The 55079-nt window shown below is 72.3% G+C and carries 56 protein-coding genes (1 of these 56 running past the window's edge); 28 read left to right on the plus strand and 28 right to left on the minus strand.

The annotated features are described in order from the left end of the window. Positions 1–180: 180 nt before the first annotated feature. Positions 181–381 carry a ferredoxin gene (locus tag ACZ7OY_RS27605; RefSeq protein WP_471913855.1) on the minus strand — a complete coding sequence of 67 codons (201 nt, stop codon included), beginning with the start codon at positions 379–381 and terminating at the stop codon, positions 181–183. A 12-nt stretch (positions 382–393) separates the two neighbouring features. Next, positions 394–1593 (minus strand): cytochrome P450, encoded by a 1200-nt coding sequence (locus ACZ7OY_RS27610; RefSeq protein ID WP_471913856.1) that lies wholly within the window; start codon positions 1591–1593, stop codon positions 394–396. Positions 1594–1901: 308 nt separating this feature from the next. Between ACZ7OY_RS27610 and ACZ7OY_RS27615 the strand changes: the two genes are divergently transcribed. Together ACZ7OY_RS27615 and ACZ7OY_RS27620 are read left to right on the plus strand one after the other, a co-directional pair. Beyond that, complete coding sequence (locus ACZ7OY_RS27615) at positions 1902–2534, plus strand: LysE family transporter (protein ID WP_385534310.1); 633 nt, start codon at positions 1902–1904, stop codon at positions 2532–2534. A gap of 104 nt (positions 2535–2638) precedes the next feature. After that, a complete protein-coding gene (locus ACZ7OY_RS27620; protein ID WP_471913857.1) occupies positions 2639–3088 on the plus strand; it encodes a nitroreductase family deazaflavin-dependent oxidoreductase in 450 nt (149 codons plus the stop codon). Between the two features lie 100 nt (positions 3089–3188). Here the strand turns inward: ACZ7OY_RS27620 and ACZ7OY_RS27625 are convergent, their stop codons facing one another. Together ACZ7OY_RS27625 and ACZ7OY_RS27630 are read right to left on the minus strand one after the other, a co-directional pair. Continuing rightward, positions 3189–4250 (minus strand): cation diffusion facilitator family transporter, encoded by a 1062-nt coding sequence (locus tag ACZ7OY_RS27625; RefSeq protein WP_471913858.1) that lies wholly within the window; start codon positions 4248–4250, stop codon positions 3189–3191. Between the two features lie 143 nt (positions 4251–4393). Next, positions 4394–4858 (minus strand): pyridoxamine 5'-phosphate oxidase family protein, encoded by a 465-nt coding sequence (locus ACZ7OY_RS27630; RefSeq protein WP_471913859.1) that lies wholly within the window; start codon positions 4856–4858, stop codon positions 4394–4396. Positions 4859–5082: 224 nt separating this feature from the next. On the opposite strand from ACZ7OY_RS27630, the gene ACZ7OY_RS27635 reads away from it, so the two are divergent. The 5 genes from ACZ7OY_RS27635 to ACZ7OY_RS27655 all read left to right on the plus strand — a co-directional run bounded on the left by ACZ7OY_RS27635 (position 5083) and on the right by ACZ7OY_RS27655 (position 9876). Next, complete coding sequence (locus ACZ7OY_RS27635) at positions 5083–6585, plus strand: APC family permease (protein ID WP_471913860.1); 1503 nt, start codon at positions 5083–5085, stop codon at positions 6583–6585. A 20-nt stretch (positions 6586–6605) separates the two neighbouring features. Continuing rightward, positions 6606–8231, plus strand: coding sequence for an amidohydrolase (locus tag ACZ7OY_RS27640; RefSeq protein ID WP_471913861.1), 1626 nt, complete (start codon positions 6606–6608; stop codon positions 8229–8231). Between the two features lie 92 nt (positions 8232–8323). Further along, entirely contained in the window at positions 8324–8686 is a 363-nt protein-coding gene (locus ACZ7OY_RS27645) for a DUF1304 domain-containing protein (protein ID WP_471913862.1), read from the plus strand. After that, positions 8683–9246 (plus strand): TetR/AcrR family transcriptional regulator, encoded by a 564-nt coding sequence (locus ACZ7OY_RS27650; protein WP_384724758.1) that lies wholly within the window; start codon positions 8683–8685, stop codon positions 9244–9246. Before ACZ7OY_RS27645 ends, ACZ7OY_RS27650 begins: the two co-directional genes overlap by 4 nt. A gap of 252 nt (positions 9247–9498) precedes the next feature. Then, positions 9499–9876 (plus strand): anti-sigma factor antagonist, encoded by a 378-nt coding sequence (locus ACZ7OY_RS27655; protein ID WP_471913863.1) that lies wholly within the window; start codon positions 9499–9501, stop codon positions 9874–9876. Here the strand turns inward: ACZ7OY_RS27655 and ACZ7OY_RS27660 are convergent. Then, positions 9871–10854 carry a ribose-phosphate diphosphokinase gene (locus ACZ7OY_RS27660; protein WP_471913864.1) on the minus strand — a complete coding sequence of 328 codons (984 nt, stop codon included), beginning with the start codon at positions 10852–10854 and terminating at the stop codon, positions 9871–9873. The two genes, ACZ7OY_RS27655 and ACZ7OY_RS27660, sit on opposite strands and share 6 nt — an antisense overlap. A gap of 238 nt (positions 10855–11092) precedes the next feature. Here ACZ7OY_RS27660 and ACZ7OY_RS27665 point away from each other — a divergent pair, with 238 nt between their 5' ends. Next, the gene (locus tag ACZ7OY_RS27665; protein WP_471913865.1) at positions 11093–11755 is read left to right on the plus strand and encodes a DUF4230 domain-containing protein; all 663 of its coding nucleotides are present in this window, start codon (positions 11093–11095) and stop codon (positions 11753–11755) included. A 401-nt stretch (positions 11756–12156) separates the two neighbouring features. Then, positions 12157–12669, plus strand: coding sequence for a VanZ family protein (locus ACZ7OY_RS27670; RefSeq protein WP_471914002.1), 513 nt, complete (start codon positions 12157–12159; stop codon positions 12667–12669). Positions 12670–12739: 70 nt separating this feature from the next. Here the strand turns inward: ACZ7OY_RS27670 and ACZ7OY_RS27675 are convergent, their stop codons facing one another. Then, on the minus strand, positions 12740–12988 hold the full coding sequence (locus ACZ7OY_RS27675; protein ID WP_471913866.1) for a hypothetical protein: 249 nt from the start codon (positions 12986–12988) through the stop codon (positions 12740–12742). A 211-nt stretch (positions 12989–13199) separates the two neighbouring features. Here ACZ7OY_RS27675 and ACZ7OY_RS27680 point away from each other — a divergent pair, with 211 nt between their 5' ends. From ACZ7OY_RS27680 to ACZ7OY_RS27690, 3 genes are all read left to right on the plus strand, one after another. After that, on the plus strand, positions 13200–14234 hold the full coding sequence (locus ACZ7OY_RS27680; protein ID WP_471913867.1) for a PHP domain-containing protein: 1035 nt from the start codon (positions 13200–13202) through the stop codon (positions 14232–14234). Between the two features lie 405 nt (positions 14235–14639). Further along, the gene (locus ACZ7OY_RS27685) at positions 14640–15602 is read left to right on the plus strand and encodes an SDR family NAD(P)-dependent oxidoreductase (protein WP_471913868.1); all 963 of its coding nucleotides are present in this window, start codon (positions 14640–14642) and stop codon (positions 15600–15602) included. Between the two features lie 157 nt (positions 15603–15759). Then, on the plus strand, positions 15760–16797 hold the full coding sequence (locus tag ACZ7OY_RS27690) for an NAD-dependent epimerase/dehydratase family protein (RefSeq protein WP_471913869.1): 1038 nt from the start codon (positions 15760–15762) through the stop codon (positions 16795–16797). A gap of 39 nt (positions 16798–16836) precedes the next feature. Here the strand turns inward: ACZ7OY_RS27690 and ACZ7OY_RS27695 are convergent, their stop codons facing one another. Continuing rightward, entirely contained in the window at positions 16837–18129 is a 1293-nt protein-coding gene (locus ACZ7OY_RS27695; protein WP_471913870.1) for an ROK family protein, read from the minus strand. Between the two features lie 379 nt (positions 18130–18508). Between ACZ7OY_RS27695 and ACZ7OY_RS27700 the strand changes: the two genes are divergently transcribed. After that, on the plus strand, positions 18509–19003 hold the full coding sequence (locus ACZ7OY_RS27700; RefSeq protein ID WP_351607096.1) for an FBP domain-containing protein: 495 nt from the start codon (positions 18509–18511) through the stop codon (positions 19001–19003). Between the two features lie 20 nt (positions 19004–19023). Here the strand turns inward: ACZ7OY_RS27700 and ACZ7OY_RS27705 are convergent, their stop codons facing one another. Then, positions 19024–19629 carry a TIGR03086 family metal-binding protein gene (locus ACZ7OY_RS27705; protein WP_471913871.1) on the minus strand — a complete coding sequence of 202 codons (606 nt, stop codon included), beginning with the start codon at positions 19627–19629 and terminating at the stop codon, positions 19024–19026. A gap of 117 nt (positions 19630–19746) precedes the next feature. Between ACZ7OY_RS27705 and ACZ7OY_RS27710 the strand changes: the two genes are divergently transcribed. The 3 genes from ACZ7OY_RS27710 to ACZ7OY_RS27720 all read left to right on the plus strand — a co-directional run bounded on the left by ACZ7OY_RS27710 (position 19747) and on the right by ACZ7OY_RS27720 (position 23623). Further along, entirely contained in the window at positions 19747–20940 is a 1194-nt protein-coding gene (locus tag ACZ7OY_RS27710; protein WP_471913872.1) for an FUSC family protein, read from the plus strand. 214 nt (positions 20941–21154) lie between these two features. Then, positions 21155–22255 (plus strand): hypothetical protein, encoded by a 1101-nt coding sequence (locus tag ACZ7OY_RS27715; RefSeq protein WP_471913873.1) that lies wholly within the window; start codon positions 21155–21157, stop codon positions 22253–22255. Between the two features lie 126 nt (positions 22256–22381). After that, complete coding sequence (locus ACZ7OY_RS27720; protein ID WP_471913874.1) at positions 22382–23623, plus strand: lactonase family protein; 1242 nt, start codon at positions 22382–22384, stop codon at positions 23621–23623. Here the strand turns inward: ACZ7OY_RS27720 and ACZ7OY_RS27725 are convergent. Both ACZ7OY_RS27725 and ACZ7OY_RS27730 read right to left on the minus strand, forming a co-directional pair. After that, positions 23591–24316 (minus strand): DUF2470 domain-containing protein, encoded by a 726-nt coding sequence (locus ACZ7OY_RS27725; protein ID WP_471913875.1) that lies wholly within the window; start codon positions 24314–24316, stop codon positions 23591–23593. The two genes, ACZ7OY_RS27720 and ACZ7OY_RS27725, sit on opposite strands and share 33 nt — an antisense overlap. A 156-nt stretch (positions 24317–24472) precedes the next feature. Continuing rightward, positions 24473–25078 carry a TetR/AcrR family transcriptional regulator gene (locus ACZ7OY_RS27730; RefSeq protein ID WP_384721893.1) on the minus strand — a complete coding sequence of 202 codons (606 nt, stop codon included), beginning with the start codon at positions 25076–25078 and terminating at the stop codon, positions 24473–24475. A gap of 106 nt (positions 25079–25184) precedes the next feature. On the opposite strand from ACZ7OY_RS27730, the gene ACZ7OY_RS27735 reads away from it, so the two are divergent. Together ACZ7OY_RS27735 and ACZ7OY_RS27740 are read left to right on the plus strand one after the other, a co-directional pair. Next, positions 25185–26807 (plus strand): cytochrome P450, encoded by a 1623-nt coding sequence (locus ACZ7OY_RS27735; RefSeq protein ID WP_471913876.1) that lies wholly within the window; start codon positions 25185–25187, stop codon positions 26805–26807. 171 nt (positions 26808–26978) lie between these two features. Further along, positions 26979–27179, plus strand: a complete 201-nt coding sequence (locus tag ACZ7OY_RS27740) for a DUF5999 family protein (protein WP_471913877.1) — start codon at positions 26979–26981, stop codon at positions 27177–27179. A 60-nt stretch (positions 27180–27239) separates the two neighbouring features. Here ACZ7OY_RS27740 and sigJ read toward each other — a convergent pair whose 3' ends face one another. Then, complete coding sequence (gene sigJ, locus ACZ7OY_RS27745) at positions 27240–28157, minus strand: RNA polymerase sigma factor SigJ (RefSeq protein ID WP_471913878.1); 918 nt, start codon at positions 28155–28157, stop codon at positions 27240–27242. A 345-nt stretch (positions 28158–28502) separates the two neighbouring features. Here sigJ and ACZ7OY_RS27750 point away from each other — a divergent pair, with 345 nt between their 5' ends. Continuing rightward, complete coding sequence (locus tag ACZ7OY_RS27750; protein ID WP_471913879.1) at positions 28503–28895, plus strand: hypothetical protein; 393 nt, start codon at positions 28503–28505, stop codon at positions 28893–28895. Positions 28896–28976: 81 nt separating this feature from the next. Here the strand turns inward: ACZ7OY_RS27750 and ACZ7OY_RS27755 are convergent, their stop codons facing one another. Next, the gene (locus ACZ7OY_RS27755; protein ID WP_471913880.1) at positions 28977–29141 is read right to left on the minus strand and encodes a hypothetical protein; all 165 of its coding nucleotides are present in this window, start codon (positions 29139–29141) and stop codon (positions 28977–28979) included. 72 nt (positions 29142–29213) lie between these two features. Between ACZ7OY_RS27755 and ACZ7OY_RS27760 the strand changes: the two genes are divergently transcribed. Next, a complete protein-coding gene (locus ACZ7OY_RS27760; protein WP_471913881.1) occupies positions 29214–29480 on the plus strand; it encodes a hypothetical protein in 267 nt (88 codons plus the stop codon). 843 nt (positions 29481–30323) lie between these two features. Here ACZ7OY_RS27760 and ACZ7OY_RS27765 read toward each other — a convergent pair. The 9 genes from ACZ7OY_RS27765 to ACZ7OY_RS27805 form a co-directional block, all read right to left on the minus strand. Then, entirely contained in the window at positions 30324–30590 is a 267-nt protein-coding gene (locus tag ACZ7OY_RS27765) for a DUF6959 family protein (RefSeq protein ID WP_471913882.1), read from the minus strand. A 171-nt stretch (positions 30591–30761) separates the two neighbouring features. After that, positions 30762–32063 carry an alpha/beta fold hydrolase gene (locus tag ACZ7OY_RS27770; RefSeq protein ID WP_471913883.1) on the minus strand — a complete coding sequence of 434 codons (1302 nt, stop codon included), beginning with the start codon at positions 32061–32063 and terminating at the stop codon, positions 30762–30764. 97 nt (positions 32064–32160) lie between these two features. Further along, complete coding sequence (locus ACZ7OY_RS27775; RefSeq protein WP_471913884.1) at positions 32161–33186, minus strand: LacI family DNA-binding transcriptional regulator; 1026 nt, start codon at positions 33184–33186, stop codon at positions 32161–32163. Between the two features lie 78 nt (positions 33187–33264). Beyond that, positions 33265–34680 carry a BNR repeat-containing protein gene (locus tag ACZ7OY_RS27780; protein WP_471913885.1) on the minus strand — a complete coding sequence of 472 codons (1416 nt, stop codon included), beginning with the start codon at positions 34678–34680 and terminating at the stop codon, positions 33265–33267. 206 nt (positions 34681–34886) lie between these two features. Then, the gene (locus ACZ7OY_RS27785) at positions 34887–35207 is read right to left on the minus strand and encodes an L-rhamnose mutarotase (protein WP_385525946.1); all 321 of its coding nucleotides are present in this window, start codon (positions 35205–35207) and stop codon (positions 34887–34889) included. A 17-nt stretch (positions 35208–35224) separates the two neighbouring features. Next, on the minus strand, positions 35225–36307 hold the full coding sequence (gene rhaS, locus ACZ7OY_RS27790) for a rhamnose ABC transporter substrate-binding protein (protein ID WP_471913886.1): 1083 nt from the start codon (positions 36305–36307) through the stop codon (positions 35225–35227). Positions 36308–36366: 59 nt separating this feature from the next. Next, positions 36367–37359: an ABC transporter permease gene (locus ACZ7OY_RS27795; RefSeq protein WP_471913887.1), complete on the minus strand. Its 993-nt coding sequence runs from the start codon at positions 37357–37359 to the stop codon at positions 36367–36369. Further along, complete coding sequence (locus tag ACZ7OY_RS27800) at positions 37352–38392, minus strand: ABC transporter permease (protein ID WP_471913888.1); 1041 nt, start codon at positions 38390–38392, stop codon at positions 37352–37354. The genes ACZ7OY_RS27795 and ACZ7OY_RS27800 overlap by 8 nt, the downstream gene beginning before the upstream one ends. Then, positions 38389–39906, minus strand: a complete 1518-nt coding sequence (locus ACZ7OY_RS27805; protein WP_471913889.1) for a sugar ABC transporter ATP-binding protein — start codon at positions 39904–39906, stop codon at positions 38389–38391. Before ACZ7OY_RS27805 ends, ACZ7OY_RS27800 begins: the two co-directional genes overlap by 4 nt. A gap of 261 nt (positions 39907–40167) precedes the next feature. Between ACZ7OY_RS27805 and rhaI the strand changes: the two genes are divergently transcribed. From rhaI to ACZ7OY_RS27845, 8 genes are all read left to right on the plus strand, one after another. After that, on the plus strand, positions 40168–41328 hold the full coding sequence (rhaI, locus tag ACZ7OY_RS27810) for an L-rhamnose isomerase (RefSeq protein ID WP_471913890.1): 1161 nt from the start codon (positions 40168–40170) through the stop codon (positions 41326–41328). 525 nt (positions 41329–41853) lie between these two features. Further along, positions 41854–43893, plus strand: coding sequence for a bifunctional aldolase/short-chain dehydrogenase (locus ACZ7OY_RS27815; protein WP_471913891.1), 2040 nt, complete (start codon positions 41854–41856; stop codon positions 43891–43893). Further along, positions 43890–45368, plus strand: a complete 1479-nt coding sequence (locus ACZ7OY_RS27820; protein ID WP_471913892.1) for a rhamnulokinase — start codon at positions 43890–43892, stop codon at positions 45366–45368. Before ACZ7OY_RS27815 ends, ACZ7OY_RS27820 begins: the two co-directional genes overlap by 4 nt. Before the next feature lie 135 nt (positions 45369–45503). Continuing rightward, the gene (locus ACZ7OY_RS27825; protein WP_471913893.1) at positions 45504–46259 is read left to right on the plus strand and encodes a (Fe-S)-binding protein; all 756 of its coding nucleotides are present in this window, start codon (positions 45504–45506) and stop codon (positions 46257–46259) included. Next, positions 46256–47734, plus strand: a complete 1479-nt coding sequence (locus ACZ7OY_RS27830; RefSeq protein WP_471913894.1) for a LutB/LldF family L-lactate oxidation iron-sulfur protein — start codon at positions 46256–46258, stop codon at positions 47732–47734. The genes ACZ7OY_RS27825 and ACZ7OY_RS27830 overlap by 4 nt, the downstream gene beginning before the upstream one ends. Then, complete coding sequence (locus tag ACZ7OY_RS27835) at positions 47731–48378, plus strand: LutC/YkgG family protein (protein WP_471913895.1); 648 nt, start codon at positions 47731–47733, stop codon at positions 48376–48378. Before ACZ7OY_RS27830 ends, ACZ7OY_RS27835 begins: the two co-directional genes overlap by 4 nt. A gap of 172 nt (positions 48379–48550) precedes the next feature. After that, a complete protein-coding gene (locus ACZ7OY_RS27840; RefSeq protein ID WP_471913896.1) occupies positions 48551–49408 on the plus strand; it encodes an AAA family ATPase in 858 nt (285 codons plus the stop codon). Between the two features lie 17 nt (positions 49409–49425). After that, positions 49426–50790, plus strand: a complete 1365-nt coding sequence (locus tag ACZ7OY_RS27845; RefSeq protein WP_471914003.1) for a vWA domain-containing protein — start codon at positions 49426–49428, stop codon at positions 50788–50790. 70 nt (positions 50791–50860) lie between these two features. Here ACZ7OY_RS27845 and ACZ7OY_RS27850 read toward each other — a convergent pair whose 3' ends face one another. From ACZ7OY_RS27850 to ACZ7OY_RS27880, 7 genes are all read right to left on the minus strand, one after another. Beyond that, a complete protein-coding gene (locus ACZ7OY_RS27850) occupies positions 50861–51841 on the minus strand; it encodes a pyridoxal-phosphate dependent enzyme (RefSeq protein WP_471913897.1) in 981 nt (326 codons plus the stop codon). Continuing rightward, on the minus strand, positions 51838–52563 hold the full coding sequence (locus ACZ7OY_RS27855; protein WP_471913898.1) for a helix-turn-helix transcriptional regulator: 726 nt from the start codon (positions 52561–52563) through the stop codon (positions 51838–51840). The genes ACZ7OY_RS27850 and ACZ7OY_RS27855 overlap by 4 nt, the downstream gene beginning before the upstream one ends. A gap of 151 nt (positions 52564–52714) precedes the next feature. Continuing rightward, positions 52715–53125: an SHOCT domain-containing protein gene (locus ACZ7OY_RS27860; protein ID WP_471913899.1), complete on the minus strand. Its 411-nt coding sequence runs from the start codon at positions 53123–53125 to the stop codon at positions 52715–52717. Between the two features lie 112 nt (positions 53126–53237). Further along, positions 53238–53885 carry an HdeD family acid-resistance protein gene (locus tag ACZ7OY_RS27865; RefSeq protein WP_471913900.1) on the minus strand — a complete coding sequence of 216 codons (648 nt, stop codon included), beginning with the start codon at positions 53883–53885 and terminating at the stop codon, positions 53238–53240. Between the two features lie 157 nt (positions 53886–54042). Next, a complete protein-coding gene (locus ACZ7OY_RS27870) occupies positions 54043–54240 on the minus strand; it encodes a hypothetical protein (protein ID WP_471913901.1) in 198 nt (65 codons plus the stop codon). A 112-nt stretch (positions 54241–54352) separates the two neighbouring features. Beyond that, positions 54353–54886 carry a hypothetical protein gene (locus ACZ7OY_RS27875; RefSeq protein WP_471913902.1) on the minus strand — a complete coding sequence of 178 codons (534 nt, stop codon included), beginning with the start codon at positions 54884–54886 and terminating at the stop codon, positions 54353–54355. 16 nt (positions 54887–54902) lie between these two features. Then, on the minus strand, positions 54903–55079 hold the final stretch of the coding sequence (locus ACZ7OY_RS27880) for an MFS transporter (RefSeq protein ID WP_471913903.1). It continues 1434 nt past the right edge of the window; 177 of the gene's 1611 nt are visible here — the last part of the coding sequence; its start codon lies off the right edge, out of view; the stop codon is at positions 54903–54905.

Raw genomic sequence — 55079 nt, forward strand, 5'->3', positions numbered from 1 at the left:
CCTCGGCACGGAGTCTGCCGTCCGGCCTCGGCACGGAGTCTGCCGTCCGGCCTCGGCACGGAGTCTGCCGTCCGGCCTCGGCACGGAGTCTGCCGTCCGGCCTCGGCACGGAGTCTGCCGTTCGGTCTCGACGCGGGGCCCGCCGTCCGGACCGGCCCGGCGGCCCGGCGGCGGGGGTGGTCAGTCGGACGGTTCCGACAGGGTGATGGCGCCGACCGGGCAGGCCTTGACCGCCACCTTGACCATCGGGTCTCCCCCGCCGTCCTCCCGGCCGGGGAGGACCATGCTGAAGCCGTCGTCGTCCTGGGTGAAGACGCCGGGGGCGGCCAACGCGCACTGGCCCGCCCCGATGCAGACGTCCTTGTCGATGTCGATATGCATGACCGGAGCCTCTTACCAGGTCACGGGGAGTTCCAGCATCCCCTGGATCGTGTCGCCGGGCTTGAAGGGGATGTCCTCGGCCGGGGCGGCCAGACGCAGTGCGGGCAGCCGCTCGAAGAGGGTGTGCAGGGCGATCTCCATCTCGGCGCGGGCCAGGTTCTGGCCGAGGCACTGGTGGATGCCGAAGCCGAAGGCGATGTGGTGGCGTGCGGAGCGGGCGAAGTCCAGGGTGTCCGGTTCGGGGTAGGCGCTCTCGTCGCGGTTGATGACCGAGGTCGAGAAGAGCACCCCCTCGCCGGCCCGGATCGTCACGCCGTCCACCTCGATGTCCTCGACGGCCTGCCGCAGCAGCCCGTCGGCGATCGACAGCATCCGCATCAGCTCCTCGACGGCGTCGGGCAGCAGCGCGGGGTCGGCCCGCAGCTCGGCCAGCCGTTCGGGGTGCCGGAGCAGGGTGAAGGTGCCGAGCGAGATCATGTTGGCGGTGGTCTCGTGGCCGGCGACGAGCAGGATGACCCCGACGGCGATCAGTTCGTCGCGCTCGATCCCGCCCTCGTCCGTCCGCTGGTGGATCAGGTCGTCGAGCACGCCGGAGCCGGGCGGCTCCTTGCGTTTGCGGTCGATCAGGTCGCCGAGATAGCCCTCCATCCGGGCGCGGGCGTCCAGCACGTCGGCGACGTCGGGGCCGCGCAGCAGCCGGCGCGACTGCTCCTGGAAGAAGTCGTGGTCGGCGTACGGGACACCGAGCAGGGCGCAGATCACCATCGACGGCACCGGCAGCGCGAAGGCGCTCACCAGGTCGGCGGGCGGTCCCTGCGCGATCATCGCGTCGAGCCGTTCGTCGACGATCCGCTGGATGTCGGGCCGCAGCGCGGCGGCGCGCCTGACCGTGAAGCTGGGCACCAGCATCCGCCGCTGGGTGCGGTGCTCGGGGTCGTCGACGCCCAGCAGGGCCGTACGGCGTTCGCGGATGGCGGCGAAGCGCGCATTGGTGATGGGGAAGCCCGGCCGGGTGCGGTCGGTCGACAGCCGCGGGTCGGCGAGCAGGGTGCGAGCGAGGCCGTGACCGGTGACGATCCAGGCCTGACGGCCGTCGTAGAGGGTGACGCGGGACAGTGGCCGGTCGGTGCGCAGGGGGTCGTAGGCCGTCGGCGGGTGGTAGGGACAGGTCCGGTCCTGGGGGAAGGCGACGGGTTCCGAGAGTTCCGTCATGGGAGACCTCACAGACGAAGGGTGCGTCGTGCCGATCTTCATTAGATGCCCCAGGCACCTATGGAGCGACTCGATGTTCGGCCAGATCGACTAATCGGGCAATCTGGCCGGAACCTACCGCTCCGCTGGGCAGGCTCGGGGCTCTGTGCCCACGGTCACCTGGTAATTCGGTTGTCACAGGGGACTCATCACCCCCATTATCCCGCCATGCCTACGATCTCCGCCCTGCCGCAGACGCCCGCCGCCGCTGCTCCGGTGCGCGTCCAGCAGCAGCCCGGCCGCTCCGGAAGGCCCGGTCCGGCCCTGTCGTGACGGCCTCGCTCGTGGCCGGCCTGGTCGCGGGATACGGCATCGCCGTACCCGTCGGCGCGGTCGGCACCTACCTCGTCTCGCTCACCGCCCGCACCTCGCTGCGCACCGGCGCCTGCGCCGCCCTCGGCGTCGCCAGCGCCGACGGGCTCTACGCCCTGCTGGCCATGGTCGGCGGCTCCGCCCTCGCCGCCGCGCTGCGGCCGGTACTGGTGCCGTTGCGCTGGGCCTCCGCGCTGGTACTGATCGCACTGGCGGTCCTGGGCACGGTCGCGGCGCTGCGCCGGTACCGCGGCCACCGGCTCGCCACCCGCCCCGACCCGCCACCCCCCAGCCCCTCCCGGGCCTATCTGGGGCTGCTCGGCATCACCCTGCTCAACCCCACCACCGTGATCTACTTCGCCGCGCTCGTGCTCGGCGCCGGCGCCGCGGCCACGGCGCGGCCGCTGGAGCAGGGCGTCTTCGTCCTGGCGGCCTTCGCCGCGTCCGCGAGCTGGCAGCTGCTGCTCGCCGGGGGCGGCGCGCTCCTCGGCCGGGCACTGACGGGCCACCGCGGCCGGCTGACCACGGCGCTGGCGTCCAGCGGGGTGATGGTGGCACTGGCAGTACGGATGCTGGTGTCACCGGGGTAGGGGTGATCTGGTGCCGTCCGGTGTGACCCCGGAAGCTTTCCGGGCGTTGCTCTGTTGAAGGACGGTGCGAGCAGACCGTGCAACGCGACGATGGGACGAATGCCATGCCGCTTGAGGGCGAGTACGAACCCAGCCCGACGCAGTGGGTACGTGATCAGGTGGAGCTGTACGAGAGCTCCGGAGGCACCAAGGGAACGACCCTGATGGACACGGGACTGCCCGTCATCCTGCTGACCACGCGGGGCGTGAAGAGCGGCAAGCTCCGCAAGACGCCGCTCATGCGCGTCGAGCACGACGGGCACTACGCGGCGGTCGCCTCGCTGGGCGGGGCGCCGAAGCACCCGGTCTGGTACCACAACGTGAAGGCCGATCCCCAGGTGGAACTCCAGGACGGCACGGTCAAGCAGGACATGACCGCCCGTGAGGTGACCGGCGAGGAGAAGGCCGAGTGGTGGCAGCGCGCCGTGGCCGCCTTCCCGCAGTACGCCGAGTACCAGGAGAAGACGTCCCGGGCGATCCCGGTGTTCGTCCTGGAACCGACCCCCGGGTACTGACCTCCGGGTACTGACCGTCCCCCTGAACGGCCCTTCCGGAATCGAAGCGGATTTCTTCGCTCCCGGAGGCATGGGACGGCGGCCCACGGGCACCCGATCCTCAGGCCCCGCCGCGCTCCCCCGTCGCGGCGGGGCTTTCCCGTGCCTCCCGGGCCCCCCGGTCGGTCACGTCGAGGAAGATCTCGCCGGCCGCCGGGCACACCCGGCCGACCGACCCCTTGATGCGCACCGCGACCTCCTCGACCTCCTCGCTGTCCAGGCCCGGCACCAGGTCGATCCGGGCGGCCACCAGGACCGAGTCCAGGCCCGTCTTCATCGTGAACAGCGCCTCCACGCTGTCGATCTCGGGCTGCGCCCGCAGCAGGGCCCGGATCCTGCCGAGCAGTTCCGGGTCGGCCGCCTCCCCGATGAGCTGGTCGCGGGCCTCGCGGCCGAGCCCGTAGGCGACGAGGACCAGCAGCACACCGATCGCCATCGAGGCGGCCGCCTCCCACACCACCTGCCCGGTGACCATGTGCAGGGCCATGCCGGCCATGGCGAGGGTCACGCCCAGCACGGCTGTGCCGTCCTCGGCGACGACCGTGCGCAGCGCCGGGTCGCGCAGTCCGGCCGAGCCGCCCTGGGCGCGCACCTGGTGAAGCGCCCGCAGCAGGGAGGCGCCCTCGGCCAGGAAGGCGACGGCGAGCACGGCCAGGCCCACCACATAGCCGCCGAACTTCTCCTCGGCACCGTTCTTGAGCGCCTCGACGCCCTGGAAGACGGAGAAGCAGCCGCCCATCACGAAGATCCCGACGGCCGCGAGGAGTGACCAGAAGTAGCGTTCCTTGCCGTAGCCGAAGGGGTGACGCCGGTCGGCCGGACGGCGGCTGCGGCGCAGTGCGGCCAACAGGAAGACCTCGTTCAGGCTGTCGGCCACGGAGTGCGCGGCCTCCGACATCAGCGCGGGCGAGCCCGCGAGGAGGCCGCCGACGAGCTTGGCGGCCGCGATGACGAGATTGGCCACGAGCGCCACGAGCACGGTGACCCGCGTCTTCCGGTCCGGCGCCCGACGGTCTGGCGCCCGACGGTCCGATGCGCTCGGGTCCGATGCGCTCAGGTCCGGAGCACTCGGGTCCGGAGCGCTCCGGGGTGTCGGTCCGTTCCGAGGTGTGGTCCCGCTCATCCTCGCCGACTGCCCCGCTGGGCACGGCTCATACCGGTTCCGGCGGAAAAGACGGCTTCGGCCCCGTGGACGGCAGCAGGCGCAGTGGCCTGCCGCCGCCGCAGGGTTTCCGGGCGCGGGGCGGATGCCCCGGCCGGGCCGGTTCAGTCGGCCACCAGCCACTCCCCGTTCCGCATCAGGTCCCGTCCGTCGAGCTCGTTCACCTCGCGCCAGGCCTGCACCCGGTCGGGGCGCACCCGGAAGTACAGGTAGGGCGTGGCGAGCAGCCGGGGGTCGAAGCCGGTCTTGCCCGCGAAGATCTCGGCGTCCTCCTCGGGCAGTTCCGCGGGCGGCACGGTGAGCACGGGGCCCTCGACGATCACCACGTCGCGGGTGAGGCCGATACCGAGCCGTGCCCGGCCCGTGGCACGCAGATTGCGGCCGGTGGGGCTGGTTTCCGGGGTGGCGAACAACAGGGTCGCGCCGTCCCAGAAGAAGGAGAGCGGGACCAGGTAGGGAGCGCCTCCCGCCTCGTCGGCCGTGGCGACCCAGGCGTCCACGTCGTGTTCGAGGCGGTGCAGGGTGTCCTGTTTGCGCTGCTTGGCGGGGCGTGCGGGTGGCGGGGTCATCGTCGAAGGCCTCCGGGCGGGACGTCGTACCTCACTGACGGGTACACGTCTTCAAGTGTGACCGTCGAGTCCCCTCCCGCACCCGGATCTCCGCCGGGCGAGCCGCCGCCGGGCCAGGGCGGCGAGCTCTTATGACAACACCGTTGACCAGGTGTGTTCCCGGCCAGTTTCATGTGCGTTCACCGGGGCCGACCAGGCCCCCCGGTGCGAGCGGAGTACTGGCCATGACCGACAAGCCCTACGGCGCCGACCCTCCCGCGCGGCCCGCGCTGCGCAAGTCCCTCGGCGTCCTCGACGGCGTCGCGATCGCCGCGTCCAGCACGGCGGCGACCACCACCATCGGCATCGGCCTCGGGGTCACGGCCGGGGTGGTGGGCCTGCATCTGCCGGCCATCATGCTGCTGGCGTTCGTGCCGATCCTGGGGATCGCGGGAGCGTACGCACGCCTGAACCGCGTCGAGCCGAACGCGGGCAACGGCTATGTGTGGGTGGGGCGTTCGCTGACGCCGTGGCTCGGCTTCATGGTCGGCTGGGTGAACATCGTGGCCACGGTGGCGTTCCTCGCGTACACGACCGCGGTCACCGGGTCGGCGATGCTCCAGCTGGCCGGGCAGGCCGGACTGCACCGGGTGGGCGGGCTGACGCTGGACCCGGGCTCCACGGCGCAGACCACCGCGGTCGGGATCGTGGCCCTGGTCGCGGTGACCCTGACCGCCGTCACCGGCATCCGTACGGCGGCCCGGCTCCAGAGCGGACTGCTCGTCTTCGAGTACGTCGTGCTGATCGGGTTCTGCGGCTACGGCATCGTCACCGGCCCGCACCCCTTCAGCCTGAGCTGGTTCGATCCCTTCGCGATCCCGTCGACGTCGGCGCTGGCCCAGGGGCTGCTGCTGTCGGTGTTCTGCTACTGGGGCTTCGACGCCGCCTTCAGCGTCAACGAGGAGGTGCGCGAACCGCGGGACGCCTCACGCGCCGGGTTCATCACCCTGGGGACGATGCTGGCGCTGTTCCTGCTCGGCTCGGTCGCCTTCCAGCGGGTGCTGTCGCAGGACGAGCTGGCCGGTCACGGCGCCGAGGGGCTGGCCTACTTCGGCGAGCGGCTGGCGGCGCAGCCACTGGCCACCCTGCCGCTGGTGGCCCTGATGTTCTCGGCGGTCGCCTCGCTCCAGGCCGGGGTGATCCCCACGGCGCGGGGGATGTTCGCGATGAGCCGGGACCGCACGCTCGGCCCGGTGTGGGGCAGGGTCAGCTCCCGGTACGGGACCCCGGCGGCCGGCACCCTGCTGATCGGCGCGCTGGCCACGGCGGTGGCGGGGCTCGCCCTGATCATCCCGCGGCTGGCCGACATGATCCTGGCGACGGTGAACGCGGTGGGCATCGTCGTCGCGCTGTCGTACGCGCTCACCGCGCTCGCCGCGGCCGTGCGCTTCCGGGGGCTGCTGCGGCAGGACTGGCGGCAGGGCGTGCGCGCGGTGGTCCTGCCGGGCCTGAGCGCGGCGGCGCTGCTGGGTCTGGGCGGCTACCTCTGCTGGTCCTTCTACACCTCCGCCGACCATCTCGAACTCAGCCCGGACAACGGCTGGTTCCTGCTGCTCGTGCCCGCGGTGATGGTGGCCTCCGGCCTGGTGGCCGCCGCCTGGGCCAAGTGGGTGCGCCGCTCGCCCTACTTCCGCACCGGCGACGGCACGGACGCCGACGCGCCGCAACTGCTCACCACCACCTCCTGACGTACGAGGAAACCGAGAACATGCACGCTGACCTGCTCTTCACCGGTGGCGCCGTCCTCACTCCCGAGGGCCGCACCGCCACCACCGTCGCCGTGACCGGCGACCGCGTCACCGCCGTCGGCGACGCCGGGGTGCGCGAACTCGCCGGGCCCCGTACGGAGGTGGTCGACCTGGCCGGCGGGCTGCTGCTGCCCGGCTTCCAGGACGCGCACGTCCACCCGGTGCCGGCCGGACTCGAACTCACCCAGTGCGACCTCACCGGGACCCGGACCGCCGACGACACCCTGGCCGCCGTACGGGCGTACGCGCTGGCGCATCCGGAGCGGGAGTGGATCCTCGGCGGCGGCTGGTCGATGGAGGCGTTCGAGGGCGGTACGCCCACGAAGGAACTCCTCGACGCGGTCGTCCCGGACCGGCCGGTGTACCTGCCCAACCGCGACCACCACGGCGCCTGGGTCAACAGCCGCGCCCTCGCACTGGCCGGCATCACCCGGGACACCCCCGACCCGGCCGACGGGCGGATCGAGCGCGACGCCTCCGGCGAACCGAGCGGCACGCTCCAGGAAGGCGCGATGGAGCTGGTCGGGCGGCTCGCCCCGGCGTCCACGCAGGCCGACCGGCTGGCCGCGCTGCTGCACGCCCAGCGCGCGCTGCACGCCCTGGGCGTCACCGCCTGGCAGGACGCGCTCGTCGGGGGGTACCTCGGTCTGGACGACCCGTCCGAGGCGTACCGGACGGCGGCCCGGGACGGCTCGCTGACCGCGCGGGTGGTCGGCGCTCTGTGGTGGGACCGCGAGCGCGGCGCCGAGCAGATTCCCGAACTCGTCGAGCGGCGGGCCGAGTTGAGTCATGGCCGGTTCCGGGCGGGCAGCGTGAAGCTGATGCTGGACGGGGTCGCCGAGAGCGGCACCGCCGCGCTGCTGGACCCGTATCTGGACCGGTGCGGCTGCGCCACGGCCAACCGGGGCACCAGCTTCGTCGACGCCGCCCGTCTGCCCGCATACGTGACGGAACTGGACGCGCTGGGCTTCCAGTGCCACTTCCACGCGCTCGGCGACCGGGCCGTGCGCGACGCCCTGGACGCGGTCGAGGCGGCCCGCGCGGCGAACGGGCCGAGCGACACCCGGCCGCATCTGGCACACCTCCAGGTCGTGCACCCCGACGACGTGCCGCGCTTCGCCCGGCTGGGCGCGAGCGCCAACATCCAGCCGTTGTGGGCGGCGCACGAGCCGCAGATGGACGAGCTGACGATCCCCTTCCTCGGGCCCGAACGGGCCGCGTGGCAGTACCCGTTCGGCTCGCTGCTGCACTCCGGCGCCACGCTCGCGGCGGGCAGCGACTGGCCGGTCAGCAGCCCGGACCCGCTCCAGGGCATCCACGTGGCGGTCAACCGGGTCCAGCCCGGCGGCACCGGCCCGGTCTTCCTGCCGGGCGAGCGCATCGGTCTGGACCGGGCGCTGACGGCGTACACCGCCGGATCGGCGTATGTGAACCACCTCGACGACACCGGACAGGTGTCCCCGGGCGCGCTCGCGGACCTGGTGGTGCTGGACCGCGACCCGTTCGCGGGACCGCCGGAGGCGATCGCCGAGGCGCGCGTACGGCGGACGTACGTGGGCGGCGAACTGGTGCACACGGCCGACTAGGGCGGTCACGGCACGAACCCCGGAATTGACTTCTTGAACAGGTGTCCAGGTACAGTGGACACCTGTCCAAGAGAGGGAATGAGGGGGTAGGCATGGAAGCCGTCGCGAAGGTACTGGTCGGCCTGGTGGCCGTGCTGCACGGGTACATCCTGGTGCTGGAGATGTTCCTGTGGCAGAAGAAGCCCGGCCGGGCACTGCACGGCTTCACGCCGGAGCTGGCGCGGGCCACCGCCCCGCTCGCCGCCAACCAGGGGCTCTACAACGGCTTTCTCGCCGCCGGCCTGGTGTGGGGTCTGCTCGCCGACGACCCGACCGGCCGGCAGGCCCAGATCTTCTTCCTGTGCTGTGTGGTGGTCGCGGGCGGGTACGGCGCCGTGACGGCGAACCGCCGCATCCTGTTCGCCCAGGCGCTGCCCGGCGCGCTCGCCCTGACCGCCGTACTGGCCGCCCGGTGAACCGCACCGCCCCCGAGGACCCACGGGCCGCGCGCACCCGGGCCCGGCTGCGGGCGGCCCTGCTCGCCGAGTGCGCCGAACGGCCGCTCGCGGAGGTCGGGGTGGCCGCGCTGGTCCGCCGGGCCGGGGTCGGCCGGGCCACCTTCTACGTGCACTACGCCGACCTGGAGGCGCTCGCCGTCGACGCCTGCGCGGACGTCGTACGCGAGGCCGTGGAGGCGCTGCACGCCTGGCGCGGGAAGCCCGACCCGGTGCACGCGCCGCCCGCGCTCGCCGCGTTCTTCGACTCGCTCACCCCGCACGCCGCCCTCTACCGCGCCCTGTTGGGCCCCGGCGGCACGGGCCCGCTCGGCCGGGTGCTCCACCGCGACCTGCGGGCCTACAGCCTGCGCGAGCGCGCCCTCGCGGGGGCGGCCGACGCGCCGCTGGTCGCCTCGGCCGTCGCCGCCACGTTCACCGGGGTACTGGGCGACTGGCTGCACGGGCTGCTGGAGGCATCCGCCGCCGAGATCTCCGACCAGGTCTGGCAGTTGCTGGTGGCCCTGCACACGAGCCGCTGACCGTCCGCCGGCCGGCCCGGCACCCGGGCACACCCGCCCGAGCTGCCGCGCTGCCGCCCCGCACGGCCCCGGAGCCGTGCACCGCCCCGACTCGGCTCGCCCCCCTTGGCTCAGATCTTGAAAAAAGTCGGCCGCAATTCGAAGACATATGTCAATCGAACATGCTCAAATTCACTCATCCAAGGGTAACTTGCGGAACAGGGAAGCGAGTTGGGGTCCCTGTCCCCGGAGCGGGTTGGAGGCGATGTCGTCGTGCGGGAACCGGCGCCATTCACCCGGCAGCTGCGCGTCCACCAGGACCGGGGTCACACCGTCCTGGAGTTCCACGGCGAGATCGACATCGCCGCGGCCGCCGAGATCGTCCCGCACCTGGACCAGGCCACCTCCGGCCCCGAACCACAGGTCGTGATCGACCTCGCCGAGATCGAGTTCTTCGACTGCTCCGGCCTGCGCCTGCTCTACCGGGCCCGGCACCGGGTCCTCGACCGGGGCGGGCAGCTGCACCTGGTGTGCACCCACCCGCTGACGCTGCGCGTCCTGCGGCTCACCGGCCTGTCCCGGCTGCTGCCGCCCCGGCCCACCCTGGACGAGGCACTGGGCCGGCCCGAGACCACCTCCGGCACCTTATGACCCCGCCCCGCCGCCCCGTTCCGCCGGCCCGGTGCACGGCGCGTCGAACAGGGCGCTGACGGACTCACCGTTGTGGATACGGCGCACGGCCTCCGCGAGCGCCGGGGCGATGGAGAGGATCCGCAGCTTGTCGGTGTACTCCTCGGCCGGCACCGGAACGGTGTTGGTGCACACGATCTCCAGCACGTCGGGCTGCTCGCTGAGCCGCTTGAGCGCCCCCGCCGCGAACAGCCCGTGCGTACACGCCACCCGAATGCTGCGCGGCCCCAACTCCCTTAGTCTGTCCAACAGTTCCAGCACCGTACTGCCCTTGGCGATCTCGTCGTCGAGCACGATGACGTCCCGCCCGGTGACATCGCCGATCACCGTGCTGATGCTCACCCGATCGTCCGCGTAGCGCTGCTTGGCCCCTGCGGCCACCCGGGCGCCGATCAGCCGGGCGAAGGCCGCGGCCTCCTTGGCGTTGCCCAGGTCGGGCGAGACGACGGTGGTGCTCGTCAGGTCGTACCGGCGGAAGTGCGCGGCCAGTTCGCGGTGGGCGTGCAGATGGTCGACCGGGACCGAGAAGAAGCCGTGCACCTGGGGCGCGTGCAGGGCCATGGTGAGAACCCGGCGGGCGCCCGCCGCCACCATCAGGTCCGCGACCAGACGCCCGCCCATGGAGATACGGGGCGCGTCCTTCTTGTCCGAACGGGCGTAGGAATAGTGCGGCATGACGACCGTGATCCGGCCGGCCGAGGCCCCACGGGCCGCGTCGCACATCAGGAGCAGTTCGACCAGGTGCTCCTGGACCGGCCGGACCAGCGGCTGGACGAGGAAGACGTCCCGCTCCCGGCAGTTGGCCTGAAGCTGGACCTCCAGGCAGTCGTTCGCGAACCTGCTCACCCGGGTGGGCCTGAGCGGCACGCCGAGATGGGCACAGAGCTCCGAGGCCAGCTCGGGGTGGGCGCTGCCGCTGAAGACGGCGATGTCTCGCACGATCCGCTCCTCGCCTGACCAGGTCGCCCCGGTCACCTGGGGTCGATGCACGTGGGGCCGGTCGTTCCGGGCCTGATCCCCATGGTCCACGAGCGGCGACCCGGCCGCGAGCCGACGACACGCCGTCCCGGGCCGGGATGGCCGCCGGCCGGTCCACCGGGCCGAATTGATCAGCCAACCGGGCGGTCTGGCAACGGAATTGGCGGGCATCCGGCTAGGAGGAAGGAGGACCGTCGACATGACCTCTTCGATCAGGCGCATCCCCCGGCGCATGCCCGGCTGGGCGAAGGTGCTCACCGCCCTCGCGCTGGTGCTCGTCCTGCTGTTCGCCGGCATCCGGCTGGCCGTACTGCCGGGGCTGCGGGACCTGTTCGGCACCGAGACCCAGGACCGCTCGGGTCCCGCACTCCTCAAGTCCATTCAGGACATGAGCCGTTACGACGCGGCCTCCGGCAACTTCCAGGTCGTCGTGGACCTGGAGAAGGACGCCAAGTACCTGCCCGACGTCCTGCACGGCAGCCGCACCCTGTACGTCGGGGCGGGCACCGTGGACGCGTACGTCGACCTCGGCACGCTGGGCAGGAACGACGTGACGGTCGACGACGGCCGTACGTCCGCCACCATCCGGCTGCCGCACGCCCGGCTCGGCAAGCCGGCCCTCGACCCCGACCGTTCCTACGCCGTCTCCAAGCAGCGCGGTCTCCTCGACCGGCTCGGCGACCTCTTCTCGGACAACCCGAACAGCGAACAGGCCGTTCAGAAACTGGCGGTCCGGCACATCGGCGACGCCGCCAAGGACAGCGGGCTGACGGCGCGGGCCGAGACCAACACCACGGACATGCTCCAAGGGCTGCTGAGCTCCCTCGGCTTCAAGGAGGTGCACATCACGTACGAAAACTGACCGACCATTCGCACCACCGCGCCACCGGACGCCCCGGGCATCCGGCCGGGCCCGGCATCGACCCTGCGATGGCGGGTAACCCCCCTACAACGTCGGGAAGTTGAAGCATGGAGGAACTTATGGCCCGCGCAGCCTCCAGGCCGCGTACCGCCTCACGATCACGCACCACCGGAAGCGATCCGGCAGCCGCCGGACCCGAGCCGTCCGGGTGGGCCCGCAGGCTGCCCGGCTTCCGCTCCAGGGCGGCGAAGGCCGGGACGAAACCGAAGGCCGGGACGACGAAAGCGAAAACCGGGACGAGGAAGGCGAAGGCGGGGGCGAAGGCTGGGGCGAAAGTGAAGACCACCGCGAAGCCGAAGACCACCGCGAAGCCGAAGTTCGCCGCCAGGGCGAGGGCGGCCGTGAAGGCGAAGGGCGGGTCCACGGCGCGGCCGGCCCGTGACGAGCGCCGTCCGCTGCCCTTCCCGCTGCGTGTTCTGGCGATGCTGTGCGCCTTCGTGTTCATGGTGGCGTTCGCCGTCGTACTGGCCAAACTCACCCTCGAACCATCGCCCGCCTCGGTGGCGCTCACGCACACCAACCTCCATCCGGGCCGCTCCCTCAAGGCCTACCTGGACCAGCCCGCACTGCGTGACGCGGTCAAGCAGATCGGCGGGAACGTGCTGCTCGGGGTGCCGTTCGGGGTCCTGGTGCCGGTCGTGGCGCCGCAGGCCCGCGGATTGCTGCGGGTGCTGCTGCTGACCGCGACCGTGATGCTCCTGGTGGAGTTCGCACAGGGCGCCCTGATCACCGGACGGGCCTTCGACATCGACGACGTCATCCTCAACACCGCGGGGGCGCTGGTGGGTTACCTGCTCCTGGGCCGGCGGCTGAGCCGGGCGGTACACGCCCGCAGGCGGTCACGGTCGCAGTAGCGGATGTCCGAGACGGATGTCCGACGGCTCGGCCGGGCGGCCGCCGCCCGGCCGTCCCGGCCGGCAGCGCTCAGGTCCGGCCCCAGTGCAGCGTCCAGGTGAACTTGTCCCCGCCGACCCAGCGGACCACGTCCGGATCGTCCAGGTCGTGGACGACGATGCCGGACGCGGCAGCGGCCGCGAGGACGTCGGTGACGGTCTTCGCCTCACCGACCACCTCGCCGTCGATCTCCACGATGCGAAACGGCGGGTCGCCCGGCTGCACGCCGAGCACCATGATCCGCGGACTGCCGATGTGAGGGGACGCGACTTCGGTCATGTCTTCGAGCCTAAATCGCAACCGGCGGTCACGGGTGGCGCGCGTCACCCGTCGGGCCCATCGGGTTCACCGCCCCGGTGGTCCACCGGGTTCGCCGCCCCGGGGGCCCACCGGGTTCGCCGCCCCGGGGTCCATCGGGTTCACCGCCCGGGAGGGTCGGCCGTGGTGCGGCTCGGCTCCGGCTGGGCAACCCTGGATCCAGGAGGTGGCGATGGAGCCCGTACAGGCCCTGGAGCGGATCGCCTTCCTGCTGGAACGGTCCGCGGCACCGACGTACCGCGTCCGTGCCTTCCGCACCGCGGCGCGTGTGCTGCGGCAGCTGCCCGAGGCGGAGCTGCGCGAGCGGGCGGCGGCCGGGACGCTGGCGGGACTGAAGGGGGTGGGACCGAAGACCGCCCGGGTGGCGGCCGAGGCACTGGACGGGCAGGTGCCCGGGTATCTGGCGAACCTGGAGGACACCGGGGCCGCGGGCCCGCTCGCCGACGGCGGTGAGCGGCTGCTGGCCCTGCTGCGCGGGGACTGCCATCTGCACTCCGACTGGTCGGACGGCGGCAGCCCGATCGAGGAGATGGGCCGGACGGCGGCCGCGCTCGGGCACGAGTGGGCGGCGCTCACCGACCACTCCCCCAGGCTGACGGTGGCCCGCGGACTGTCGGCCGAGCGGCTGCGCGAGCAGCTCGCGGTGGTCGCGGAGCTCAACGAGACCTGGGCCCCGTTCCGGCTGCTGACCGGCATCGAGTGCGACATCCTCGACGACGGCAGCCTCGACCAGGAGCCGGAACTGCTGGAGCGGCTCGACGTCGTCGTGGTGTCCGTCCACTCCAAGCTGCGCATGGACGCCCGGTCGATGACCCGCCGCATGGTGGCCGCCGTACGCGATCCGCACGCCGACGTCCTGGGGCACTGCACGGGACGCCTGGTGGCCGGACGGACCCGGCCGGAGTCGGAGTTCGACGCGGACGAGGTGTTCGCCGCGTGTGCCGAGTCCGGTACGGCCGTGGAGATCAACAGCCGTCCGGAACGGCTCGACCCGCCCGAACCGCTGCTGCGCCGGGCCGTGGCGGCGGGCGTGCTGTTCTCCGTCGACACCGACGCCCACGCGCCGGGCCAGCTGGACTGGCAGGCGCTCGGCTGCGCGCGGGCCGAGAAGTGCGGGGTGCCCGCGGAACGCGTGGTGACCACCTGGTCCGCGGACGAACTGCTGGCCTGGACCCGGGACGGCCGGGTCCCCGCGTCGGTCTCCTAGGGCCCGCCCTTCAGGTTCCCCGGACCCGCCCTTCAGGTTCCCGAGGCCCACTCGTCAGGGTGACGCGGATCACCACGAGCGGCGGCCGGACGGGGAACAGCGGAAGGTGATTGCCCGTTGAACCAACCGTGGGCGCGGAGGGGACAGTGTCCCCGGGCCTCACCCTTTGCCCCCAGGGACGATCGTTCGGCTGAAGCCCTGGGGAGCCCTCGCCGCGAGGCGACCGCCCTCCGCTCCCACCCTGAGCCGCCCCGACCGTGATTCCCCCGTCCGGTCGGGGCGTTGTGCTGTCCGGCCGGCCTCTCCGCCGCCGGCCTCGCCGCCGCCGATCTCGCCGCCGGCCGATCTCGCAGTCGGCCGATCTCGCTTGACTTCGAGAGCACTCGAATTCGTAGCGTTCAAGACATGACCACCGCACAGCACAAGATCGGCTCGGGCTTCGGCGCCGAGAGCACCGCCGACGACGTCCTCCAGGGCATCGACCTCACCGGCCGGCTCGCCGTCGTCACCGGCGGCTACTCGGGCCTCGGGCTGGAGACCACCCGGGCCCTCACGAAGGCGGGCGCCCACGTGGTCGTCCCGGCCCGTCGCTCGGACACCGCCCGCGAGGCGCTCGCCGGGATCGACGGCGTGGAACTCGACGAACTGGACCTCGGCGACCTGGAGAGCGTGCGCGGCTTCGCCGAACGGTTCCTCGCCTCCGGCCGGACCGTGGACCTCGTCATCGACAACGCCGGGATCATGGCCTGCCCGGAGACCCGGGTCGGGCCCGGCTGGGAGGCCCAGTTCGCCACCAACCACCTGGGACACTTCGCCCTGGTCAACCGTCTGTGGCCGGCGATCGCGGCGGGCGGCGCACGCGTCGTCTCCGTCTCCTCGCGGGCCCACCACTTCTCCGGCATGCGCTGGGACGACGTCCACTGGCGCCACGGCTACGACAAGTGGGAGGCGTACGGACAGGCCAAGACGGCGAACGCGCTGTTCGCCCTGGAGCTGGACCGGCTGGGCCGGGACGCGGGCGTACGGGCCTTCTCGCTGCACCCCGGCGGCATCATCACCCCGCTCCAGCGGCACCTCCCCAAGGAGGAGATGATCGAGCGCGGCTGGATCGACGCCGAGGGGAACCTGCTGAACCCGAAGGGCTTCAAGACCCCCGAGCAGGGTGCGGCGACCCAGGTGTGGGCCGCGACCTCGCCCCGGCTGGAGGGCCTGGGCGGCCTGTACCTGGAGGACTGCGACGTCGCCGAGCCCGCCGTGGAGGGCGGCGAGCCCAACGGTGTGAAGGACTGGGCGACCGACCCCGCGCAGGCCACGCGACTGTGGACGCTGTCGGCCGAGCTCACGGGGGTCGACGCCTTCTCCGGCTGAGCCCTCCTCCGCCGACCGCCGTCACAGGTGCGGGTCCGCGCGGACCGGGTACTCGGCTTCCCACCCAAAGGGAGGAGCCAAAGTACTCGGCGGCTTCCCACCCACAGGGAGGAGCCGGGGTACTCGGCGGCTTCCCACCCACAGGGAGGAGACCGAGGTGAGCAGCGAACCGGGACGGAGGGTGGTCGTCACGGGCGCCACCGGTCATGTCGGCACGAGCTTGGTGCGGCTGCTGTCCGAGGATCCGGAGGTGGGCGCGGTGCTGGGCCTGGCCCGCCGGCTCCCCGACTGGTCACCGCCGAAGACGGACTGGGCCGCGGTCGACCTGTCGACCGAGCGGCCCCATCCGGTGAAGGAGTTCGAGGGCGCGGCCGCCGTGGTCCACCTGGCCTGGACGCTGCGGCCGACGCACGATCCCGCGGTGACCTGGCGCACCAATGTGCTGGGCAGCATCCGGGTCTTCCAGGCGGTGGCCGCGGCGGGGGTGCCGACGCTGGTGCACGGGTCGTCCGTGGGGGCCTACTCTCCGGGGCCGAAGGGACACACGGCGGACGAGTCGTGGCCGACGCACGGCTGGCCCGGCGCCGCGTACTGCCGGGAGAAGGCCTACCTGGAGCGGGTGCTGGACACGTTCGAGCGGGAGCATCCCGAGATCCGGGTGGTACGGATGCGGCCCGCCTTCCTCGTCCGGCGCGAGCCGGCCCGCGCGCCGCGCCGCACCCACGGCGGGCGGCTGCGGCCCGGTGCTCCGCAGCCCCGGCCCGACCTGCTGCCGTTCCTGCCGGAGGTCCGGGGACTGCGGGTGCAGGTGCTGCACCCGGACGACGCGGCCGAGGCGTACCGGCTGGCGGTGCACCGCCAGGTCCACGGCGCCTACAACCTGGCGGCCGCCCCCCCGGTGGACTCGGAACTGCTGAGCGCGATGTTCGGCGCCCGTCCGGTACGGCTCCCGCGCACCGCGGCCCGCACCGCGGTCGCCGCCGCCTGGGGCCTGCGGCTGCTGCCCGCCTCGCCCCAGCTCTTCGACGCGGTCCTGCGGCTGCCCCTGATGGACTGCACACGGGCGCACACCGAGCTGGGCTGGTACCCGCGGCACACGGCGACGGAGGTGCTGGAGGAGTTCCTGCTGGGCCTGCGCCGCGACGAGGAGACGGAGGCCGAGCCCGAGTCCTCGTGGTGGCGCACGGCGGGATGAGAGTGCGAGGCCCCACGCCGATAGGGGCTCCGCGGTCGGTCAGTGCGGGGCGCGCTCCTGGAGGGCCGTGCGCCAGGCCGGGGCCGGTCCCTCCGGCTCGGGTTCCGGGCGGCGGCCGCCGCGGGAGAAGAAGTCGGCGAGCGGCAGGATCGCCGCGCCGACGGTGACCGCGTCGGGCCCGAGCCTGCCGAGTTCCACGGTGACCTTCTCGGCGGGATGCCGCAGGGCGTACGCGGTGGCGTGCCGGCGGACGGAGGGCAGGAAGCGGGCGCCGAGCTGGAGACCGGCCCAGCCGCCGATGAGGATGCGTTCGGGCTGGAAGAGGTTGATCAGGTCGGACAGGCCCGCGCCCAGGTACTCGGCGGTCTCCTCCAGGACGGCGAGGGCGACGGGGTCGGCGGTGCCGTCGCCGTCGACGGGGTAGGCGGCGGCCAGCATCGCGGTCAGCGCCGTCTCCTCGTCGGCGCCCCGCGGCGGCTGTCCGCCCGCCTCGCTCCACCGCTGGAGCAGCGACTCGGCGCCCGCGTACGCCTCCAGGCAGCCGAGCGCGCCGCAGCGGCAGCGGCGCCCCCTGACCCGTACGGTCAGATGGCCCCATTCCACGGCCCGGCCGTGTTCCACGTCGGCGGTGACGAGGCAGGCTCCGACGCCCGAGCCGAAGAGGACGACGACCGCGTTGTGGGCCCCGCGTCCGCCGCCGAACCACATCTCGGCCTGGCCGAGGGTCTTGGCGCCGTTGTCGATGAAGTACGGCACGCTGTCGGGGAGCTCGGTCCCGGCGCGCAGCAGCGCCTCCAGCGGGACCGCGGACCAGCCGATGGTCTGCCCGTGCACGACGGCCCCGCGGTCGGCGGTGTACTCGACGATGCCGGGCACGCCGATGCCGACGCCGAGCAGCCGCTCGGGCGGGATGCCGGCGGTGGCGAGCACCTCGGCGATGCCGTCGCGGATGTGCCCGACGATCACCTCGACCTCGTACCGCTGGTGTTCCAGGGGGCGTTCCGCACGGGCGAGCTCGGTGAGGGTCAGGTCGAACAGCTCGATGCGTACCCGGGTCTCGCCGACGTCGACGCCGATCATGTGGCCGCTGCCGGGCGCGACGCGCAGCAGGGTGCGCGGGCGGCCGCCGTCGGAGTCGACGCTGCCGGCCTCCTCCAGCAGGCCGTCCGCGACCAGGTCGGAGACGACGTTGCTGACCGAACCGGAGCTCAGGCCGGTGACCGGGCCCAGCTCGAAGCGGCTCAACGGGCCGTCGAAGTAAAGCCGTTGCAGCACGACCGTGCGGTTGGCCCGCCTCAGGTCGCGCACCGTGCGCCCGTTCCGCCCCGCCATGTGGTTCCTCCCGAACCCTGCCCGGAACCCGTCGGAACGGGTCCGGCACCCTGCCCGACCTGCAACATACCGCCGCAGGCTCGCCGGGCGCACTTCTTATGACCCTTAATTCACGTAACGAGCTAAGCGACGGCCACCCACCTTCCCCCGGAAATCCGTTGGCGTGCCCCCTGGGGCACTGCTTACCCTTGGCAGAAACCTAGTACCCCTAGGTTTGCGGGCGTCCGGAGTGCGGGCACCACCGGACGCCTCGCCGTATCCACTGCCCTCGATACCCACCGTCCCCGTCGTACCCACCGTCCACACCGTCCCCGTCGTACCCACCGTCCCCGTCGTACCCACCGTCCCCGTCGTACCCGCGTGCCAGGAGGCCACCCCCATGAGATCGCTCACCGAGCCGGAGATCCGCGAGTCCTTCGTCAACTGTTCGAAGGGCGAGGCCAAGCGGTTGTCCGTGCCCCGGGATCTCGACCGGCGCCCCTGGGCCGACCTCGACTTCCTGGGCTGGCGGGATCCGGGCGCGCCCGACCGCAGTTACCTGGTCACCGAGCGGTCGGGGCGGCTCGTCGGGGTGACGCTGCGCTTCCCGTCCTCGCAGCGCGGCATCCTGCACCGCAGCATGTGCTCGCTCTGCCTGACGACCCACCGCGGTGGCGGCGTCTCGCTGATGACCGCGCGCAAGGCGGGAGCCGCGGGCCGCGAGGGGAACTCGGTCGGCCTGTACATGTGCACCGACCTCGCGTGCTCCCTCTACGTACGCGGCAAGAAGGCACTCGACTCCGGTTCCCGTTTCGAGGAGAGCCTGACGGAGGAGGAGCAGATCGCCCGTACGACGGGCAATCTGTCCGCGTTCCTCGACAAGCTGGACGTCTGAGCCCTTCGCCGCCGGTCCGCTCACCCGGCCGGCGGCGCCCAGCGCGGGTCGCGGCCCAGGAAGGCCAGCAGCGCCTCGGCCGCCGTGTGGTCCTCATGGCTCGCGCGGGCGGGCGCGAACACCTGGTAGGCGTCGCGCAGGTGGTCCACGAGTCGGTCCGCCGCCGGCCGGATGCCCTCGGCGAGGCCATCCGGAAATGGCCGGTTCCGGCCGGTCGCGACCGCGATGTCCCACGCGTGCACGGCCGCGTCCATCGCGGCCGCCGCCACGGCCACGGCCGGCGGCAGCGGGCCCAGCGGCGTCGGCACCTGCTCCACGTCACCGGGCAGCCCCGCGTACGCGTCGGCGACCGCGACCAGCACCTTGTCGAGTTCCGCCACCGGGTCCCCGGCGAGCGAGTCGTCCGGCCGGAAGGGGTCGCCGTCGGGCCGGCCGCCGGTCAGGACGCAGCCGTAGGCCTGCTGGTCGATGCGCGCGTGGTTGAGGACCTGCCGTACCGACCACGCGGAACACGGGGTCGGCGCGGCCCAGGCCCCCTCCGGCACCGCGGCGACCACCTCCCGCAGGTAGTCGTACGACCGGGTGAGGACCTCGATGCCCTGGAACTCCGTCTGTGACTCCGTCATGCCCTTGCCCCTCCTGTGGCTTCCGGCTGGTGGGAACAAATCTAGGCGCCCTTGCGGACAACCACGGTCCTCGACCGGGACGTTCGAGCGGTCCGGGGACGGGGAACAGGCCAAGAGATGCACGTTGCACAGGAGTGGAAAGAGTCCCTCGGACGGCTGGTCAGGCGCCACCGGGACCCCGTCGTCGTCCAGGCGCTGCGGTCGACCGCCGCGGCGACGATCGCCTACGTCATCGCCCTGCACCTCAGTCCGGAACCCGCGCCCCTGACGGCCCCGCTGACCGCGCTGCTGGTCGTCCAGGTCACCCTGTACTCCACCCTCACCACCGGGATCCGCCGGGTGAACTCCGTGGTGGCCGGGGTCCTGGTCGCCGTCGCCTTCAGTCTTCTGGTGGGACTGACCTGGTGGAGCCTCGCGCTGGTCATCGTGGCGTCACTGGCCGTCGGACATCTGGTGCGGGTCGACGAGTTCGTGCCCGAGGTGGCGATCAGCGCCATGCTGGTGCTCGGTGTCACCGCGGTCGGCAACGTGGCGTGGGCACGGGTCCTGGAGACGCTGATCGGCGCGGTGGTCGGGCTCGGCTGCAACCTGCTGCTCGCTCCACCAGTGTGGGTGGACGAGGCGGGCGAGTCGATCGTGGAACTGGCGCGCCGGGTGCGCCAGCTGATGCTGCGGGTCGGCCAGGAGGCCGCCGGACACACGCCCGTGGAGCATGCGACGGCCCGGCTGCACGAGGCACGCCGGCTCGACCACGACATCGCCCAGGTGGACGCCGACCTGCGGCAGGCCGAGGACAGTCTGCGGCTCAATCCGCGGGTGCAGGAGGGCCTGCTGCACCGCATCGTGCTGCGCACCGGGCTGGACACCCTGGAGATCTGCACGGTCGTGCTGCGGGTGATCACCCGTACGCTGACCGACCTCGCCAAGGAGCGCGAGTCCGAGCCGCTGTTCCCGCCCGGGACAGGGGACGTCGTGGAACAGCTGCTGTCCGAGGTCGCCGACGCCGTGGTCAGTTTCGCGGTCCTGGTCACCAGCCATGTGAGCGCCAACGCCGAGTCGGCCGAGGACCGGCTCGCCGCCGGGCTGCGGCAGGCGGCGACCACCCGGGACAAGCTGTCCCGGCTGCTGCTGGAGGAGATCCAGCGCGATGCCCGGCAGTGGCAGCTGTTCGGTGCGGTGCTGACCGAGACGACCCGCATCATCGACGAGCTCGACACCGAGCACCGCTCGCGCCGCCTGATGGAGGAACTGGACCGCTGCGCACACCGCCAGCACGCGCGGCTGTCCTGGGTGGCCCGGCTGCGCGCATAGGCCGTCGCAGTGATGTGGCGATGCGAGTCCGGCAGCGTGCCGCTCCGCGGTCCGCCGGTCCGCTGGCGGCGGAACCGCGCGGTACTCGTCGGACGTTCACTGTCACGACGGCCACGAGGACGAGCACGAGCACAGAAGACGAGCACCGGTACGAGCGAGACGAGCACGAGCACGTACGAGTACGAGCGGGTACAGGGCGAGGGGGAGAGTGCGGATGACCGACACCACCGTACGGATCGACGGAAACACGCTGCGGCTGCCGGGCGGGGTGGCGGTGCGGTTCGTCCGCACGCTGCGGCTGCCCGAGAAGGGGACCCATCCGCTGCCGCCCGGACTGGGCGAGTTCCCGGTGCGCAGCGTCGCGGACCACCCGGACACCGTCCCCGCCGAGTGGCTGGCGCGGGGCGGTGTGATGCTGCCGGTCCATCTGCGCGAGGCGATGTGGCTGAGCTTCTCGGGGACGAAAGAACCGGCCGCGCTCCAGGTGGGTGTGGGCAAGGTGTGCGCGGTCTCGGGCGAGCCGTGGAGCGGCCGGCTGTCCCGCGAGCCGCAGAACTACGTCGTACTGCCGCGGCAGCCCTGGCTGGACGGCATCAACTCCGGCAAGGGCACGGTCCGCCAGTTCGTGGCGGTGCCGCTGGGTCTGGGCGCGACGGTCGAGGGGCAGGTCACGGGCGAGGAGGTGTGGGGCGGCGTACAGCTCCAGTCGTTCCCGCTGAACGACCGGGCGCTGGCCGAGTGGCGCGAGCGGGAGCGGGAGCGCCGTCTGGCGCAGGAGCGTATGCGGGCGTCGCGGCCGGCCGGGGACGGCTACGGCGGCCCGCCCTCCGTGCTCGGCGGCGTGTTCCCGGCCGCGTCCATGGCCGCACCGGGCGGCGCCGTGCCGATGGCCCCGCCGGCCGCGGCCGCGCCGGGTGGAGCGCCGCGCGCCGCGGCCGCCATGGGGCTTGGTGTCGGTGGCTCGATGCGCCAGGAGGTCTACCGGGACGACCGGCCGGCGAAGGACTGGTCGGCCGAGCCGGCCGGACGGGTCTTCGTGCACCTGGTGACACCGCCGCAGTGGCGTCGTATCACCGGCGAGGAGCCGCCGCCGTCGCCCGTGGACCGCGCCGCGTACACCCGGGCGGGCCTGCCCTGGTACGACTACTACGACGAGGAGGCCGAGGATCTCGCCCCCACGGACGCCCTCGGGGATGTGCGGCCGGTCGGCGACTGGCTCGGTGACGATCACGAGCCCTGGCAGCAGCCGTCGCCCCAGCAGGTGCAGCCGCTGCAGGACGCGCCGGGCAAGCCGGTGCAGGACGGCACCTGGTAGCGGGCTGCCCGGACACCGGTGGGTGTTGCACCCTGCGCAACACCCACCGGTCGTTTTGCGCTTCGGGGGCGCCGCGCGTCAGGGTGGCCGTGACGACCGGGACCACCGACGACCTGAGGTGCGCAGATGGGCAGTGGGGCAGAAGCGTCGCGCGGCGGCTGGAGCAGGCGCCGTTTCGTCGGTGCGCTCGGCGGAGCGGCCGCGGCGGCGGCCCTGGCCGGTTGCGGCACCTCGCCGGAGGCCTCGCAGCCGGCCGGGACGGCAGGCACCGGGGCCGGATCCGGGTCCCGGCGGCCGGCCCCCGACGCGTCGGGAGGTACCTCGGGCTCCACCGGTCCGCGCCCCCTCTACGTCGGCACGTACACCTCTCCCGAGGACGGCGGCAAGGGCATCGGGCTCGCCTCCTACGACAGCGCGACCGGCCTGATCACCGCCACCGGCTCGGGCGTCCTCACCGGCGTCGCCGACCCGTCGTATCTCGCGGTGCACCCGGACGGCCGGACGCTGTACGCGGTGAACGAGCGCGAGCAGGGCGCCGTGACCGCCGTACGGCTGTCCGACGGCCGGGTGCTGGGCAGCCGTGCCACCGGCGGCGCGTCGCCCTGCCATCTGTCGGTCCACCCGGGCGGACGCTGGCTGCTCACCGCCGACTACGGCTCGGGCAGCGTGAGCGTGCACCCGATCGAGGCGTCCGGGGCGCCGGGCGAGCGCACGGACCGGGTGACGCACTCCTCCCCCGCCCCCGGACCGGGCCAGCACGGCCCGCACGCGCACCAGTTCGTCACCGCCCCGGACGGCCGTCACGTCCTCGCCGTCGACCTCGGCACCGACACGGTCTACACCTACCGGCTGGACGACCGGGCCGGCACGCTCACCGAGGTCGCGCGGGCGCACGCCCGGCCGGGCGCGGGCCCGCGCCAGCTGGCCTTCCACCCCGGCGGCCGGTACGCCTACCTGGCCAACGAGGTCGACGACACGGTGGCCGTCTGCCGCTACGACCCGGCCACCGGCCGGCTGGCCGTCGGCGATCCGCAGTCCACCGGGAGCGGCAAGCGCACCAACTACCCTGCGCAGTTCCTGGTCACGGCGAACGGTTCCTACGCGTTCCTCGCCAACCGGGGCCACAACAGCATCGCGCGGTACGCGGTGGAGGCGGACGGCGCGCGGCTCCGGCTGCTCGGCACGGTGGCGGTGGCGGGCGACTTCCCGCGGCAGATCGCGTTCTCGCCGGACGGCAGGCTGCTGTTCGCGGCGAACCAGCGTTCCGGCACGGTCAGCGTCTTCCACGTGGACGCGGAGCGCGGCGGGCTGCGGCTCGCGGGCGACCCGTTCGCCTCACCTCTCGCGGTCTGTGCGCTGCCACTGTAGGGAGCGCGGGCAGGCGGCGGCGCTCGCCTGGCTGAGCAGGACGTGCATGCGCTCGGTGAGCTGGGTGACGTCGTCGGCGGGCGCGTGGAAGGGCAGTCGCACCTCGCCGTGGGTGCGGGCCCGTTCGATGCGCAGGGTCAGTCCGTGCCGGTCGACGGCGAGCGGCTGGACGCGTACGGCGCCGTGCAGGCTGTCCGGCCGGATCAGCCGGGTGAGCCGTTCGACCGCGTCGGGGTGGGCGTCGGCGAGGTGGGTCAGCAGATGGGCCTCGGCCGTGGCGAGCGGGTCGGGCCGGGCGGCGGCGAACTCGTCGAGGCCGACGACCGTCGCCCCGGACTGCTGCCGCAGCACCACCCGCGTGGCCTGGAAAAGGAGGTGACCGTCCACGGGCTGGAACCAGCCGGCCAGCCAGAGCCGGCCGCGGATGCGGCTGCGCACGGGGACCGGGGCGACGTCGGCGAACTCCAGGACGGCGGACGGCTCGCCGCGGGGCGCGCAGATCGCGGCCGTGCGCAGGGCGCTCTCGTCGGGCACGTGCAGGAGCACCCGGCCGTCGGCGTCCACGGCGTGCGCACCGACGTACTCCTCGCGTCCGCCGTCCGCGGTCACCGCGCACGACCACGCGGCGGCGAGCACCGAACGCGCCCGCTCCGCCGCGGAAGGCGCGGCCGTCCAGGTCTGGCTGTCACCCATCCCGAAAACCTCCTTAGGTAAGCCTTGCCTAACTTATCGAAGATCAGGGCGCACGCCAACCACGCGGCACGCACCGGGCCATCGGGTCCCATCGCGAGATCCGGTCGACGAGGTCCAGTTAACGGAACCCGGGGTCCGTTGAGATCCGAGATCCGCTTACGAGATGACCCCGAGGAGCGCCCGCGCGCACAGCTCCCGCACCTGCTCCCGCGACACGCCCTCCTCCCGCAGCCACTCCAGGCAGACGGCGGTGGTGAACGCGAGCCAGCCGCGCACCGCGAGCCGTACGTCGGGACGCTCCTCGAAGACCGGGCCGAACTCCGGGTCGGCGGCGAGGGCCGCCAGGATCTGGCGCTCCTGGGCGGCCAGGGCGCGCTGGTAGACCCTGCGCACGGCCTGGTCGCCGGCCGCGTCCGCGCGATGGAACGCGCGGTATCCATGAGCGTGCGAGTGGACGTACTCCAGATACGCGTCGAGGCCCGCGGTGAGCTGCTCGCGCACCGGGACACCGGGTACGGCGGCGGTCATCCGCAGCATCCGCTCGCTCTCGCGCTCCACGACCGCCGCGAAGAAATCCCGCTTGGTCGGGAAGTAGTGGTAGAGCAGGCCCCGGGACACACCCGCGATCTCCGCGACCTGCTCGATCCACACGTCGTCGTACGGGCTCTCCGAGAACAGCCGCGCGCCGACCGACAGAAGCTGCTCCCTGCGCTCCTCGGTACTGAGCCGACGACGTGCGCGCTGCCCCTGGTTCGCGGCCATGACGGCACTTTACTTGACGTCGGTTCAACAGCGGGACCAGACTGGAACCGCTATTGAACCCACGTACAACACGAACGACGCGCCGCTGATCGAGGGAGATCACGTCATGGCGGAGACGGCGGAGACGGCAGGGCCGACGGGAGCGACGAAGCCGGCCGGACCGGAACCGGTGGGCACGGTCGCGCCTCCCGGCGACGCGCTGCCGAGGGGGTTCCGCAGCGCCGAGCAGGGCTGGCCCGAGCTGCACCGCATCCCTCATCCCCCGCACCGGCTGCCCCTGCTCGGCGACCTCGTCGGCGCGAGCCGGCGCACCCCCGTGCAGGACTCGATGCGGTTCGCCCGGCAGCTGGGACCGATCTTCCGGCGCCGGGTGTTCGGCCGCGAGTTCGTCTTCGTGTGGGGGGCCGGGCTCGCGGCCGACATGGCGGACGAGGCCCGCTTCGCCAAGCACGTCGGGCTGGGGATCGCCAATCTGCGGCCGGTCGTCGGGGACGCGCTGTTCACCGCGTACAACCACGAGCCCAACTGGCAGCTGGCGCACGACGTGCTGGCGCCCGGCTTCAGCCGGGACGCCATGGCGGCCTACCACCCGATGATGCTGGACGTGGCCGCCCGGCTCACCGACCACTGGGACCGCGCGCTGACGGCGGGCCGGTCGGTGGACGTGCCCGGCGACATGACCCGGCTGACCCTGGAGACCATCGCGCGCACCGGCTTCGGGCACGACTTCGACTCCTTCGAACGCTCCCGGCCGCACCCCTTCGTCACCGCCATGGTGGGCACGCTCGCCTACGCCCAGCGCCTCAACACCGTGCCCGCACCGCTGACTCCCCTGCTGCTGCGCCGCGCGTCCCGGCGCAACGCCGCCGACATCGCCTACCTCAACCGCACGGTCGACGACCTCGTACGGGCCCGGCGCGCGGCGCACGGCGACGGCAGCGACAGCGACGCCGACGGTGGCGACCTGCTCGACCGGATGCTGCGCACCGCGCACCCGGAGACCGGGGAGCGGCTGTCCGCGCAGAACGTACGGCGCCAGGTCGTCACGTTCCTGGTCGCCGGCCACGAGACCACCTCGGGCGCACTCTCCTTCGCCCTGCACTACCTCTCCCGCCACCCCGAGGTCGCGGCCCGCGCCCGTGCCGAGGTGGACCGGGTGTGGGGCGACGCCGCCGTACCGGGGTACGAACAGGTGGCCCGGCTGCGCTATGTGCGCCGGGTGCTGGACGAGTCGCTGCGGCTGTGGCCGACGGCGCCCGCCTTCGCCCGTGAGGCCCGGCAGGACACCGTGCTGGGCGGGACGCATCCGATGCGGCGGGGCGCGTGGGCGCTGGTGCTCACGCCGATGCTGCACCGCGACCCCGAGGTGTGGGGGCCGGACGCCGGACGCTTCGATCCGGACCGCTTCGACGCCCAGGCGGTACGGGCCCGTGCCCCGCACACCTTCAAGCCGTTCGGGACCGGCGCCCGGGCCTGCATCGGCCGCCAGTTCGCGCTGCACGAGGCCACCCTGGTGCTCGGCCTGCTGCTGCGCCGCTACGACCTGCGGCCCGACCCCGACTACCGGCTGCGGGTGACCGAGCGGCTGACACTGATGCCGGAGGGCCTGCGCCTGCATCTCGATCACCGCACCCCGGCCCCGGCCCCTGCCCCTGCCCCGAAAAGGGCCGACCGGGAAAGCCGGGGAGAGCTCCCGCCGCCGCACTGCCCCGCCCACGGGACGGACTGATCCTCGGCAGAGGGCCCGCGGGGCCACCGCGGCCGCGGTCCCCGGGACCGGAAAACTCACCGTCGTGTTTCCGGTCCTGTGGGGGACTCCTCATCCGACGGAAAACAACGTCGGCTACCAAGGGAGGAGGAGCCGGCCGAGGCAGGAGCCCGCGGATCGAGGAGAGACGACATGTGCAGCCACCAGCCCCCGTGTCCCAGCGCGGACAGCACGCACCACCGCACCGCCGTGACCGTTTCGGCCCATCCCGAGCAGGGCTGGAGCCTGCTGTGCAACGGCACCATCGTCTTCGACGACACCGGTGAACTGCTGCCCGACGGTCGGGTCGTGGGCCCGTGCCGCGCCCTCGGCCCGCTCACCGTCGCCGCCTGAGCCGACCGGCCGGCCGGCCCTCGGGCCCGCCGCGGTCGGCCCAGGCGTCCGGGCCCTCGCTCAGTCCGCCAGGGTTTCGAGGCCGAGGTGGGCGAGGCGCTCCGGGTCGGCCAGGAGGTACATGCCGGTGATCAGGCCGTCGACGACGGTCAGGGCGGCGACCGACTGCGGCTGCCCGTCGGGCACGGTGGCGAGCCCCAGCGAACCGTTGACCGACACCAGCCGGGTGGCGTCCGCGAACCGGGAGAACATCGCGGCCTGTTCGGCCACCCGCCTGGCCCCGCGTACCACCTTGGACGTGGCCGCGCCGCGCACCAGCGCACCCGAGTCGACCCGCAGCACCACATCCGGATGCAGGACGGCGACCAGCCCCTCCAGATCACCGGCCCGGGAGGCGGCGAGGAAGGCCTCCAGTACCTCGCGCTGGCGTCCACGGTCCGGCTCGGTCGGCGGTGCGACGTCCTTCACCCGGCGCCGGGCCCGGCTGGCCAGCTGCCGGGTCGCGGCCGGGCTGCGGTCGACGATCCGCGCGATGTCGTCGAAGGGCACCGCGAACATGTCGTGCAGAACGAACGCCAGCCGCTCGGCGGGCTCCAGGGTCTCCAGCACGACGAGGAGCGCGAGCCCCACCGAGTCGGCCTGGAGCACCTCCGCCTCCGGATCGATCCGGGCCGCCGGGCCGACCACGGGGTCGGGGACGAAGGTGTCGAGGGCCTCGAAGGTGCCACCCGTCTCCGTCAGCTGCTCACGGCGCGCCGCACGCGACCGCAGCAGGTCCAGACACACCCGCCCGATCACGGTGGTCAGCCAGCCCCCGAGGTTGCGGATCTCCTCCGTCTCGGTCCGGGCGAGCTTGAGCCACGTCTCCTGGACCGCGTCCTCGGCCTCGACGAGCGAGCCGAGCATCCGATAGGCGACAGCCTTCAGATGCCCCCGGTGCTCCTCGAAACGCCGTGCGAGCAGTTCCGTGTCGCTCAATGCATCTCCCCCTCGACCCACAGCTCGAACACCACGGCGCAAGCGCCGCGAAAACGCTACCCGACGCCCTGCGCCACCCCCATCAATGGCGAGAGCCGATTGCGGCGTCAACGTGCGGCGAGAGGGGACGACTTGGCCGAGAACAGCGTGTGTGCGCCCACGTTCATGGAAGTGAGGGCGGGCGCGGTCGGCGCCGGCAGGTCGTCTCACGGCCATCTACGAAGCCCGACCGTCGGTCAGGTCCCGGGCAAGTCCCCGAGCCGTTGCGCTGTCCGGCCTACGACTGGACGCGATCATCGGATTGAATACGGTTCGAAACTGCCGTCGCACCTGGGGGAACACGACATGCCCGTCGCCGACTTTCTGAGACCCGCCCTCGCCGCCGCTCTTCTGGCCTCGCTCACTGCCTGCGAAGCATCTTCCGTGCCGGATGTCTCGGCGAGCACCACGAGCAGCTCGGGAGCCGCCGAGACGCGTCGTCCAGCAGACCCCGAGCCCGTCGCCGCCGTCATGCCCGATGTCATCGGCGGCAACGCCGGGCGGGCATCCGAGCAGATGGGCTCCGAACTCGACATGGTCTTCAAGGACGCGAGCGGACAGGGCCGTGCCGTGGACGACCCCACCGCGTGGAAGATCTGCGACTCCCAGCCTGGCCCGAACCAGCAGATCACCAAGTTCCCCGTGGTCTTCGAGGTGGTGGAGGTTTCGGAGAGCTGCGAAGACGCGGCGTCGAAGTGACGTGCGCCTGACGCGCCGACTCCCGACGTCACGCAACGGTCCTCGGTCGGCCAACGGCGCGTCCTTGACGAGGGGCCGTTCCTACGGAGGTGCCGGGATCCAGTGCTGGGGCGAACCGGCGTACCCGTAGCGCGGCAGGCCCGTGACATCGGAGACCCGGTACGGGAACCGCCGCGCCGGCACGGTCACGTCCCCCTGGCTCCCGGGCATCGCCAGGGCGACGGGATCGTGCGCGTCGAGACCCACCTCGAAGTACCTGTGGGGAGGGTGATGGAAGATCGTTGACGAGCCCAAGAGGAACCCGCCAGGATGCGGATCATGGTGCAGCTCAGCGCGCAGGCCACCCACGGCGGTCAGGTGTTTCTGTTGATCTGGGGAGTCGGCGCGCTGGTCATGGGTTCGTTCATTGCCTCTCCGAAGGGGTCCGGCTGGTTTCGCAGCACGATCGTGTCCGGGCTGGAGGGGAAGCCGGCGCAGCAGACCCGCGCGAAGAACTTCGGTGGCGTGCGAGTGATAGCCACAGTGGTTGCCGCTGCCGGACTGATCGGCATCGGAACGGCGATGGTCCTGCTGATCCGAGGCTAGACCACACGCGCCTCTCAAGACCGCGTGTGGCGACTGACACCAGCGGCGGCGGAAGATCCACCAGGATGAGCGCTTCCGCAGTGATGGCCGCGGGGCAGTACGTGCAGGCTGCCTCCCAAGCTGAGCGACGCAGACAGACACCGGCGAGCAAGCGCAGCCGTCTGCGGACCATCAGCGCAGGTGAGGATCTCACCAAGTCGCTCCGCCGCCTGGTCCGGTGCCGTTCACCTGCGGTCGGTGTGGGATTTGAACCCACGGTGACTCGCGCCACGGCGGTCGAGGCCGGACCCCAGAGGCTGATCAGCCGAGGCGCAAGGGCGGTTGATCAACGTTGGTAGGCCCCTGTGCCACACTGCGTCCGGCCGTCAGAGCGCGGCCTCGCGAGGGGGTAGGACGTGGGAGCGGGTTTCGCGCTCATAGTGCTGGGTGGATGGGCGCGGTGGCTGCGCTGCAACTCGCAGGCACCGTAGTTGGCCCGTACGCCCTAGTACTCGGGCGAGTGCCCGGCCGATGGCTACAGCGCAACGTCGAGCACCCAAGGATCTGGGGGGCCGGTGCCCTGTTGCTGGCGGTCGAGATGTTTTCCTCCTCGGCTGTCGCAATCATTGGAGCCGGGATCATCACCCTCGGACACCTCAATAGACCGACGTTCAACCGTTGATCATCGAGGGAGTCCAGGGACGGACCCAGGCGTGCCACATCCGTGCCAGATCCAGCGGGGAACAACGGGGAACCCCGGTGGGACCGACCGAGCCCGTCGAGGCCATGCCCGGGTCGGCTGAGCAGTTCAGCGACCGATCGGGCTCGAGTGGCCCCAACTTGCCGAGTTGACGGTCCAACAGCTCAGTACGGCCGAGGAATCTCGTGCTCGCTCAGCGCAGCCTCGTACCGTGCCAGCAGAGCATCCAGGTTCGCGAGAATAAGGGCGGCGGACTCCCGGGCTTCATCCAGGTCGCCTTGCTCGCATGCCTCCAGCACCTCGGCCACGTCGCTGCGGAGGATGTGAAGGGAGTCGCCCTGTACCAGGACCCCGGGGAACCGTCTGCCGGGCAGGCGCACCACGGCGTCGTTGCCACCGTCGGTGAGCAGTTCGGTCTCGATGCGCTCCATCGGGCCATCCAACCCGGCATCACCGGCAGACAGCAATGGCCGACAACAGCGATGTTGAACCCAGGGGTCGTCCCAGCCGTCGGGGTCGGCGCACGGCGGGTCGGTCGTCGGTGTGCGGGCAGGGCCGGACCCGAGGGGATCTCGGGTCCGGTCCTGATCGCGGGGCGGGCCTCAGACCTCGTCGCGGGTCAGGGCCAGGAGGCGGTCCAGGACGCGGGGGCCGCCGGCTCGTACGCCGTCGTGCTCGAACTCGTCCGTGACCCAGGTGCGCAGGCCGCGGACGGCACGGGCGGTCTCCAGGGAGTGGGCCGTGTCGACGTACATGTCGTCGTGATAGACGGCCGCCGCGACCGGTACCTCGTTGGCGGCCAGGCGCGCCGGGTCGTAGAGGGGCTGCCAGTCGGTGCGGGCGGCGAGGTGTTCGGCGGTCTCGCGCAGCGGGCGCAGCGCCGGGTCGCAGTCGAACATCCAGGGGTGCACGGACTCACCGGTGAACAGCAGGGGTGCGTCGCCGGTGAGCGTCTTCGCCGCGTCGAACTGCGGGAACTCGGCACGGACGCGTTCGGCCGACCAGGCGGTGGGGCGGCCGTCCTGGCCGTAGATGGCCTCGTGGACGAGGGCGTACAGGGGGTGTCCGGCGTACGACAGGAGGCCCTGGACCTCTTCCTGGAAGGCGTCGGACAGCTCCAGGCCCCGCGAGGTGCGCACGAAGGCGCGTTCGAGGAGGAAGTGCAGCTGGTGGCTGCCCTCGGCGCCGCCGAGGAGGATGCCGAGGGACTGGAAGGCCTCGACGGTGAACCGGTAGCCGTTGGGGAGGGTCACCTCGTGGTGGAGGAGGTGGTCGGCGATACGGCGGGCGCGCTCGACGTCCTGCGGGTAGCGGGCGTAGTGCGCGACGACCTTGCGTTCGATGCGCGGGTAGGCGGCCCGGTAGACGTCCTCGGCGTGGGCGTGCAGGGAGGGCAGGCCGCCGGTGACCATGGCCGCCGCCAGGCCTTCGGGCGCCTTGGACAGGTACGTGAGCGTGCAGAAGCCGCCGAAGCTCTGGCCGAGGACGGTCCAGGGGGCGCCGCCGGTGACCTGGGGGCGGATCGCCTCGCAGTCCCGCACGATGGAGTCGGCGCGGAAGCGGGCGAGGTAGTCGGCCTGCTCGGCGGGGCCGCCGCGCAGCGGGAGCGTCTGGCGGTTGGCGGGCGTGGAGTGGCCGGTGCCGCGCTGGTCCAGCAGGAGGACGCGGTACTCCTCCAGGGCGCGGCCGAGCCAGGCCTGACGGCCGACGAACCGGTTGGCGCCGAAGCCGGGGCCGCCCTGGAGGTAGACCAGCCACGGCAGGTCCTGGCGTGCCCGGTCGCTCGCGACGACTTCCCGACCGTAGAGCTGGATCGTTTCTGCGGTCGGGTCGTCGTGATCGAGGGGAACGGTGAAGTGACGGTCGGTGAGGACGACTCCGGGCTGGCGGTAACTGACGGTCAACAGGGCTCCCCATACGGACGGACTGGGCCGTCCCAGTTCAGCACACCCGGGGCGGTGCGGCCCGACCGGGGATCATGAACAGCAACTGAACCGTGGCTCAGCGCCCGGGAAGGCTGGAGCGCCTGACGACCAGCTCGGGCTGGAGCACCACCCGGCGGTGTTCGTGGGCCGTGCGCCCGCCCTCCGCCTCCGTCTCCTCCAGGAGCAGCTCGGCGGCGAGCGCGCCCAGCGTGACGGCGGGCTGCCGTACGGAGGTGAGCGGGACGGCCGCGGCGGCCGCGAACTCGATGTCGTCGTAGCCGACGATCGCGAGGTCGTCGGGGACGCCGACCCCGGCCGCGTACATGGCCTGGAGGACACCGAGGGCGAGCAGGTCGTTGGCGCAGAAGACGGCGGTCGGCCGGTCGGCGAGGCCGAGCAGCCGGGCGCCCGCGTCCCGGCCCGCCGCGACGTCGAGCCGCTCGGTGGGCAGCTCGCGCAGCGCTTCGGGGCCCAGGCCCGCCTCGGCGAGCGCGTTCAGGGCGCCGGTGCGGCGGTCGCGGACCTGGTTGAGGCCCGGCGGCCCGCAGACGTAAGCGATGCTGCGGTGTCCGGCGTCGACGAGATGGCGTACGGCCAGCGCGCCGCCCGCCACGTCGTCCACGGAGACCGAGCACTCGGTGGTGCCCTCCGCGACCCGGTCGACCAGGACGAAGGGGATGCCGTGCCGGCGGAAGGACTCGATGTTGCGTCCGGTGGCGTCGGCGGGGGTGAGCAGCACGCCCCGCACCCGCTGCTCGGCGAAGAGCGACAGGTACTCGGCCTCCTCACCCGGGTTCTGGGCGCTGTTGCAGACCATCACGCCGAGCCCCGCCTCGCGCGCGGCCCGCTCGGCGCCGCGCGCGACGTCCACGAAGAAGGGGTTGCCCATGTCGAGGACGAGCAGCCCCATGATCCGGCTGCGGCCCGCGCGCAGTTGGCGCGCGGACTCGCTGCGGACGTAGCCCAGCCGGTCGATCGCGGACAGCACCCGGGCCCGGGTCTCGCCGGCGACCGTGTCCGGGCGGTTGATGACGTTCGAGACCGTGCCGACGGAGACTCCGGCGGCGCGGGCGACGTCCTTGATACCCACCGACTGGGCCATCGGGCGGGGACCTCCAGAGGAACATGGGGCGGCGGGAATACTTCACATTATCCCCAGCCCCCGGGTGAGCAGGTGGGATCAGGCGGGCAGGGCGAAGTCGGCGACACGCAGTGCCGAGGGGGTCGTACCGGTGGACTTCTCCTGGTACATGAACGACAGCACGTTGTCCGCCTTGACACGCCATTCGTCGATCACGACTTCGCCGAAGGCGTTCAGCGCGGCGGCGTCGTACAGGAGTGTCCAGTCGGTGTACCCGGAGGACCTGGAGGCGCCGGCGATCCGGCCGTGGGGCAGGACGGCGTAGGCGTTGTCGTACTTGTCCAGGACCAGTTTGGTGCGCTGGCTGGAGTTCGGTGCGACGGGGATCTCGGTCTTCTGCCAGCCGCCGGAGGAGTTCTTGCGCAGGTGGAAGGCACGGCCGTTGGCGGTGCGGTCGGTGACGTAGTTCGTGGTGCACTGGCCGAAGCGGCCGGGGACGTAGCTGATGATCGCGTGCGGCAGTCCGGCGGAGTCGGTGGCCTGGCTCTCCTGGTTCATCAGGGAGTGGTCGGGGTTGAGGGTGTCGACGACCAGGCCGCTGTCGGTCACCGCCACCACGTCGGAGCCGCCGGTGGTGGCGACGAGCGTGCCGGCGTCGTTGCGCCAGGTGCGGCCGCGGTCGGTGGAGTAGACGTAGCCGGTGTCGTGGTTGGTGATGCCTCCGCTGCTGCACATCACGGCGCTGTTCTGTTCGCGCCAGGTGAAGAAGGAGTGCAGTCGGCCGCCGGTGTCGTAGTCGATGCCGTGCAGGTACATGTTGCGGGCGGTGCTGGAGCCGTGCTCGCTGGTGTAGGTGCCGGTGGCGGAGGTCCACTCCCCCAGTGCCTTCCAGGCCGAACCGTCGTACTCCGCGAGGGCGTTGCGGCCGTTGCCGGAGACGCCGACGCGATAGCTGAGCTGGAGCCTGCCCTCGGGGGTGGCGATGAACTGCGGGTAGGTGAACTGCGAGGTGAGGGCGAGCCCGTCGAGGGTGGTCTGGACGGAGCCGAGGACCGCCGCGGTCCAGGCGGTGCCGGCCGGGTTGTCGACCAGGCCCGCGACCGACTTCACGTAGAAGAAGCCGTCGCTGTGCGAGTCCATGTTCAGGTGCAGCCGGCCGTCCGTCCTGGAGACGCCCAGGGAGATCACGTTGTGCGAGTCGTCGCTCTTGAGCTGGTGCGAGAGGGTGATCGTGGACCAGCCGGCGGTGCCCAGGGCCCGGCGCGCGACGACCGCGTTGCGGGTCGCGGTGTACCAGGCCGCGTACTGGTATCCCTTGTACGTCAGCAGGCCGTTCTTCTGGAAGGCGTTGTTGTTGACGAGACCGTCGTAGGAGACGAAGTAGATCGCCCGCGCGTCGAGCAGGGTCGTGCCCGAGGCGGTGACCGAGGGGCCGGGGGTGGCCGCCCGGGCCGTGCCGGGGACGGCCACCGCGGCGGCGGCCAAGGCACTGGCGAGAACCGTGCGTCTTCTCATGGGGGCTCCAGTCATGGACGTTCCGGTCGTGGGGGTTCCAGTCGTGGTTCCGGTCGTGGGGGTTCCAGTCGTGGTTCCGGTCGTGGGGGGGCCGGTCCTGGGGGGTCGGTCCTGGGGGCACGTCCTGAAGGGGATCCCGGGACGAGCCCCGGGAAGAACCCCGGCAGGGCTCGAGCCGGAACGGGCTCGAGCCCTGGGACTCCAGGTCAGGCGAGGTGGAAGACCTCCGTGAGAGGTTTCATCGCCTCGTCGGGTCTGGCGCCGTCCAGCGACTCGAAGAACGGCGCCATCTCCTTCTGCCAGCGGGCGTTGACCGCGGTGGCCTCCATGCCTGCCTGGGCGGCCGCGAAGTCCTCGGTCTCCAGGTAGCCGACGAGCAGGCCGTCCTCGCGCAGGAACAGCGAGTAGTTGTGCCAGCCGGTGGCGGACAGCGCGTCGAGCATCTCCGGCCACACGGCGGCGTGCCGCTCGCGGTACTCGTCGAGGCGGTCCGCCCGGACCTTCAGCAGGAAGCACACGCGTCGCATCAACACCCCTTGGGGAATCAGAAGTTGAACTGGTCGATGTTCTTGGCGTCGAACACGGTCGGCTTGCCGAGGCTGATCACGCCGTCCTTGCCGATGGTGTACGAGCCCATGGAGCCGGCCGTGAAGGTCTCGCCCTCCTTGCCGGTGATCTGCCCCGAGGCGAGCGCGACCGCGGTACGGGCGGCGAGTTCGCCGAGCTTGGCCGGGTCCCACAGCTCGAAGCCCTCGACGGTGCCGTTCTTGACGTAGGTGCGCATGTCGTTGGGGGTGCCGAGGCCGGTCAGCTTGACCTTGCCCTTGTACTTGGAGCCGGAGAGGTACTGGGCGGCCGCCTTGATGCCGACGGTGGTCGGGGAGATGATCCCCTTCAGGCCGGGGTACTCCTGGAGCAGGCCCTGGGTCTGCTGGAAGGACTGCTGGGCGTCGTCGTTGCCGTAGGCGACCTTGACCAGCTTCATGTCCTTGTACTTGGGGTCCTTCAGCTCCTCCTTCATGTAGTCGATCCAGGTGTTCTGGTTCGTCGCGGTCTGCGCGGCGGACAGGATCGCGATCTCGCCCTTGTAGCCGATCTGTTCGGCCAGCAGCTGCACCTCGGTACGGCCCAGGTCCTCGGCACTGGCCTGGGAGACGAAGGCGTTGCGGCAGTCCGCCTTGGTGTCGGAGTCGTACGTGACGACCTTGATGCCGCCCTTCATGGCCTGCTTGAGCGCGGTGCACAGGGCGCCGGGGTCCTGCGCCGAGACGGCCATCGCGTCGACCTGCTGCTGGGTGAGGGTGTTGACGTAGGAGACCTGGCCGGCGGTGTCGGTGGCGCTGGAGGTGCCGACCTCCTTGTAGCTGGACCCCAGCTCCTTCAGCGCCGCCTCGCCGCCCTTGTCGGACGTGGTGAAGTAGGGGTTGTTGACCGCCTTGGGCAGGAAGCCGACGGTCAGGCCCTTCTTCGTGGCGGCGTTCGGGTCGGCCGTGCCGCCCGCGGCGGCCGAGCCGCTGTCGGCGGCGACGTCGTTCTTGGTGGTGCCACCGCACGCGGTGACGGCCAGGGCGAGGGAGGTGACGGCGGCCAGGGCCGCGCAGGCACGGCGGAGCGACGACTTGCGCATGGGCGTGTTCCTTTACGAGGGTGGGCGGAGCGGGATGCCGGGCTGAGGTGGAGCGGGAGTTACGGCGCCGGGGTCGAGGCGGCCCTGCGGCCCGCCCGTGCCACGGAGATCTGCCGCGCGACCCGGGGGCCGAGCACGGAGACGACGAGCAGGACGCCGGTGACGACGATCTGCGACTGTGCCGAGACGTTCAGCAGGCTCATCACGTTCTGGAGGGCGCCGAGCAGGAAGACGCCCGCGATCGCGCCGCCGAGCGTGCCCTTGCCGCCGTCGAAGTCGATACCACCGAGCAGTACGGCGGCCACGACGGACAGTTCGAGGCCGGTGGCGTTGTCGTAGCGGGCGCTGGCGTAGTGCAGCGCCCAGAAGATGCCGGTGAGGGACGCCATCAGGCCGGTCATCGTGAAGAGGATCAGCTTCTGGCGCCGGACGCGGATGCCGGCGAAACGGGCCGCCTCCTCGCTGGCGCCGATGGCGTAGAGCGAGCGTCCGAACGGGGTGGCGTGCAGCGCCACCACGGCGATCGCGAGCAGGACCAGGAAGGGCAGGAAGGCCTGCGGGAGGAAGCTGTCCCCCAGGCGTCCGGCCGCGAAGTCCAGGTACTGGGTGGGGAAGTCGGTCACCGCGTCGGAGCCGAGCACGATCTGTGCGATGCCGCGGTAGGCGGCGAGGGTGCCGATGGTGACGGCGAGGGAGGGCAGTCCGAGCCGGGTCACCAGCAGGCCGTTGACGAGCCCGCAGACCACGCCGAGCAGCAGGCACAACGGGATGATCGTCTCGATCGTCATGCCCTGGTTCCACAGGGCGCCCATCACGGCCCCCGACAGGCCTGCCGTGGACGCCACCGAGAGGTCGATCTCGCCGGCCACCACGAGCAGGGTCATGGGCAGCGCGACCAGCGCGATCGGCAGGGTGTTGCCGATCAGGAACGACAGGTTGAGGGCGTTGCCGAACCCGTCGACGAAGCCGAAGGAGAACAGCAGGACCACGATGAGCAGGGCGCCGACGACCGTGTCCCAGCGGACGGCGCGCACGAGAGCGGAGTCAGCCATGGCGGGCGTTCCTCTTCTTCAGGGCCTGGGCCACGCGCAGCGCGACGATCCGGTCGACCGCGATGGCGAGGAGGAGCAGGATGCCGTTGATCGCGAGCACCCAGACGGAGCTGACGCCGAGGGCGGGCAGCACGCTGTTGATCGAGGTGAGCAGCAGGGCGCCGAGCGCGGCGCCGTAGACGCTGCCGGAGCCGCCGGTGAAGACCACGCCGCCGACGACGACCGCGCTGACGACGGTGAGTTCGTAGCCGTTGCCGGTACCGGAGTCGACGTTGCCGAACCGGGCCAGGTACAGGGCGACCGCGAGGCCGGCCAGGCCGCCGCAGAAGGTGTACGCGGCCAGGATCCGCTTGCGGACCGGGATGCCGGCGAGCCGGGCGGCCTCGGGGTTGGAGCCGAGCGCGTACATCTCGCGTCCGCTGCCGTAGTGCTTGAGGAAGTAAGCCGTGGCCACCAGCACGGCCAGCGCGATCAGGGCCAGCCAGGGCACCGCGGAGATGCCTCCGGAGCCGAAGTCGACGAATCCGCCGGGCAGGTCGGCCGCGGTGATCTGGCGGGAGCCGACCCAGATGGAGTCGATGCCGCGGATGATGTACAGCGTGCCGAGGGTGACGACGAGCGCGGGCACCTGGCCGAGGCTGACCAGCAGCCCGTTGAGCAGGCCGAAGCCGATGCCGAGCAGGATCGCCAGGGCGACCGCCACGACCGGGTTTCCGCCGCCCTGGAGGTAGATGCCGGTGGCGAAGGCGCTGATGCCGAGGGTCGAGCCGACCGACAGGTCGACGTTGCGGGTGATGACCACCAGGGACTGTCCGGTGGCGACCAGGACCAGGATGGTCGCGTTCAGCAGGAGGTCCTTGATGCCCTGCTCGGACAGGAACTCGCTGTTGCCCGTCTGGGTGACGGCGATCATCACCAGGAAGACGACCAGGATGGCGAGTTCGCGCATCCTGAAGACGCGGTCGACCAGCCGGGTGCCGCCTGACTTGGACACTTCGCCGGCCGGGGCGGGGCTGGGTGCGGTCACCGTCATGCGGCGGCCCTCCCGGTGGCTGCGGCCATCACGGACTCCTCGGTGGCTTCGGAGCGGGGGATCTCGGCCGTGAGCCGGCCTTCGTGCATGACCAGCACGCGGTCGGCCATGCCGAGGATCTCGGGCAGGTCGGAGGAGATCATCAGGACGGCGACGCCGTCGGCGGCCAGCTGCGACAGCAGCCGGTGGACCTCGGCCTTGGTGCCGACGTCGATGCCGCGGGTGGGCTCGTCGACGATGAGCACCCTGGGGCCGGTGGCCAGCCACTTGGCCAGCACGACCTTCTGCTGGTTGCCGCCGGACAGGGTGGCGACGGCGTCGGCGATCCGGGCGTACTTGACCTGGAGTTTCACGGCCCAGTCGAGGGAGCGGCTGCGCTCGGCGGCCCGGTCCACGAGGCCGGCCTTCACGCTGGTGCGCAGTCCGGTCAGGCCGATGTTCCGCTCGATGGACATGTCCATCACCAGGCCCTGGGCGCGCCGGTCCTCGGGGACCAGGGCGATCCCGGCGGACATCGCGGCGGACGGGGAACCGCCCGCGAGCGCGCGTCCGCCGACCTCGACCTCGCCCGCGTCCCGGCGGTCGATGCCGAAGACGGCCCGCGCGACCTCGGTGCGGCCGGCTCCGACCAGTCCGGCGAGTCCGACGATCTCGCCGCGCCGCACCTCGAAGGAGACGTCGGTGAAGACGCCCTCGCGGGTCAGACGGCGTACGTCGAGGACGACCTCGCCCGGTGTCACGTCCTGCTTGGGGTAGAGCTCGTCGAGGTCGCGGCCGACCATGCGCCGGACGAGGTCGTCCTCGGTCATCCCGTCCAGCGGTTCGCTGGAGATCAGGGCGCCGTCGCGCAGGGTGGTCACCCGGTGGCAGATCTGGAAGATCTCCTCCAGCCGGTGGGAGATGAACAGGACGGCGGCGCCCTGGTCGCGCAGGGTGCGTACGACGCCGAAGAGGCGGGCGACCTCGCTGCCGGTGAGGGCGGCGGTCGGCTCGTCCATGACCAGGACCCGCGCGTCGAAGGAGAGCGCCTTGGCGATCTCGACGATCTGCTGGTCGGCGATGGACAGGCCGCGGGCCGGGCGGTCGGGGTCGAGGTCGACGCCCAGGCGCTGCATCAGGGCGGCGGTCGCCGCGCGGGTGGCCTTGTGGTCGATCCGGCCGAGGGCGCGCCGGGGCTGACGGCCCATGAAGATGTTCTCGGCGATCGAGAGGTCGGGAAAGAGCGTGGGCTCCTGGTAGATCACGGCGATACCGGCGTCACGCGCGTCGCCGGGGCCGTGGAAGACGACGGGCGCACCGTCGAGCAGTACCTGGCCGGCGTCCGGTCGGTGCACCCCGGCGAGCGTCTTGATGAGGGTCGACTTGCCCGCGCCGTTCTCGCCGGCGAGGGCGTGGACCTCGCCGGGGAACAGCGTCAGTGAGACGTCCCGCAGGGCACGGACGGCGCCGAAGGACTTGGTGATGTCCTTCAGCGCCAGCACCGGGGCCGGACCCGTGTCGGACGGGTGGGTCATTGGGGGCTCCTCGACGACGCCGGCGGGCTGCCCCTCAGCGTCGTGAAAGGTTTCAACTGGATTGCCGGGACGTTAGACAGATCCGGCATGTGGCGTCAATGGGTCCGTGTCGAAAAAGTTTCGACAGCACAAGGTCTCGTTCTTGTTACGGGGAGGCGTCCCGGTCGCAGGGGTTGACACCCGTTCGGAGGGCTCATAACTTCCCCATCTGAAACGTTTCATTGCACTCGTTCCCCCCAACGACGTCCCAGGAGCCCTGAAGTGACCGATCTCGCCGCGGTGAAGGCCGCCCTCAAGACCCAGGCCGTCGAGACTCCGTCGTGGGCGTACGGCAACTCGGGGACCCGCTTCAAGGTGTTCGCGCAGCCCGGTGTGCCCCGCGATCCCCGGGAGAAGCTGGACGACGCGGCCCAGGTGCACGCCTTCACGGGCATCGCCCCGACCGTCGCGCTGCACATCCCCTGGGACAAGGTCGACGACTACGCCGCCCTGGCCAAGCACGCCGAGGACCGCGGGGTGCGGCTGGGCGCGATCAACTCCAACACGTTCCAGGACGACGACTACAAGCTGGGCAGCATCTGCCATCCGGACGCGGCGGTGCGCCGAAAGGCTGTCGATCACTTGCTGGAGTGTGTCGACATCATGGACGCCACCGGGTCGCGCGACCTGAAGCTGTGGTTCGCCGACGGCACGAACTACCCCGGCCAGGACGACATCCGCGGCCGCCAGGACCGGCTGGCCGAGGGGCTCGCCGAGGTGTACGAGCGGCTGGGCGAGGAGCAGCGGATGCTGCTGGAGTACAAGTTCTTCGAGCCCGCCTTCTACACCACCGACGTCCCGGACTGGGGCACCGCGTACGCCCACTGCCTCAGGCTCGGCCCGAAGGCGCAGGTCGTGGTGGACACCGGCCACCACGCGCCGGGCACCAACATCGAGTTCATCGTGGCCACGCTGCTGCGCGAGGGCAGGCTCGGCGGGTTCGACTTCAACTCGCGCTTCTACGCGGACGACGACCTGATGGTCGGCGCCGCCGACCCCTTCCAGCTGTTCCGGATCATGTACGAGGTCATCCGCGGCGGCGGGTTCGTGCCCGGCGTCGCCTTCATGCTCGACCAGTGCCACAACATCGAGGCGAAGATCCCGGCGATCATCCGCTCGGTGATGAACGTGCAGGAGGCGACCGCGAAGGCGCTGCTGGTCGACCGGGAGGCACTGGCCGCGGCGCAGCGCTCCGGTGACGTGCTGGAGGCGAACGCGGTGCTCATGGACGCGTACAACACGGACGTACGGCCGCTGCTGCGCGAGGTGCGCGAGGAACTCGGGATCGACCCCGACCCGATCGCGGCGTACCGCCGGTCCGGCTGGGCCGAGCGGATCGTCGCGGAGCGGGTGGGCGGGGAGCAGGCGGGGTGGGGTGCGTGAGTCGTCTGCGGGGGCGCGACGGCTGACGGTGGGCGGGGCCGCGGGGCCGGTCCCCGGCCCCTGAGTCCCGGCCCCCCGGTGCCCCCACCCAGGGGCGCGGGGAACCGCGCGCTCAGCCCCCGCCGGCCCGCGGCCAGACGCTCCGCGTGGTGCCCCCGCGCGGGTGCGTCGTGGCCGGTCGCGCAGGTCCCCGCGCCCCTGGGTGGGCCGCCGGAAGGCCTCCCGACCAGGGGCCGTCCCCGGCCCGGAAAGCCCACTCGCCCGGAGGGCCCCGCGCGGGTGCGTCGTGGCCGATCGCGCAGCTCCCCGCACCCCTGGGTGGGCCGCCGGAAGGCCTCCCGACCAGGGGCCGTCCCCGGCCCGGAAAGTTCACCGCGCCCCTCACGGGGCCCGACAGAAGGCTTCCCGACGAGGGAGCCCCCGGCCGGAAGGCCACCCCGTCAGCTCGGAAGAGCCCGTTGCCCGTCACCCGACGTGATCTGAAGAGCCCGTTGCCCGTCACCCGACGTGATCTAAGGAATCCGTATGTCCACTCATCCCGAAGCCGCCGCCCTGCTCGCGCGGTCCCATCGGCTCGGCGCCGATCCCCGCAACACCAACTACGCGGGCGGCAACACCTCCGCGAAGGGCTCCGACACCGACCCGGTCACCGGTGGTGACGTCGAGCTGATGTGGGTCAAGGGCTCGGGCGGCGACCTCGGCACGCTCACCGGGGACGGTCTCGCCGTCCTGCGGCTGGACCGGCTGCGGGCCCTCGCCGGCGTCTACCCGGGCGTCGAGCGCGAGGACGAGATGGTGGCCGCGTTCGACTACTGCCTGCACGGCAAGGGCGGTGCGGCCCCCTCCATCGACACCGCGATGCACGGGCTCGTGGACGCCGCCCACGTGGACCATCTGCACCCCGACTCGGGGATCGCGCTGGCGTGCGCCGCGGACGGCGAGAAGCTGACCGCCGAGTGCTTCGGCGACACGGTGGTGTGGGTGCCCTGGCGGCGGCCCGGCTTCCAGCTCGGCCTGGACATCGCCGCGGTCAAGGCGGCCAACCCGCGGGCGATCGGCTGCGTCCTCGGCGGGCACGGCATCACCGCCTGGGGGGACACGTCCGAGGAGTGCGAGCGCAACTCCCTGCACATCATCCGCACCGCCGAGGCGTTCCTGGCCGAGCGGGGCAGGCCGGAACCGTTCGGCGCGGTGATCGAGGGCTACGGGGCGCTGCCCGGGGCCGAGCGGCGGAAGCGGGCCGCGGCCCTGGCGCCGTACGTCCGCGCCGTCGCCTCGAAGGACCGGCCGCAGGTCGGGCACTTCGACGACTCCGACACCGTGCTCGACTTCCTCGCCCGCGCCGAGCACCCGCGGCTCGCCGCCCTGGGCACCTCCTGCCCCGACCACTTCCTGCGCACCAAGGTCCGGCCGCTGGTCCTGGACCTGCCGCCCGACGTTCCGCTCGACGAGGCGGTCGCCCGGCTGAAGGAACTGCACGCCGGGTACCGCGAGGAGTACGCCGGCTACTACCGGCGGCACGCCGAGCCCGGCTCCCCCGCGATGCGCGGCGCCGACCCGGCGATCGTGCTCGTACCGGGCGTCGGCATGTTCTCCTTCGGCAAGGACAAGCAGACCGCGCGGGTGGCCGGCGAGTTCTACCTCAACGCGATCAACGTGATGCGCGGCGCCGAGGCGGTGTCGGCGTACGCGCCGATCGAGGAGTCGGAGAAGTTCCGCATCGAGTACTGGGCGCTGGAGGAGGCCAAGCTCCAGCGGATGCCGAGGCCCAAGCCGCTCGCCACCCGCGTGGCCCTGGTCACCGGCGCGGGCAGCGGCATCGGCAAGGCCGTCGCGCACCGGCTGGTCGCCGCGGGCGCCTGTGTCGTGGTCGCCGACCTGAACGCGGAGAACGCGGCCGCGGTCGCCGAGGAGCTCGGCGGCCCGGACAAGGCCGTGGCGGTGACCGTGGACGTCACCTCGGAGGAGCAGATCGCGGCCGCGGTCGAGGCGGCCCTGCTGGCCTTCGGCGGGATCGACCTGGTGGTCAACAACGCGGGGATCTCGCTGTCCAAGCCGCTGCTGGAGACCACCGCGAAGGACTGGGACCTCCAGCACGACATCATGGCCCGCGGCTCCTTCCTGGTCTCGCGCGAGACGGCACGGGTGATGATCGCCCAGGAGCTGGGCGGCGACATCGTCTACATCGCTTCCAAGAACGCCGTCTTCGCCGGTCCGAACAACATCGCCTACTCCGCGACCAAGGCCGACCAGGCCCACCAGGTGCGACTGCTCGCGGCCGAGCTGGGCGAGCACGGCATCCGGGTCAACGGCGTCAACCCGGACGGGGTCGTGCGCGGCTCCGGGATCTTCGCGGCCGGCTGGGGTGCCCAGCGGGCGGCCGTGTACGGAGTGGAGGAGGAGAAGCTGGGCGAGTTCTACGCGCAGCGGACCATCCTCAAGCGCGAGGTGCTTCCCGAGCACGTGGCGAACGCCGTGTTCGCGCTCACCGGCGGCGACCTGACCCACACCACCGGACTGCACGTCCCCGTCGACGCGGGTGTGGCGGCCGCGTTCCTGCGATGAGCGCCCCCGGCACGCCGTCCACGGTGCGGTCGTACGCCGCGGTCGACCTCGGCGCGTCCAGCGGGCGCGTCATGGTCGGTCGGGTGGGCCCGGACCTCCTGGAACTGTCCGAGGCGCACCGCTTCCCCAACCGGCCGGTCCGGGTGCCCGAGGGGCTGCGCTGGGACATCCTCGGGCTGTACGCGGGAGTGCTGGAGGGGCTGCGGGCGGCCGGGGTCGGCCACGGCGGCCGGCTGGACTCCGTCGGCATCGACAGCTGGGCGGTGGACTACGGGCTGCTGGACGCGGACGGCGCTCTGCTCGGCAACCCCGTGCACTACCGCGACGCCCGCACCGAGGGGGTCGCGGAGAAGGTCTGGGCGACCGTACCGGCGGCGGAGCTGTACGCGCGCACCGGACTCCAGTACGCCCCCTTCAACACCCTGTACCAGCTCGCGGCGGCCCTGGATTCGGCCCAACTCGCCCACGCCAAGCGCCTGTTGCTCGTCCCTGACCTGCTGGCGTACTGGCTCACCGGCGAGCAGGGCACCGAGCTGACCAACGCCTCGACGACCCAGCTCATCGATCCCCGCACGCGCGAGTGGTCGTACGACGTCGCCGCCCGGCTGGGTGTCGACCTCGGCCTGTTCGCGCCGCTGCGCCGGCCCGGCGACCCGGCGGGTCTGCTGCGGCCCGAGGTGCTGGAGGAGACCGGGCTGAGCGGTCCGGTGCCGGTCACGGCGGTCGGCTCGCACGACACGGCGTCCGCGGTGGCCGCGGTGCCCGCGACGGGCGAGCGGTTCGCGTACATCTGCACCGGCACCTGGTCGCTGGCCGGTCTCGAACTGGACGCGCCCGTGCTGACCGAGGAGAGCCGGGCCGCCAACTTCACCAACGAGCTGGGGCTGGACGGCACGGTCCGCTATCTGCGCAACATCATGGGGCTGTGGCTGCTCCAGGAGTGCGTACGGGCCTGGGGCGACCCGGACCTGGGGGTGCTGCTGCGCGAGGCGGCCGAGGCGGCGCCGCTGCGCTCGGTGGTGGACGCGGGCGACGCGGTCTTCCTGGCGCCCGGCCGGATGCCGGAGCGGATCGCCGAGGCCTGCCGGGCCGCGGGCGAACCGGTACCCCGCACCCGGGCCGAGACCACTCGCTGCATCCTCGACTCGCTCGCCCTCGCCCACCGCCGGGCCGTCGAGGAGGCCCAGCGGCTGGCGGACCATCCGGTCGACGTCGTGCACATCGTCGGCGGCGGCACCCGCAACGCGCTGCTGTGCCAGCTGACCGCCGACGCCTGCGGGCTGCCCGTGGTGGCCGGCCCCGCGGAGGCCGCCGCGCTCGGCAACGTCCTCGTGCAGGGCCGGGCCCACGGGGTGGTCGGCGACCTCGCCGACATGCGGGGGCTGCTGGCCCGTACCCAGCCGCTGACCCGCTGCGAACCGCGCGGCGACACGGCCGTGTGGCGCGCGGCCCAGGCCCGGCTCACCACACGCTGAGCCGGGGTCCGCCCCGCTTCCCCGACTCCCCCGCTTCCCCGACCCGTTGGCGCCTCCCCACTACGCTCGTCGCGTGGAGGGGAAGGCGCCCGGCACTCACCCGATGATCCATGCGATCCATGACTAGGAGCCGCGATGCGTGTCGCACTGTTCCTGACCTGTGTCAACGACACGCTCTATCCCGACACCGGCCGCGCGGTGGTGAAGCTCCTGACCAGACTGGGCGTCGACGTCGACTTCCCGGCGGCGCAGACGTGCTGCGGGCAGGCGCACTACAACACCGGCTACCGGCACGAGGCGGAGCCGCTGGCCCGGCACTTCGCCGATGTCTTCGGTGAGTACGACGCCATCGTGACCCCCTCGGGGTCGTGCGGGGCGATGGTGCGGGAGCTCTATCCGCGGATGGGCGAGCGGGCGCGGGCCGAGGGGCGCGGGGACTCCCTCGCCGCCACGCTGGCGCCGGTGGTGCCGAAGACGTACGAGCTGACGGAGTTCCTGGTCGACGTGCTCGGGGTGACGGACGTGGGGGCCTGCTACCCGCACACCGTGACCTACCACCCGACCTGCCACGGGCTGCGCAGCCTGGGCCTGGGCGACCGCCCCCGGCGGCTGCTGGGCGCCGTGAAGGGGCTGGAACTCGTCGAACTGCCGGGCGCCGAGGAGTGCTGCGGGTTCGGCGGCACCTTCGCCGTGAAGAACGCCGACGTCTCGGCCGCGATGGGCGCGGACAAGGTGCGCAACGCCGAGTCAACCGGCGCCGAGGTGCTGTGCGCGGCCGACAACTCCTGTCTGATGCACATCGGCGGGACCATGACCAGGCTGCGCACCGGCATCCGGCCGGTGCACCTCGCGGAGATCCTGGCGAGCACCGAGGAGGATCCGGCCGTATGAGCGGGACGTTCGTGGGAATGCCGGCCTTCCCCGTGGCCGCGCGCGAGGCCGTCGGCGACGGGACGCTGCGCGCGAATCTGCGGCACGCCACGCACACCATCCGGACCAAGCGGGCGAATGCAGTGGCCGAGGTGTCCGACTGGGCCGGGCTGCGCACGGCGGGCAAGCAGATCAAGGACCACACGCTGCGCCATCTCGACCGCTACCTGGTGCAGTTGGAGGAGGCGGTCACCGCGGCGGGCGGCACCGTCCACTGGGCCGCCGACGCCGAGGAGGCCAACCGGATCGTGGCCGGCCTGGTCAAGGAGACCGGCGAGTCGGAGGTCGTCAAGGTCAAGTCGATGGCCACCCAGGAGATCGGCCTCAACGAGGCGCTGGAGGCCGAGGGCATCCGCGCCTACGAGACCGATCTCGCCGAGCTGATCGTGCAGTTGGGCAAGGACCGGCCCTCGCACATCCTGGTCCCGGCGATCCACCGCAACCGGGGCGAGATCCGGGACATCTTCGCCCGCGAGATGGGCGCGTGGGGAAGGCCCGCCCCCGAAGGGCTGACCGACACCCCCGCCGAGCTCGCCGAGGCGGCCCGGCTGCATCTGCGGGAGAAGTTCCTGCGCGCCAAGGTCGGGATCTCGGGCGCCAACTTCATGGTCGCCGAGACCGGCACGCTCGTGGTCGTCGAGTCGGAGGGCAACGGGCGGATGTGCCTGACCCTGCCCGAGACGCTGATCTCGGTGGTCGGCATCGAGAAGATCGTGCCGACCTGGCGCGACCTGGAGGTCTTCCTCCAGACGCTGCCCCGCTCCTCCACGGCCGAGCGGATGAATCCGTACACCTCGACGTGGACCGGCACCACCGACGGGGACGGGCCGCGCGTCTTCCATCTCGTGCTGCTGGACAACGGCCGCACCGACACCCTCGCCGACGAGGTCGGCCGCCAGGCGCTGCGCTGCATCCGCTGCTCGGCGTGCCTCAACGTCTGCCCGGTGTACGAGCGGGCCGGCGGCCACGCCTACGGCTCGGTCTACCCGGGGCCGATCGGCGCGATCCTCAGCCCCCAGCTCAGGGGCACCGCGAGCGAGATCGACGCCTCGCTGCCGTACGCCTCCTCGCTGTGCGGTGCCTGCTACGAGGTCTGCCCCGTGGCCATCGACATCCCCGAGGTGCTGGTGCACCTGCGCGAACGGGTCGCCGAGGGCGGCGAGGTGACGCGCGGCGGCAACAAGGTCGTGCTGCAGCCCGCGAAGGGCCATGCCGCCGAACGGGCGGCGATGCGGGCGGCCCGCTGGGCGTTCGGCCGGCCGGGCGTCCTGCGCGCCGGGCAGCGCCTGGCCTCCCGCACCCGGCGGCTGCATCCGCGGTCCCTGCCCGGCCCCGGCCGGGCCTGGAGCGCGACCCGGGACCTGCCGCCGGTGCCCGCGGAACCGTTCCGCGACTGGTGGCAGCGCACGAACGGCGGGAAGGACAGCGCGAAGTGAGCAGCAGGGAACGGATCCTGGGCCGGGTACGGCGGGCGCTCGCCGACGTGCCGCGGGACGACACTCCGTACGAGCGGGCGGTGGAACGCGACTATCTGCGCGAGCACGGCGGTCTGAGCGTCGAGGCGACGGTGGACCTGCTGGCGCGGAACCTCGCGGACTACCGGGCGATCGTGCACCGCGTCACCGAGGAGGAACTGCCGGTGCTCGTCATGAGGCTGCTGGCCGAGCGCGGGTCGCGGTACGTGCTGGTGCCGCCGGGGCTGCCGCCGGAGTGGTTGTCCGCGGCCGACCCCACCCGGATCCACGACCGGGCCGTGAGCACGCCCCGGGAGCTGGACGAGGTGGAGAGCGTGGTGACCGGCTGCGCCGTCGCCGTCGCCGAGACCGGCACGATCGTCCTGGACGGCGGTCCTGAGCAGGGCCGCCGCCGGATCACCCTGATCCCGGACCACCACATCTGCGTCGTGCGGGTCCCCGGCCAGGTCGTGTCCTCCGTGCCGCAGGCACTCGGACGCCTCGATCCGGCCCGCCCGCTGACCTGGATCTCCGGCCCCTCCGCGACCAGCGACATCGAACTGGACCGGGTGGAGGGCGTGCACGGCCCGCGCACCCTGGAGGTGGTGCTGGTCAGCGGCGGGTGAGGGGCGAGTGAGCGGCGGGGCCGGACTCCTCGCGGCCCGGCCTTGGCTTCACCGGGGCGCGGATGACAGCATGGGTGAGCAAGCGCTTGGCCAGTCGGAGTCGGCAGTCAAGCGGTACGTGCCTGGACGGACGGCCGGAGCCCGGCTCGCCCACGACCACCGGAGGCCCCCGTTGTTCACGTCCGTCGACGATGTCACCGCCCGTCTGGCAGCGACCGGCTATCTGGCCTCTCCCGCCGTGGCGACCGCCGTCTTCCTCGCCGGCCGCCTCGGCAAGCCCCTGCTGGTGGAGGGCCCCGCGGGCGTCGGCAAGACGGAGCTCGCCAAGGCCGTGGCCCAGGTGGCCGAGGCCCGGCTCGTCCGGCTCCAGTGCTACGAGGGCGTGGACGAGTCACGCGCGCTGTACGAGTGGAACCACGCCAAGCAGCTCCTGCGCATCAGCGCCGGACGCGGCGAGACCTGGGACGAGGCGCGCACGGACATCTTCAGCGAGGAGTTCCTGCTCCCCCGCCCGCTGCTGAGCGCGATCCGCGGTGACGAGCCGACGGTCCTGCTGATCGACGAGACCGACAAGGCCGACATCGAGGTGGAGGGGCTGCTGCTGGAGGTGCTCAGCGACTTCCAGATCACGGTGCCGGAGCTCGGGACCATCACGGCGACCCGCCGCCCGTTCGTCGTGCTCACCTCCAACGCCGGCCGCGAGCTGTCCGAGGCGCTGCGCCGGCGCTGCCTGTTCCTGCACATCGGCTTCCCCGAGGAGGAACTGGAGCGGCGGATCGTACGGCAGAAGGTCCCGGAGCTGGGTGAGGCGCTCACGGCGTCGGTGGTACGGGTGGTCGGCGCGCTGCGCGCGATGGACCTGCGCAAGGTGCCGTCGGTCGCCGAGACCGTCGACTGGGCGCACACCCTGCTCGCGCTCGGTGCCGACACCCTCGACGAGGACGTCGTACGCGCCAGCCTGGGAGTGCTCCTCAAGCACCAGGACGACATCCTCAAGGCGGCCGCCAAGCTCGACCTGGACGCCGTATGACCGCGCCGGCGGACGGCATGACCGGGCCGGCGAACGACGTGGCGGCCCGGCTGACGGGCTTCGTCGCCGCGTTGCGCGACCACGGTCTGCGCATCGGCACCGGCGAGACCGTGGACGCGGCACAGGCGGTGGCCGCCCTGGGCCTGGCCGACCGCGAGCTGCTGCGGGCGGGCCTGGCCGCGACGCTGCTGCACACGGAAGGTCAACGGCGGGTGTTCGACCCGGTCTTCGACCTCTACTTCCCGAGCAGGACCGGAGCGCCGTCCGCCACCGGTGCCGCGGACCGGGAGGAGTTGCGCGAGCGCCTCGCGCGGGCCCTGGCCGCCGACGACTCGGCGCTGCTGGGGCGGCTGGCGGCCGAGGCGGTGGACGGCTTCGGCGGGTACGGGAGTTCGCCCGGCTCGGACGGCTGGTCGTCGTACCAGGCCCTCGACCGGATCAGGCCGCAGACCCTGTTCGCGCGCGTCCGGGACGACGTCCGCGGGCAGAGCGGTGGTTCCGGGTTCGCCGACCGGCTGCTGGACGACGAGATCCGGCGGCGGATCGAGGCCTTCCGGGGGCAGGTGGCGACGGAGGCACGACGCCGGGTGGCGGAGCGGCGCGGCCGCGACGAGATCGCCCGGCGCGCGGTGGCCCCGAGCGCCGACCGGGTCGACTTCCTGTTCGCGGGCCGGGACCGGCTGGCCGAACTGCGCCGGAGCGTGCAGCCGCTCGCCCGCAAGCTGGCCACCCGGCTGGCCGCCCGCCGACGCCGGGCCGCCCGCGGCACCATCGATCTGCGGCGGACGCTGCGCGGCTCGCTGTCCACGGGCGGGGTGCCGATGCGGCCGGTGCTGCGCAGGCGGCGGCCGGTCCGCCCCGAGCTGGTGCTGCTGTGCGATGTGTCGGGCTCGGTGTCCGGATTCTCGGACTTCACGATGCTGCTGGTGCAAGCGCTGCACGAGCAGTTCAGCAAGGTGCGGGTGTTCGCCTTCGTCAACCGGGTCGACGAGGTGACCGGGCTGCTCGTGCGCGGCACGGCCGACCCCGAGGGCCTGAGCTCCCGCATCCGGGCGGAGGCGACGCTGACCGGCTGGCACGGCAGCAGCGACTACGGCGTCGCGCTGGGCGAGTTCGCGGAGCGGTACGAGGGTGCGGTCGGGCCGCGCACGACCGTCTTCGTGCTGGGCGACGGCCGGACGAACATGAGCGACCCGAATCTGCCGGCCGTACGCCGGATCGGCGGGCGCGCCCGCCGCCTGTACTGGCTCAATCCGGAGCCCCGCGCCCAGTGGGGCACCGGCGACTCGGCCGCAGCGGCGTACGCCGAGCTGGTCGAGATGCACGAGTGCCGCAACGTACGGCAGCTGGAGGCGCTGGTGGGGCGGCTGCTGCCGGTGTGACCACCTGGCGCCTGCCCGGGTGCGCTGCACCCGGCCAGGTCCGTCAGGCTCGTCGGTCCCGTCCGGCTCGTCAGGCCGGGTCCGCGCACAGGGCGGCGAAGCGTCCGGCGTCGACGTTCCCCCCGGAGACGATCACCCCGACCCGGGGCGGGAGGGGGCCGGCGCGGCGCGACAGCAGCGCGGCCAGCGGGGTGGCGCCGCTCGGCTCGACGACGGTCTTCAGCCGTTCGAACGCGAACCGCATCGCGTCCCTGATCTCGTCGTCGGAGACCAGCGCGATCTCGTCGACGAGACGGCGGTTGACGGCGAAGGTCAGCTCGCCGGGGGTGTGCAGGGCCTGTCCGTCGGCGATGGTGCGCGGCACCGGGACGGTCACCCGCCGGCCCGCGGCCAGCGAGCGCCGGGTGTCGTCACCGGCCTCCGGTTCGACGCCCGTCACCCGGATGTCCGGGCGCAGCCCCTTGGCCACGGTGGCGCTGCCGGCGATCAGCCCGCCGCCGCCGACCGGCACCACCAGCAGGTCCAGCTCACCGACCTCCTCCAGGAGTTCCAGGGCGGCGGTGCCCTGGCCCGCCATCACCTGCGGATGGTCGTAGGGCGGGACGACCGCGAGACCGCGTTCGGCGGCCAGGGCCTCGGCGATGGCGACCCGGTCGCCGGTGTAGCGGTCGTACGTGACGATCTCGGCGCCGTAGCCGGCGGTCGCGTCCCGCTTGGAGCGCGGGGCGTCCTCGGGCATCACGATGACGGCGGTGGTGCCGAGTTCGCGGGCGGCCAGGGCGACCGCCTGCGCGTGGTTGCCCGAGGAGTAGGCGGCGACGCCGCGGGCGAGCTGCGCGGGAGCGAGCCGGGAGAGCGCGTTGTAGGCGCCGCGGAACTTGAACGCCCCCGCGCGCTGGAGGTTCTCGCACTTGAGGAACACCTCCGCGCCGACGAGGCCGTCCAGGGTCCTGGAACGCAGGACCGGCGTGCGGTGGGCGACGCCCTTGAGCCGCGCGGCGGCGTCGAGCACGTCGTCGAGGGTGATGGGCAGGGGTGCGGCGGCGGTCACGGCTGTACTCCCTCGTCGGTCCGGTCGGGGGCGGTGGCGGCGGGCGCAGGTGAGCCGGATCCGGAATCCGCCGCTCTCGACTGCGAGAGATAGGTGTAGGCGGAGGCGCGCGAGATGCCGAGGCGGGTGGCGACCTGCTCGACGGAGCGCCGCACCGCGAAGACGCCGCGTTCGTCCAGTCCGCGGAACAGCTCCAGGCGCTGCGGGCGGTCCAGCGCGGCCCAGGGCTGATGGTGACGCAGCTGGTGGGTGTCGAGGATGGCGTCGACGACCGAGTCGATGTCGTTGCCGTACGTCGTGACGGGCGGCTCGGCGGTGCCGCCCCCGAGGCCGGCGAGCGCGCCGAGCAGGGCGTGGGCCCGACCGACCGCGGTCACGTCCACGTTGACGCAGAGCGCGCCGAACACCGCGCCCGTGGAGTCGCGCAGCACCATCGTGGACGCCTTGACGAGGGCTCCCGAGCCGGTCCGGGTCAGATAGTTGAGCTCGTCGGACGCGTGGTCGCCGCGGGCCAGCATCCGCATGCCGATCTCGCTCATCGCCCCGCCCACCGCGCGCCCCGTCACCGAGCCCGCGACGGCGACCACCGAGTGCTCCGGACGCCGGTAGTCGTGCAGCACCACCTCGCACACCGGTCCGAAGGTCGCCACGATCCCGTCGAGAACCGGGGCCAGGGCGCCCAGGATCGCGTCCCGCTCCCTCTCCAGGTCCGCATCCGTCATCCGCACTCCCCCTTGTGTCTGGATCGGCGGTCCAGGATTTTCCAGCCCTGGATTCATAGTCCAATCTCTGTACGAAAAATCTAACCCCGGGACAGGGGAAACGGCAAGGGCGCACCGCCGGGGCTGCCCTTGCCGTTCGCGTCCGCTCCGGTCAGGCGGCCAGGATCTTCTCCTTCGCGCGGCGGAACTCCTCGTCCGTGATGTCTCCCTTGCTCCGCAGCTCGGACAGCTTGGCGAGCTGGTCGGCGCTGCTGGGCGAGGTGGCGGTCTGCCGGATGTAGCTGTCGAACTCCGCCTTCTGCGCCTGTGCCTGTTCGATCTGGCGGCGGCCCATGTTCTTGCCACGCGCGATGACGTAGACGAAGACACCGAGGAAGGGCAGCAGGACGACGAAGATCAGCCAGCCCGCCTTGCCCCAGCCACCGAGCGTGTCGTCACGGAAGATGTCGACGATGATGCGGAAGAGCAGGACGAACCACAGGATCCACAGGAAGAACCACAGCATGGTCCAGAACGCGCTCAGGAGCGGGTAGTCGTAGGCGAGGTACACGTTTCCGTCCACTTTCCGTCCTCCTCCGTACAAGGCGGTCGCCCGTCGGTCGGTTCGTGCGCATTCAGCGTGGGCGGTGGACCGCCCGACCGCCTCACCCGGCAGGGGTGAGCTTCCCGGACGGTCAGGTCGGTCCGCCGCTCCTCATGGCTTTGCGGAGTCCGGCCCGCAGGGTGAACGCCACCGCCACCTCCAGCAGGCCCAGCAGTACGAGCCACAGGCCGAGCAGCCGGGTCAGGACGACCGCGGACTCGGTGGGCAGGGCGAGGACCACGATTCCCGCGACGACCCCGAGCGCGCCCACGCCGAACAGGACACCGCGATGCGGCAGGCCCTTGGCGGCGACGGCCATGTACACGGTGACCATGCCGGACACCAGCCAGGTCACGCCGACGATCAGGGAGAGCGCGGCGATCGTCTGGAGCGGGTTGCGCAGACACAGCACACCGGCCAGCACGAACAGCACCGCGAGCAGGAGCCGGGTGATCCGTTCCCCTTGGCCCTCCGGGCCGAAGGCCATGATGAATCTGAAGAACCCGGCGAGCAGCAGGTACACGCCGATGATGACCGCCAGGATGTGCAGGGTCTCGTCGGGCCACACCAAGATCAGGATGCCGGGCAGCAGGGTCGCGAGCGCCGTGGCCAGGGCCCAGTGCCAGGACGAGCCCACGGCGCCGAGCATCCGCGCGGGGTCGTCCGGGGCGACCGGGCCGCGCCCGGCGGGGGTCTGCTCCGGCCCGGCCGGAGGTGTCGGACGAGGCGGTACGGTCATGGCTCCTCCTCGTGTGCCGGTCGCCGGCCGGGAGCCGTGTCCCGGCGCGGCGACGTCACGGACCGCTCGCCTTCAGCGTCCCCCCGGCCGTCGCCCCCGGGATCACCCGAACCGGGTGACCGCGGGGCCGGGGCCTGTCCGGCGGCGGTCCGGTGGTTCACTGCGCCAGCCTTCGCATCTCCGCGAGGTGCAGGCCCAGCGACTGGAACCGGGCCAGCAGCCCGTACAGGTGCGCCTCGTCGACGACCGGCCCGAAGAGCAGGGTCTGGTCGGCCGCGACGACGCACTCCAGTTCGGGGAATGCCTCGGCCAGCGTTTTCGACATGTGTCCGTCGATACGGAACTCGTAGCGCATGAGCGGCCCTCCCCACGGGTGGCGTGCGCGGTCTCCCCCGCTCCACGATGGTCCGTCGCGCGACGGCGTACGGCCTCACCCTGGTGAGGTGAACCGGCAGCGGTTGGTCCCGTCAGTGCGTCAGGCCCACCTTCAGCACGACGATCAGCAGGCCGATCACGAGGTTGACGACCCCCGCGGAAGCGGCCATCGCCCAGGACGCACGGGCCTCCCGGGCCGCGGCGATCGACCATCCCACCTGCCCGGCCACCGCGACGGCCAGCGTCAGCCAGAGCGTGCCGGCCAGGTCCATGCCGAGCAGCCAGCTGACGCCCACGGCGATCACGGGCGGCACCGCGGCGTTGACGATCGGCCACTCCTCCCGGCACACGGCCACGACGGTGTGCCGGTCCAGGGACTGCCGGACCAGCCGCGCGCCGAACAGCTGGGCGTGCACGTGCGCGATCCAGAAGACCAGACTGGTGGCGAGCAGCAGCAACGTCAGTTCGAGCCGCGGGAGCGGGCCGAGGGTGCCGGCGCCCACCACGACCGACGCGGCGAGCAGTGATCCGTAGATGCCTCCGGTGTAGTCCGCGTGCGTCCTGCGGGCGGCGCGCTCCTGCCGGATCCGCACCCTTGTCGTGCCCCTGGACTTCGCCTTGGCCATCGTGTCCCTCCGGTGGTCAGGAAATCGTCTCGGCCCGGGGGTCCGCCGCCGCGCGGCGGGGCCGGACGGCCGGAAGGTGCGAGGTGGCCAGGAAACTGACGAGGGTGATCCCGCCCGCCGCCAGGATCGCCACCCGCAGGCCTGCCAGCTGCGCCTTCGCATACGACTCGGTGAGCGCGTCGGCGTCGGCCGG

The sequence above is a fragment of the Streptomyces sp. NPDC107559 genome, from assembly GCF_055657365.1.

Excerpts from the sequence above, each read along its gene's own strand:
- ACZ7OY_RS27605 (WP_471913855.1), bottom strand. The coding sequence starts at position 381 with ATGCATATCGACATCGACAAGGACGTCTGCATCGGGGCGGGCCAGTGC.
- ACZ7OY_RS27610 (WP_471913856.1), bottom strand. The coding sequence starts at position 1,593 with ATGACGGAACTCTCGGAACCCGTCGCCTTCCCCCAGGACCGGACCTGT.
- ACZ7OY_RS27620 (WP_471913857.1), top strand. The coding sequence starts at position 2,639 with ATGCCGCTTGAGGGCGAGTACGAACCCAGCCCGACGCAGTGGGTACGT.
- ACZ7OY_RS27625 (WP_471913858.1), bottom strand. The coding sequence starts at position 4,250 with ATGAGCGGGACCACACCTCGGAACGGACCGACACCCCGGAGCGCTCCG.
- ACZ7OY_RS27630 (WP_471913859.1), bottom strand. The coding sequence starts at position 4,858 with ATGACCCCGCCACCCGCACGCCCCGCCAAGCAGCGCAAACAGGACACC.
- ACZ7OY_RS27635 (WP_471913860.1), top strand. The coding sequence starts at position 5,083 with ATGACCGACAAGCCCTACGGCGCCGACCCTCCCGCGCGGCCCGCGCTG.
- ACZ7OY_RS27640 (WP_471913861.1), top strand. The coding sequence starts at position 6,606 with ATGCACGCTGACCTGCTCTTCACCGGTGGCGCCGTCCTCACTCCCGAG.
- ACZ7OY_RS27645 (WP_471913862.1), top strand. The coding sequence starts at position 8,324 with ATGGAAGCCGTCGCGAAGGTACTGGTCGGCCTGGTGGCCGTGCTGCAC.
- ACZ7OY_RS27665 (WP_471913865.1), top strand. The coding sequence starts at position 11,093 with ATGACCTCTTCGATCAGGCGCATCCCCCGGCGCATGCCCGGCTGGGCG.
- ACZ7OY_RS27675 (WP_471913866.1), bottom strand. The coding sequence starts at position 12,988 with ATGACCGAAGTCGCGTCCCCTCACATCGGCAGTCCGCGGATCATGGTG.
- ACZ7OY_RS27680 (WP_471913867.1), top strand. The coding sequence starts at position 13,200 with ATGGAGCCCGTACAGGCCCTGGAGCGGATCGCCTTCCTGCTGGAACGG.
- ACZ7OY_RS27685 (WP_471913868.1), top strand. The coding sequence starts at position 14,640 with ATGACCACCGCACAGCACAAGATCGGCTCGGGCTTCGGCGCCGAGAGC.
- ACZ7OY_RS27695 (WP_471913870.1), bottom strand. The coding sequence starts at position 18,129 with ATGGCGGGGCGGAACGGGCGCACGGTGCGCGACCTGAGGCGGGCCAAC.
- ACZ7OY_RS27700 (WP_351607096.1), top strand. The coding sequence starts at position 18,509 with ATGAGATCGCTCACCGAGCCGGAGATCCGCGAGTCCTTCGTCAACTGT.
- ACZ7OY_RS27705 (WP_471913871.1), bottom strand. The coding sequence starts at position 19,629 with ATGACGGAGTCACAGACGGAGTTCCAGGGCATCGAGGTCCTCACCCGG.
- ACZ7OY_RS27710 (WP_471913872.1), top strand. The coding sequence starts at position 19,747 with ATGCACGTTGCACAGGAGTGGAAAGAGTCCCTCGGACGGCTGGTCAGG.
- ACZ7OY_RS27715 (WP_471913873.1), top strand. The coding sequence starts at position 21,155 with ATGACCGACACCACCGTACGGATCGACGGAAACACGCTGCGGCTGCCG.
- ACZ7OY_RS27720 (WP_471913874.1), top strand. The coding sequence starts at position 22,382 with ATGGGCAGTGGGGCAGAAGCGTCGCGCGGCGGCTGGAGCAGGCGCCGT.
- ACZ7OY_RS27725 (WP_471913875.1), bottom strand. The coding sequence starts at position 24,316 with ATGGGTGACAGCCAGACCTGGACGGCCGCGCCTTCCGCGGCGGAGCGG.
- ACZ7OY_RS27730 (WP_384721893.1), bottom strand. The coding sequence starts at position 25,078 with ATGGCCGCGAACCAGGGGCAGCGCGCACGTCGTCGGCTCAGTACCGAG.
- ACZ7OY_RS27735 (WP_471913876.1), top strand. The coding sequence starts at position 25,185 with ATGGCGGAGACGGCGGAGACGGCAGGGCCGACGGGAGCGACGAAGCCG.
- ACZ7OY_RS27740 (WP_471913877.1), top strand. The coding sequence starts at position 26,979 with ATGTGCAGCCACCAGCCCCCGTGTCCCAGCGCGGACAGCACGCACCAC.
- ACZ7OY_RS27750 (WP_471913879.1), top strand. The coding sequence starts at position 28,503 with ATGCCCGTCGCCGACTTTCTGAGACCCGCCCTCGCCGCCGCTCTTCTG.
- ACZ7OY_RS27760 (WP_471913881.1), top strand. The coding sequence starts at position 29,214 with ATGGTGCAGCTCAGCGCGCAGGCCACCCACGGCGGTCAGGTGTTTCTG.
- ACZ7OY_RS27765 (WP_471913882.1), bottom strand. The coding sequence starts at position 30,590 with ATGGAGCGCATCGAGACCGAACTGCTCACCGACGGTGGCAACGACGCC.
- ACZ7OY_RS27775 (WP_471913884.1), bottom strand. The coding sequence starts at position 33,186 with ATGGCCCAGTCGGTGGGTATCAAGGACGTCGCCCGCGCCGCCGGAGTC.
- ACZ7OY_RS27780 (WP_471913885.1), bottom strand. The coding sequence starts at position 34,680 with ATGAGAAGACGCACGGTTCTCGCCAGTGCCTTGGCCGCCGCCGCGGTG.
- ACZ7OY_RS27785 (WP_385525946.1), bottom strand. The coding sequence starts at position 35,207 with ATGCGACGCGTGTGCTTCCTGCTGAAGGTCCGGGCGGACCGCCTCGAC.
- rhaS (WP_471913886.1), bottom strand. The coding sequence starts at position 36,307 with ATGCGCAAGTCGTCGCTCCGCCGTGCCTGCGCGGCCCTGGCCGCCGTC.
- ACZ7OY_RS27795 (WP_471913887.1), bottom strand. The coding sequence starts at position 37,359 with ATGGCTGACTCCGCTCTCGTGCGCGCCGTCCGCTGGGACACGGTCGTC.
- ACZ7OY_RS27800 (WP_471913888.1), bottom strand. The coding sequence starts at position 38,392 with ATGACGGTGACCGCACCCAGCCCCGCCCCGGCCGGCGAAGTGTCCAAG.
- ACZ7OY_RS27805 (WP_471913889.1), bottom strand. The coding sequence starts at position 39,906 with ATGACCCACCCGTCCGACACGGGTCCGGCCCCGGTGCTGGCGCTGAAG.
- ACZ7OY_RS27815 (WP_471913891.1), top strand. The coding sequence starts at position 41,854 with ATGTCCACTCATCCCGAAGCCGCCGCCCTGCTCGCGCGGTCCCATCGG.
- ACZ7OY_RS27820 (WP_471913892.1), top strand. The coding sequence starts at position 43,890 with ATGAGCGCCCCCGGCACGCCGTCCACGGTGCGGTCGTACGCCGCGGTC.
- ACZ7OY_RS27825 (WP_471913893.1), top strand. The coding sequence starts at position 45,504 with ATGCGTGTCGCACTGTTCCTGACCTGTGTCAACGACACGCTCTATCCC.
- ACZ7OY_RS27830 (WP_471913894.1), top strand. The coding sequence starts at position 46,256 with ATGAGCGGGACGTTCGTGGGAATGCCGGCCTTCCCCGTGGCCGCGCGC.
- ACZ7OY_RS27845 (WP_471914003.1), top strand. The coding sequence starts at position 49,426 with ATGACCGGGCCGGCGAACGACGTGGCGGCCCGGCTGACGGGCTTCGTC.
- ACZ7OY_RS27855 (WP_471913898.1), bottom strand. The coding sequence starts at position 52,563 with ATGACGGATGCGGACCTGGAGAGGGAGCGGGACGCGATCCTGGGCGCC.
- ACZ7OY_RS27865 (WP_471913900.1), bottom strand. The coding sequence starts at position 53,885 with ATGACCGTACCGCCTCGTCCGACACCTCCGGCCGGGCCGGAGCAGACC.
- ACZ7OY_RS27870 (WP_471913901.1), bottom strand. The coding sequence starts at position 54,240 with ATGCGCTACGAGTTCCGTATCGACGGACACATGTCGAAAACGCTGGCC.
- ACZ7OY_RS27875 (WP_471913902.1), bottom strand. The coding sequence starts at position 54,886 with ATGGCCAAGGCGAAGTCCAGGGGCACGACAAGGGTGCGGATCCGGCAG.